The sequence below is a fragment of the Agrobacterium deltaense RV3 genome, from assembly GCF_900013505.1.
Taxonomy (GTDB): domain Bacteria; phylum Pseudomonadota; class Alphaproteobacteria; order Rhizobiales; family Rhizobiaceae; genus Agrobacterium; species Agrobacterium leguminum.
On record NZ_LT009746.1, the window covers coordinates 247,521 to 305,191 of the forward strand.

At 60.4% G+C, this 57,671-nt stretch carries 47 protein-coding genes and 1 riboswitch (1 of these 48 only partly in view); of the genes, 24 read left to right on the plus strand and 23 right to left on the minus strand.

Going from position 1 to position 57,671, the window contains the following annotated elements:
• Positions 1-73: 73 nt before the first annotated feature.
• Positions 74-1,270: an aminotransferase class V-fold PLP-dependent enzyme gene (locus AGR7B_RS15550; protein WP_080858123.1), complete on the minus strand. Its 1,197-nt coding sequence runs from the start codon at positions 1,268-1,270 to the stop codon at positions 74-76.
• Positions 1,271-1,358: 88 nt separating this feature from the next.
• On the opposite strand from AGR7B_RS15550, the gene AGR7B_RS15555 reads away from it, so the two are divergent.
• The gene (locus tag AGR7B_RS15555) at positions 1,359-2,195 is read left to right on the plus strand and encodes an IclR family transcriptional regulator (RefSeq protein WP_080857249.1); all 837 of its coding nucleotides are present in this window, start codon (positions 1,359-1,361) and stop codon (positions 2,193-2,195) included.
• 6 nt (positions 2,196-2,201) lie between these two features.
• Here AGR7B_RS15555 and AGR7B_RS15560 read toward each other — a convergent pair whose 3' ends face one another.
• The 5 genes from AGR7B_RS15560 to AGR7B_RS15580 form a co-directional block, all read right to left on the minus strand.
• Positions 2,202-2,696, minus strand: a complete 495-nt coding sequence (locus tag AGR7B_RS15560; protein ID WP_080857250.1) for a RidA family protein — start codon at positions 2,694-2,696, stop codon at positions 2,202-2,204.
• Between the two features lie 88 nt (positions 2,697-2,784).
• Positions 2,785-4,008, minus strand: a complete 1,224-nt coding sequence (locus tag AGR7B_RS15565; protein WP_080857251.1) for an amidohydrolase/deacetylase family metallohydrolase — start codon at positions 4,006-4,008, stop codon at positions 2,785-2,787.
• 1 nt (position 4,009) lies between these two features.
• Positions 4,010-4,885 carry an ABC transporter permease gene (locus AGR7B_RS15570; protein WP_080857252.1) on the minus strand — a complete coding sequence of 292 codons (876 nt, stop codon included), beginning with the start codon at positions 4,883-4,885 and terminating at the stop codon, positions 4,010-4,012.
• Positions 4,885-5,826, minus strand: coding sequence for an ABC transporter permease (locus tag AGR7B_RS15575; RefSeq protein ID WP_162934171.1), 942 nt, complete (start codon positions 5,824-5,826; stop codon positions 4,885-4,887). The genes AGR7B_RS15570 and AGR7B_RS15575 overlap by 1 nt, the downstream gene beginning before the upstream one ends.
• A gap of 207 nt (positions 5,827-6,033) precedes the next feature.
• A complete protein-coding gene (locus AGR7B_RS15580; RefSeq protein ID WP_080857254.1) occupies positions 6,034-7,560 on the minus strand; it encodes an ABC transporter substrate-binding protein in 1,527 nt (508 codons plus the stop codon).
• Positions 7,561-7,672: 112 nt separating this feature from the next.
• Between AGR7B_RS15580 and AGR7B_RS25945 the strand changes: the two genes are divergently transcribed.
• From AGR7B_RS25945 to AGR7B_RS15600, 5 genes are all read left to right on the plus strand, one after another.
• Positions 7,673-7,885 carry a hypothetical protein gene (locus AGR7B_RS25945; protein WP_125146320.1) on the plus strand — a complete coding sequence of 71 codons (213 nt, stop codon included), beginning with the start codon at positions 7,673-7,675 and terminating at the stop codon, positions 7,883-7,885.
• Positions 7,886-8,064: 179 nt separating this feature from the next.
• On the plus strand, positions 8,065-9,189 hold the full coding sequence (locus tag AGR7B_RS15585) for a glycosyltransferase family 4 protein (RefSeq protein WP_003519874.1): 1,125 nt from the start codon (positions 8,065-8,067) through the stop codon (positions 9,187-9,189).
• A 414-nt stretch (positions 9,190-9,603) separates the two neighbouring features.
• A complete protein-coding gene (locus AGR7B_RS15590) occupies positions 9,604-10,800 on the plus strand; it encodes a polysaccharide biosynthesis/export family protein (protein ID WP_003519875.1) in 1,197 nt (398 codons plus the stop codon).
• 290 nt (positions 10,801-11,090) lie between these two features.
• Positions 11,091-12,368 carry an efflux RND transporter periplasmic adaptor subunit gene (locus AGR7B_RS15595; protein WP_080857255.1) on the plus strand — a complete coding sequence of 426 codons (1,278 nt, stop codon included), beginning with the start codon at positions 11,091-11,093 and terminating at the stop codon, positions 12,366-12,368.
• The gene (locus AGR7B_RS15600; protein WP_078052568.1) at positions 12,365-15,505 is read left to right on the plus strand and encodes an efflux RND transporter permease subunit; all 3,141 of its coding nucleotides are present in this window, start codon (positions 12,365-12,367) and stop codon (positions 15,503-15,505) included. The genes AGR7B_RS15595 and AGR7B_RS15600 overlap by 4 nt, the downstream gene beginning before the upstream one ends.
• A 61-nt stretch (positions 15,506-15,566) precedes the next feature.
• Here the strand turns inward: AGR7B_RS15600 and AGR7B_RS15605 are convergent, their stop codons facing one another.
• From AGR7B_RS15605 to AGR7B_RS15625, 6 genes are all read right to left on the minus strand, one after another.
• Positions 15,567-16,142, minus strand: a complete 576-nt coding sequence (locus tag AGR7B_RS15605; protein WP_078052567.1) for an invasion associated locus B family protein — start codon at positions 16,140-16,142, stop codon at positions 15,567-15,569.
• Positions 16,142-17,698: an autotransporter family protein gene (locus AGR7B_RS26190; RefSeq protein WP_245317719.1), complete on the minus strand. Its 1,557-nt coding sequence runs from the start codon at positions 17,696-17,698 to the stop codon at positions 16,142-16,144. Before AGR7B_RS26190 ends, AGR7B_RS15605 begins: the two co-directional genes overlap by 1 nt.
• 74 nt (positions 17,699-17,772) lie before the next feature.
• The gene (locus AGR7B_RS26195; protein WP_245317720.1) at positions 17,773-20,076 is read right to left on the minus strand and encodes an autotransporter-associated beta strand repeat-containing protein; all 2,304 of its coding nucleotides are present in this window, start codon (positions 20,074-20,076) and stop codon (positions 17,773-17,775) included.
• Between the two features lie 236 nt (positions 20,077-20,312).
• A complete protein-coding gene (gene smoA, locus AGR7B_RS15615; protein WP_003519878.1) occupies positions 20,313-20,837 on the minus strand; it encodes an NADH-dependent FMN reductase SmoA in 525 nt (174 codons plus the stop codon).
• Complete coding sequence (locus AGR7B_RS15620) at positions 20,837-21,730, minus strand: aldo/keto reductase (protein WP_080857256.1); 894 nt, start codon at positions 21,728-21,730, stop codon at positions 20,837-20,839. Before AGR7B_RS15620 ends, smoA begins: the two co-directional genes overlap by 1 nt.
• A complete protein-coding gene (locus tag AGR7B_RS15625; protein ID WP_080857257.1) occupies positions 21,730-22,887 on the minus strand; it encodes an LLM class flavin-dependent oxidoreductase in 1,158 nt (385 codons plus the stop codon). Before AGR7B_RS15625 ends, AGR7B_RS15620 begins: the two co-directional genes overlap by 1 nt.
• 100 nt (positions 22,888-22,987) lie before the next feature.
• On the opposite strand from AGR7B_RS15625, the gene AGR7B_RS15630 reads away from it, so the two are divergent.
• The 6 genes from AGR7B_RS15630 to AGR7B_RS15655 all read left to right on the plus strand — a co-directional run bounded on the left by AGR7B_RS15630 (position 22,988) and on the right by AGR7B_RS15655 (position 30,358).
• Positions 22,988-23,692 (plus strand): GntR family transcriptional regulator, encoded by a 705-nt coding sequence (locus AGR7B_RS15630; protein ID WP_080857258.1) that lies wholly within the window; start codon positions 22,988-22,990, stop codon positions 23,690-23,692.
• A 335-nt stretch (positions 23,693-24,027) separates the two neighbouring features.
• A complete protein-coding gene (locus AGR7B_RS15635) occupies positions 24,028-25,104 on the plus strand; it encodes an ABC transporter ATP-binding protein (RefSeq protein WP_080857259.1) in 1,077 nt (358 codons plus the stop codon).
• Positions 25,105-25,156: 52 nt separating this feature from the next.
• Positions 25,157-26,407, plus strand: coding sequence for an ABC transporter substrate-binding protein (locus AGR7B_RS15640; RefSeq protein ID WP_078052562.1), 1,251 nt, complete (start codon positions 25,157-25,159; stop codon positions 26,405-26,407).
• 173 nt (positions 26,408-26,580) lie between these two features.
• Positions 26,581-27,492 (plus strand): carbohydrate ABC transporter permease, encoded by a 912-nt coding sequence (locus tag AGR7B_RS15645; RefSeq protein WP_065655618.1) that lies wholly within the window; start codon positions 26,581-26,583, stop codon positions 27,490-27,492.
• Between the two features lie 4 nt (positions 27,493-27,496).
• Positions 27,497-28,351: a carbohydrate ABC transporter permease gene (locus AGR7B_RS15650; protein WP_065655617.1), complete on the plus strand. Its 855-nt coding sequence runs from the start codon at positions 27,497-27,499 to the stop codon at positions 28,349-28,351.
• Positions 28,352-28,363: 12 nt separating this feature from the next.
• Positions 28,364-30,358, plus strand: coding sequence for an alpha-glucosidase (locus tag AGR7B_RS15655; protein WP_080857261.1), 1,995 nt, complete (start codon positions 28,364-28,366; stop codon positions 30,356-30,358).
• Positions 30,359-30,383: 25 nt separating this feature from the next.
• Here the strand turns inward: AGR7B_RS15655 and AGR7B_RS15660 are convergent, their stop codons facing one another.
• Positions 30,384-31,673, minus strand: a complete 1,290-nt coding sequence (locus tag AGR7B_RS15660) for a pilus assembly protein TadG-related protein (protein WP_080857262.1) — start codon at positions 31,671-31,673, stop codon at positions 30,384-30,386.
• Between the two features lie 219 nt (positions 31,674-31,892).
• Positions 31,893-31,995, plus strand: a riboswitch (TPP riboswitch).
• 124 nt (positions 31,996-32,119) lie between these two features.
• Between AGR7B_RS15660 and AGR7B_RS15665 the strand changes: the two genes are divergently transcribed.
• Genes AGR7B_RS15665 through thiD form a run of 5 tightly spaced genes read left to right on the plus strand, consistent with a single transcriptional unit; the run spans position 32,120 to position 36,032 of the window.
• Positions 32,120-32,905, plus strand: a complete 786-nt coding sequence (locus AGR7B_RS15665; protein WP_065655614.1) for an ABC transporter permease — start codon at positions 32,120-32,122, stop codon at positions 32,903-32,905.
• On the plus strand, positions 32,902-33,852 hold the full coding sequence (locus tag AGR7B_RS15670; RefSeq protein WP_161987809.1) for an ABC transporter substrate-binding protein: 951 nt from the start codon (positions 32,902-32,904) through the stop codon (positions 33,850-33,852). Before AGR7B_RS15665 ends, AGR7B_RS15670 begins: the two co-directional genes overlap by 4 nt.
• Entirely contained in the window at positions 33,849-34,589 is a 741-nt protein-coding gene (locus tag AGR7B_RS15675; RefSeq protein WP_080857263.1) for a hydroxyethylthiazole kinase, read from the plus strand. Before AGR7B_RS15670 ends, AGR7B_RS15675 begins: the two co-directional genes overlap by 4 nt.
• Positions 34,576-35,238: a thiamine phosphate synthase gene (gene thiE / locus AGR7B_RS15680; protein WP_078052557.1), complete on the plus strand. Its 663-nt coding sequence runs from the start codon at positions 34,576-34,578 to the stop codon at positions 35,236-35,238. The genes AGR7B_RS15675 and thiE overlap by 14 nt, the downstream gene beginning before the upstream one ends.
• Positions 35,235-36,032: a bifunctional hydroxymethylpyrimidine kinase/phosphomethylpyrimidine kinase gene (gene thiD / locus AGR7B_RS15685; protein WP_078052556.1), complete on the plus strand. Its 798-nt coding sequence runs from the start codon at positions 35,235-35,237 to the stop codon at positions 36,030-36,032. Before thiE ends, thiD begins: the two co-directional genes overlap by 4 nt.
• Positions 36,033-36,246: 214 nt before the next feature.
• Here thiD and AGR7B_RS15690 read toward each other — a convergent pair whose 3' ends face one another.
• On the minus strand, positions 36,247-36,705 hold the full coding sequence (locus tag AGR7B_RS15690; protein WP_003500727.1) for an Lrp/AsnC family transcriptional regulator: 459 nt from the start codon (positions 36,703-36,705) through the stop codon (positions 36,247-36,249).
• 127 nt (positions 36,706-36,832) lie between these two features.
• Between AGR7B_RS15690 and alr the strand changes: the two genes are divergently transcribed.
• Together alr and AGR7B_RS15700 are read left to right on the plus strand one after the other, a co-directional pair.
• Positions 36,833-37,999 (plus strand): alanine racemase, encoded by a 1,167-nt coding sequence (gene alr / locus AGR7B_RS15695; protein ID WP_080857264.1) that lies wholly within the window; start codon positions 36,833-36,835, stop codon positions 37,997-37,999.
• 7 nt (positions 38,000-38,006) lie between these two features.
• On the plus strand, positions 38,007-39,263 hold the full coding sequence (locus tag AGR7B_RS15700; protein ID WP_080857265.1) for a D-amino acid dehydrogenase: 1,257 nt from the start codon (positions 38,007-38,009) through the stop codon (positions 39,261-39,263).
• A 48-nt stretch (positions 39,264-39,311) separates the two neighbouring features.
• Here the strand turns inward: AGR7B_RS15700 and AGR7B_RS15705 are convergent, their stop codons facing one another.
• On the minus strand, positions 39,312-40,022 hold the full coding sequence (locus tag AGR7B_RS15705) for a GntR family transcriptional regulator (protein ID WP_003519916.1): 711 nt from the start codon (positions 40,020-40,022) through the stop codon (positions 39,312-39,314).
• 179 nt (positions 40,023-40,201) lie between these two features.
• On the opposite strand from AGR7B_RS15705, the gene AGR7B_RS15710 reads away from it, so the two are divergent.
• Positions 40,202-40,678, plus strand: coding sequence for a BA14K family protein (locus AGR7B_RS15710; RefSeq protein ID WP_078052553.1), 477 nt, complete (start codon positions 40,202-40,204; stop codon positions 40,676-40,678).
• 89 nt (positions 40,679-40,767) lie between these two features.
• On the opposite strand, the gene AGR7B_RS15715 is transcribed toward AGR7B_RS15710, so the two are convergent.
• Together AGR7B_RS15715 and AGR7B_RS15720 are read right to left on the minus strand one after the other, a co-directional pair.
• On the minus strand, positions 40,768-42,132 hold the full coding sequence (locus AGR7B_RS15715; RefSeq protein WP_080857266.1) for a sigma-54-dependent transcriptional regulator: 1,365 nt from the start codon (positions 42,130-42,132) through the stop codon (positions 40,768-40,770).
• 1 nt (position 42,133) lies between these two features.
• Complete coding sequence (locus tag AGR7B_RS15720; protein ID WP_121490428.1) at positions 42,134-43,975, minus strand: sensor histidine kinase; 1,842 nt, start codon at positions 43,973-43,975, stop codon at positions 42,134-42,136.
• Positions 43,976-44,211: 236 nt separating this feature from the next.
• Between AGR7B_RS15720 and AGR7B_RS15725 the strand changes: the two genes are divergently transcribed.
• Both AGR7B_RS15725 and AGR7B_RS15730 read left to right on the plus strand, forming a co-directional pair.
• Positions 44,212-45,558 (plus strand): dicarboxylate/amino acid:cation symporter, encoded by a 1,347-nt coding sequence (locus AGR7B_RS15725; RefSeq protein ID WP_003519920.1) that lies wholly within the window; start codon positions 44,212-44,214, stop codon positions 45,556-45,558.
• Positions 45,559-45,741: 183 nt separating this feature from the next.
• Positions 45,742-46,179, plus strand: a complete 438-nt coding sequence (locus AGR7B_RS15730; protein WP_078052551.1) for an EamA family transporter — start codon at positions 45,742-45,744, stop codon at positions 46,177-46,179.
• 39 nt (positions 46,180-46,218) lie between these two features.
• Here AGR7B_RS15730 and AGR7B_RS15735 read toward each other — a convergent pair whose 3' ends face one another.
• Together AGR7B_RS15735 and AGR7B_RS15740 are read right to left on the minus strand one after the other, a co-directional pair.
• On the minus strand, positions 46,219-47,571 hold the full coding sequence (locus tag AGR7B_RS15735) for an aspartate aminotransferase family protein (RefSeq protein ID WP_080857267.1): 1,353 nt from the start codon (positions 47,569-47,571) through the stop codon (positions 46,219-46,221).
• A 36-nt stretch (positions 47,572-47,607) separates the two neighbouring features.
• Complete coding sequence (locus AGR7B_RS15740) at positions 47,608-48,342, minus strand: SDR family NAD(P)-dependent oxidoreductase (protein WP_065655602.1); 735 nt, start codon at positions 48,340-48,342, stop codon at positions 47,608-47,610.
• 234 nt (positions 48,343-48,576) lie between these two features.
• Between AGR7B_RS15740 and AGR7B_RS15745 the strand changes: the two genes are divergently transcribed.
• Positions 48,577-50,223: a GNAT family N-acetyltransferase gene (locus AGR7B_RS15745; RefSeq protein WP_080857268.1), complete on the plus strand. Its 1,647-nt coding sequence runs from the start codon at positions 48,577-48,579 to the stop codon at positions 50,221-50,223.
• A gap of 60 nt (positions 50,224-50,283) precedes the next feature.
• Positions 50,284-51,438 (plus strand): amidohydrolase, encoded by a 1,155-nt coding sequence (locus AGR7B_RS15750; protein ID WP_065655600.1) that lies wholly within the window; start codon positions 50,284-50,286, stop codon positions 51,436-51,438.
• A gap of 39 nt (positions 51,439-51,477) precedes the next feature.
• On the opposite strand, the gene AGR7B_RS15755 is transcribed toward AGR7B_RS15750, so the two are convergent.
• The 4 genes in view from AGR7B_RS15755 to bcsA are tightly spaced (each overlapping or abutting the next) and all read right to left on the minus strand, a layout consistent with a single transcriptional unit that may run on beyond the window.
• A complete protein-coding gene (locus AGR7B_RS15755; RefSeq protein WP_162934172.1) occupies positions 51,478-53,811 on the minus strand; it encodes a tetratricopeptide repeat protein in 2,334 nt (777 codons plus the stop codon).
• Positions 53,802-54,857, minus strand: coding sequence for a family 8 glycosyl hydrolase (locus AGR7B_RS15760; RefSeq protein WP_080857269.1), 1,056 nt, complete (start codon positions 54,855-54,857; stop codon positions 53,802-53,804). The genes AGR7B_RS15755 and AGR7B_RS15760 overlap by 10 nt, the downstream gene beginning before the upstream one ends.
• Positions 54,854-57,367, minus strand: coding sequence for a cellulose biosynthesis cyclic di-GMP-binding regulatory protein BcsB (locus AGR7B_RS15765; protein WP_080857270.1), 2,514 nt, complete (start codon positions 57,365-57,367; stop codon positions 54,854-54,856). The genes AGR7B_RS15760 and AGR7B_RS15765 overlap by 4 nt, the downstream gene beginning before the upstream one ends.
• Positions 57,364-57,671, minus strand: partial view of a UDP-forming cellulose synthase catalytic subunit gene (gene bcsA, locus AGR7B_RS15770; protein ID WP_080857271.1) — the end only. 1,882 nt of this gene lie beyond the right edge of the window; only the last 308 of its 2,190 coding nucleotides appear in the window; its start codon lies off the right edge, out of view; its stop codon occupies positions 57,364-57,366. The genes AGR7B_RS15765 and bcsA overlap by 4 nt, the downstream gene beginning before the upstream one ends.

Consider the following 57,671-nt stretch of genomic DNA (forward strand, 5'->3'; position numbering starts at 1 on the left):
CCGCTGCCGCGGACTTCTCCCCCTCGGGGAGAAGAAACTCATGGCACCCGCTCGTTCCATATGCAGTCGTTACTTAGTCCGGCCAGCGCAGCATGCTGTCGAAACGGTGGCGGCTGCGGTCCTCGAACGGTGTTGCAATCACCTCGTTGGAGGCGCGCGCCTTGTCCAGCTCCTCGGCTAGCCGGGAAGCCACGATGGTTTCCTGGCCGGGATGCAGGTTGCAGGGGTCGAGATAGAAATAGCGGTGTTCCACCTCGTGATCGCGGGCAATGATCGGCGGGTTACCTTTGGCAAGCGCCGTCGTCAGGTCCCAGGCGGTGATATGCGCTTCCTCGGCATCGATGATGACACGCAGACGGTCGAGCGGGTTGTTGGTCGGGTCGGGCTCGATCAGCGCCGTCACGCCCGGGCGTCCGTCCAACTTCTTTTTCCAGAGGTTGAGGTAGCCGGTTTCACGCTCGCGAATGCCGGCATGGTCGCGCTTTTCCCAGGCTTCCAGCGCAGCCATGACGCCATAGATGCTTTCCTTGCCGACCTTCATGCCGCGGCCAACGCCCATATTCTGCAGGAAGGCGCTGCGCACCAGCTCCTTTTTGCCGGCGACGATGCCGGAAGTCGGGCCACCGAGGAACTTGTGGCCGGAATAAAGCACCACATCCGCGCCCGTTGCCAGAAACAGCTTCAGATCATATTCGGAAGCCGCATCGACGATGACAGGCACGCCCTTGGCGTGGGCAATCTGGACGAATTCGGAAAGGTGCAGCAGACCGTAATTCACCACATGGTGCGAGACGACATAGACCGCCGCAGCCGTCTTTTCGGTAATGGCGTTTTCCATGTGGAAACGATGGGTCGATGTTGCCTGCCCGATCAGCACCACCTTGCCGCCGCCGAGACGGATTGCCTGATCCACCGGCGCGCCATAGCTCACCACATGACCCATCTGCACCAGAACCTCGTTCTTTTCCGGGGTCACATCGGGCAGCTTTTCGATGGCCAGCAGATTATTGCCGGTAATGGCGCCCGCCACCGCGAGGCTTATGCCCGAGGAGCAGGAGGCCGTGACGAAACCGGCCTCGCCGCCCGTCAGCCTCGATATCACCGCGCTTGCTTTGCGTTGCAGATCGTTGATCTCGACGAATTGCGGCAGGATGGCCGCCATGGCCTCGACCGCTTCCGGAACGACGATAGAAGCGCCGAGCGAGGTCATGGTGCCCGAGACGTTGATGACCGGGCGAAGGCCGATCCTGCTTCTGATATCCTCGGTCATGTCTTTCTCCTGTCCTTGCGATGCGATGGGCATCGACATATATGCCATAATAATGTAATAGCTTCTCAAAACCCGTGAGGAGCCAAAATTGGACGCCCATAGACTGGACGAAACGCCTTCAACCGCCCTGTCCGACGCCGCCGAAAACGCGGACGCGAAGGCGGCCAAGCGCTCGCGCGTCAGCGGTATCGACCGCGCCCTTCAGGTTATTGATTACCTTTATGAAACCGGATCGCCAGCGGGCGCTTACGCTATTGCCAAGGCCATCAAGGCGCCGCTTTCCACCGTCTATGTGATCATCGACGATCTCATCGAAAAGAACATGCTGGCGCGCAATGCCGATGGCAATATCTGGCTCGGCGCGCGGCTTTACCATTATGGTCTTGCCTATGCCCGCTCGCTGGATTTCATGGGTGTCGCCACCCACGAAATGCACGATCTGTGCCGCCATGCGGGCGAGACCGTGCAGCTTTGCGGCCGCGACGGCGACCATATGCTGGTGCTGGCCATGGCCGACGGGCCGAGCCATTTTCAGGTCGCCTCGCGCGTCGGCACCCGTGTTCCGCTGAACTGGACGGCATCCGGCCGCCTGCTCGTCGGGCATCTTCCGGAGGCCGAACGCGTCGAGCTTTTCCGCCGTTGCGCCCGCACTTCTCCCACGGGCCGTGCGGAAATCAACCCGGAGACCCTGTCGCAATCGGCAGGCGCCGCCTTCCATGACCGGCTGTCGATACAGGTCGCCGAATCCGACTACGCCGTCGCCTGCATCGCCTCGCCGATCTGCGACAACAGGGGCGAATGCGTGGCGACAATTTCCATCGTGCTGCCGGAGCAGAAGGTACTGGCGGACGAGAACCATTATACCGAACAGGTCAGGGTCTCGGCGGAACGGATCGAAAAGCTGATGGGCTGGCGCAACCATTGAACGGCCTCAATCTTTGAGTGCGACGATGGCTTCAATCTCAACGGTGATGTTGCCCGGCAGTGAGCCGAAACCAACGGCGGAGCGGGCGTGCTGTCCCGCATCGCCGAACACATCGATGAAGAGATCGGAGCAGCCATTGATGACGCTCGGATGATCGCGGAAATCGCTGACGGCATTGACCATGCCGAGCAGCTTGACCACCTTCTTCACCCGCGACAGGTCCCCCAGCGCCTCATGCATGACGGCAAGCAGGTTGATGCCGGCGAGCCGCGCATGGTTATAGGCCTCTTCCAGCCCGATTTCCGCGCCCACCTTGCCGGCGTAAAGATGGCCATTTTCCTCCCGCGGCCCCTGCCCCGAAAGATAAAGCATGTTGCCTTCCACCACATGGGTGACGAAATTGGCGATCGGCGGCGGCGGCGGCGGCAGGGAAATGCCGAGCGCGGCGAGCCGGTCATAGGGCGAATGACGCCCCTCTGCCTCAAGCGAAGACTGTTTCACGCGAATTCCTCATAATACAGGGACGGGTATCCCTTAATCTCTGCGGAAGACGGAGGGGATTGCCCTCCTCCGCCTTGTCCATTTGGGTTCAGCGCCAGGAATAACCATGGCTGTGGCGCACGAGCTTGCGCGCCCTTGGAATGTAACGGCTGGCAGCAATCGCCTCCGCGCCGATGACCGCGTAACGCGGCTCGAACAGGCGCTTCAGGCGCGAGACGTCGCCATTGGAATCGGTCGCTTCCAGATCGGAATCCACGAGATCGAAAACCGTGAAATCGGCGCGCTGGCCGACATCGAGACGGTTTTCCATATCGAGGCGGATCACGGAGGCCGGGTTGCGGGTGACGGCCTCAACGACGTTCTCGAAAGGCATGTCAACAGACAGCAGCTTCGACATGGTCGTCGCCAGATCCCAGACCGGGAAATTCATCGAATGGCCATGCAAATCCGTGGAGATCGAGAACGGCAGCAGCCCGCGCGCAATCGCCGCTTCCGCCACCTTGAAGGAGAAGGAGGCGCCGCCATGGCCGATATCCAGCCGAATGCCTTCGCCCGCACAACGTTCGGCAAGGTTGAACAGGTCCTCGTCTTCCATGATGCTGGAACCCGATTTGCCATTGAAGCAATGGGTCACGACATCGCCGGGGCCGAGAATTTCCAGCACCTCGTCGTAAAGTGCGGGCGGTTCGCCCACATGCACCATCATCGGCACTTTCAAGATCTTGGCGATCTTCTTGCCGAGCTTGACCGGCGTAACACCCCAGGAGCCGGTGATAACATGGCTCGCCCGCACCTTGAGGCCGACAATATGTTCGCTGTTTTCGGCGTAACATTCGAGGATACGATCGAGATCGATATCCTTGATGTCGCGCAGTTCCGGCACGCGGTTACAGGCGACGAGACCGATGGAACCGAGATTTAGGAAGGCCTTGATGCGTTCCCTCGAGGGCTCGATGATATATTCACGGAAACCGTGGAAATTCGCCTCACCCGCCGAACCGGCATCCACCAGCGTGGTCACGCCGCGCTCGGCCCCGCATTCCGAGGGGCGGATGGAGATATCGGTGCCGCCATGCCAGATATGCACGTGCAGATCGACCCAGCCGGGCGAAATGAAGGCACCCTTGGCATCAATGCGCTGCGCATCAGCAGGCGCTTGAAGGCCAAGCCCAACCGCAGCAATCCTGCCATCGCCGCCGATCAGGATATCGGTCGAAGCCTGTGGTGCGCCCTTTTCGAAACCAACGGGTTTGACATTGGTGAGAAGAATGGGAGCTTGAAGAGGCGTTTTCGCCTGTTCACCGGACGTCATATTACAAATCCCTTCGCAGTCTTGGGTCGAGCATGTCCCGCAGCCCGTCACCGACCATTTGCAGCGACAGCACGGAAAGAATGATGGCAAAGCCGGGGAAATAGGTCATCCAGTCGGCCTGGCCGATATATTGGCGACCGGCGGAGATCATGGTTCCCCAGGTCGGAATTTCGGGGCTGACACCGAGCCCCAGAAACGACAGGCCGGCCTCCGCCAGCATGGCGCTGGCGAAGAGGAAGGTGCATTGCACGAGGATCGGCGAAACCAGATTGCGCAGCACATGCCGCGTCATGATGTGGAAGGTGGAAATGCCGAGCGCCTTCGCCGCCTCCACATAGGGCAATTCGCGGATCACCAGCGTCGAGGCGCGCACGATGCGGGCAAGGCGCGGCGAATAGACCACGGCAAGTGCGATGATGACAGTCGTCAGCGACGGGCCGAGTGCCGCCACCAGCGCAATCGCCAGCAGGATATCCGGAAATGCCATCATCGCATCGATCAGTCGCGCGATCGGCGTATCCAGCTTCTGGAAGAAACCGGCAAGCAGGCCGAGCGTGATGCCGATCAGCGCCGAAAGCGCCACCACGGCTGCACCAACCAGAAGCGACAGTCTTCCGGCATAGATGGTGCGGGAAAACACGTCGCGGCCGAACTCGTCGGTGCCGAACCAGTAAAGCTCGCTTGGCGGCTTCAGGCGGTTCACGATCGACAGTTTCGACGGCGAATAGGGCGCAATCATCGGCGCGAAAACCGCGAGCAGCACGAAGACGAGCAGCACAATGAGACCGGCAGCGACCGTCTTGCGCTTCAGGAGACGCCGAATGAACAGGACGGTCGGGTTGCGTGCCGGCGGGGCGGTGGAAAAAATATCGGCCATCAGTAACGAACCCTCGGATCGACCAGCAGATAGAGCATGTCGATTGCAAAATTGATGAGCACGTAAAGCCCGGCGATGACGAGAAGCGCGCCCTGAATGACCGGATAATCGCGCCGGAGAACGGCCGAGACGACGAGATTGCCGACGCCCGGCAGACCGAAGACGGTTTCCGTGACGACCGCGCCGGAAATCAGCACGGCGGCGGTAAGTCCGAGCACGGTCAGGATAGGAATAAGAGCGTTTTTCAGCGCATGTTTCATCACCACGCGGCGCTCCTTGACGCCCTTGGCACGGGCGGTGCGGACATAGTCGTCACCTAAAACATCCAGCATCGAGGCGCGGGTGAAGCGCAAAATGAGGGCGGAGGAAACGAGGCCGAGCGCGATTGCCGGCAGGGTCAGGTGATACATGCGCTCAAGGAAGCTCGCGCCCGGCCCGCCATAACCCGATACCGGGAACAGATCGAGCCGCACGGCGAAGACCTGCATGAGGATGAGGCCGAGCCAGAAGCTCGGAATGCTCGCCGCCAGCATCGCCACCGTCGTCGCTGCCTGATCGACAAAAGAGCCACGCCGGTACGCGGCATAGATACCGATGGGAAGCGCGATGACGCTGGCGATCAGCAGCGAAAAAATCGTCAGGAAAAAGGTCGGTTCGGCCCGGTCCAGCAGGGCTGATCCCACCGGCATATTGAGGAAGATAGACTGGCCGAGATCGCCCTTCAGCAATTGCCCGATATAATAGACATATTGCACGCCGAGCGACTGATCGAGGCCGAGCCGGCCGCGCAGCTCCGCAATATCCTGCGCCGAGGCATCCGGCCCCAGCATCACGGCCGCCGGATCTCCGGGCGTGACGCGCAGGATGACGAAAACGATGGTGACGACGAGGAACATCACCACGATCATTCCCGCAAGTCTCTGGAAAATATACCGTATCACGTATGAAGGCTCCGAAGCGCGTGATTGCCGCTATCAGGCGACGGTTGAACCGGGTTGCTTAAAGATCGACTGCTCACTTCCGTCATGCCGGACTTGATCCGGCATCCAGCCACACGCGTCCGCGTGGTGAAAAGGTCTCTTGCGATCAAGGACTTGATCGCGCTGGACCCCGGCTCAAGGCCGGGGTGACGGCGTGTGGTGCCGGCCTTATTTCGTAACCGACGCATTCCAGAAGTAAGGCCAGGGAGCCGGATCGACGCCTTCCAGCTTGTTGGACTTGGCCGCCACGGCATTGAAGTCGCCGATCTTGATGAGCGGCAGCTCGGCATAGATCGTCTTCTGCACATTGGCCCAGAGCGAAACGCGCTTCTCCGGATCGGCTTCCGAGGTGAAGGCGTCAACCGCCGCCTTGCGCGCCGGCGTATCCCACCAACCCGGTGAGCCGGTGGAGAGCGCACCGATCAGCGCCGGCTCCGGCAGGAAGGGGCTATGGGTGATGTAGATATCCCAGAGCTTCGGGTCGGCGCGGCGCTGCGTCAGCGTCGCCCAGTCCACAACCTGCATATCCACCTTGAAACCGGCAAGCTTCAGATATTCTGCAGCGACCTGCGCCATCCTATAGTGGAACTCATACTGGCGGCTGGTGAGGATGCGCAGCGGTTCGCCGTTGTAACCGGCCGCCTTCAGCTTTTCGGCGGCGGCTTCCGGATTGCCGAGATTGTAATTGCCCTCGACGCCCTCTTCCGAATGCCAGGAGAAATTATCGGGATAATAGGCGCCATCGAGCGCATAGAAATCCGTGCTGCCGAAAGCGGCCGCCAGCATATCCTCCATATTCAGCGCTTCGGTCACCGCCTTGCGGACCTCCAGCTTGGAAGAAAGCCCCTCCTTCGTGTTGAACACGAAGACCGGATAACCGAAAGGCTTCAGCATCAAAGGCTGCGAGGCAGACGACGACTTCACCTTGTCGAAGGATTCCACCGGAATGGAATCGACGTAATCATATTGCCCGGAAACGGCAGCTTCGACGCGAGTATTCGGATCGGGCACCGGAACGAAGCGGATTTCATCGAGATACTGATGGCGTGCACCGCCATAACCGTCGCTTTCGCCATCGCGGGACTTGTAGCCATCGAAACGGACGAGCTGGATATACTGGTCGGCCTTGCGTTCCTTCAGCATATAGGGACCGGTGCCGATGAATTCGGCCATCGGCTCCGCCTGCTTTTCAGCGGGCAGGATGATCGCTGCGGAATTGTTGAAAGCGAGCAACGAAGCGAGCGGCGCATAGGGCTGCTTGAGGGCGATCGTCACCGTTCCGGCATCCGGCGCGGAGATATTCTCGATAAAGCCGGCTGCCTGCTTGCCGCGCGAGGCGATCTTCATCCAGCGGCCGAGCGAAGCGACGACATCTTCGGACGTCATGTCGCTGCCGTCATGGAACTTGATGCCCTGCCTGAGCTTGATCGTGTAGGTTTTGCCGTCCGCACTGATCTCGGGCAGGCTTTCCGCCAGAAGCGGCGTCACCTTCCAGCCCTTGTCGAAGGTATAGAGCGTTTCGAAAATGTGCTGCGTGACGATGCCGACGAGATCGGCAGTAGACGCCATGGGATCGAGGGTCGGCGGCTCGCCGATCGTGGCGACATTGATAACACCGCCCTTCTCCGCAGCCATCATTACACCCGGCGCCAACATCAAAGCGGCGGTGGCGAGAAATGCAAGTTTACGTCTCATGGTCAAGCTCCCAGCTCTTATGTGTTCCATTATTATGTTATATGCATCTTTATAACAGAATATCTCGATAAGACGCCTTGTCAATGACAATGCGGCGCGATGATGGGTTTCCATGATCGGCAAAACGCAAGACAAGTCTTCAGGAGAGGTGGCAGCACCGTTTAAGGCAGTGAAAAAACGGGAGTTTCGCCAAAAAACCGGTGTGCCGTGGTATCCATCTCTTTCCGGCTGGAAGAGAGGGAATGACGACTGGCGTTTGACTGCAAAGGAAGAAAGGGAATTAAGAAGGTTGGATATTTCGCATTTGCGAACAAAGTGCTATTAAAGAGCGGACTAACGCTAGGCCACCACAGACATACCCGCATATTCTTATTAATCGTTACGCCATTTGACGCCGTCAGCCGTATTTTCAAGGGCTGCAGACAGACCTAATATTCTAAACCGCCCAACTTCATTCCAGGGCGGAACATAAATTTTTATTACGTTGAAATTGTTGAGGAAATTATGAAGACGGCAATCGTGCATGACTGGCTCACCGACAGAGGCGGGGCCGAAAAAGTACTTCACAACCTTCTTGAAATTTATCCTCACGCGGATCTGTACTGCCTTGTCGATTTCATGAGCGAGCGCGACCGGGGGTTTCTCGGCGGCCGTCCCGTCAACACCTCCTTCATCCAGAAGCTGCCTTTCGCCCGAAAAAAATACCGCTCCTATCTGCCGCTGATGCCGCTCGCCATCGAGCAGTTCGATCTGAGCGGCTACGATCTGGTGATTTCCTCGAGCTATGCGGTCGCAAAGGGCGTCATCACCGGCCCGGGCCAGTTTCACGTCTCTTATATCCATAGCCCCATCCGCTACGCGTGGGACCTCCAGCACCAGTATCTCAAGGAAACCAGACTGACGCGCGGCTTCACCTCATGGATCGCGCGCGCCATTCTTCACTATATCCGCATGTGGGACATCCGCACCGCCAACGGCGTTGACCTGATGACGGTCAACTCCAAATTCATCCGTAACCGGGTGCGCAAGTGTTATGGCCGCGATTCCACCGTGATCTATCCGCCGGTGGACACGTCCCATCTTTCTCCGTCCGAGCTTAAGGGTGACTATTTCGTCACGGCATCGCGGCTGGTGCCCTACAAGAAGGTTCACCTGATCGTGGAAGCCTTTGCAAAGATGCCCGACAAACGGCTGGTCGTCATCGGCGACGGGCCGGACATGAAACGCATCCGCGAAATCGCCACGCCGAATGTCGAAATTCTCGGTTTCGTCGGCAATGACGAGCTTCACAAATACATGGCCGAGGCGAAAGCCTTCGTTTTTGCAGCGGAAGACGATTTCGGCATCGTACCCGTCGAATCCCAGGCGCTCGGCACACCGGTCATCGCCTATGGCAAGGGCGGCGTGCTGGAAACCGTTGTTCCGCTTGGCGCCTCCAACCATCCGACCGGCCTTTATTTCGGTGAGCAGACACCGGAGGCAATCTGCGCCGCCGTGCAGGAATTCGTCGACAATTCCGACCGCTTCGACAAGAACGCCTGCATCAACAATGCCGCCCGCTTCTCACGCGAGCGTTTCCTGCGTGAATTCGCGGACACGGTGAATTTCGCACTGGCTGAGCGGGCATGACAGGCACATAAAAACATTTATAAAACAATTGATTATTCTTCGCGTCAGTCAACGACAAAAGAAACCGTGCAAGCGTGACAAAACTGCACTAGCGCAATGCAGCAATCAAAGAGATTATGGCATCCAACTGAATATTGAAGCGCAACAATACTGACACCATCAGGGGATTCAAACATCGTGCCTCGCCCGGAATTTTTCGGCGCAGTTGAGCGATGATGAACTTGAAGCATCGTCTGAAATTGGGCATATGCCTGACAGGGGACGTAAACATCCAGGGATGCGATTCCGCTGAACGGATGTAATGCCGGTTTGGATTTCCTTTACCGGTGTCATTTATGAAGTGCTTATTTTTAAAAACTTATACGATGTCCGAATTATTTCTGCTTTTCGGACGGCATTCATTTCGAGGACCAAATGCGTTTATTGAATGTTTCGATTCTGCTTGCCTCTGCAGCACTGGCGGGTTGCACGGTTACTGCGGCCTCCGGCCCCGATGCAGCCTCGATCGAATCTAACGCTTCCGTGAAATTCGCCTCCAAAGACAAGCAGAAAACCGCCGGTGTCGACTACGCGCTGCTCGACATCAACAGCTCCGTCCTCAATTACGTCGGCGACACCACAACCACCACCCTGCTCGGCAGTTTCGGCGGCGGCAAGGGCGGTGTTCCGGCGCTGCCGATGGGTGTCGGTGACGTGGTGCAGGTCGCGATCTTTGAAAGCCAGGCCGGCGGCCTGTTCATTCCGAACGACGCGGGCAGCCGTCCCGGAAACTTCATCAGCCTGCCGAACCAGACCGTGGACCGGGAAGGCAATATCAGCGTTCCTTATGCGGGCAAGATTCGCGCTACCGGCCGCAATGTCGAGGATGTGCAGAGCGAAATCGAGGAACGGCTCGCCAACCGCGCCATCGAGCCGCAGGTTCTTATCACCAAGATTTCCAGCCGCTCCGCACAGGCTTCCGTGCTGGGCGATGTCAAGGAACCGACGAAGGTTCAGCTTTCGGAAGCGGGCGATCGGGTTCTCGACGTCATCTCCTATGCAAAGGGCCTCAGCGCCCCGAATATCGAATCCTATGTCACGTTGATCCGTCGCGGCAAGACCGCCCGCGTCAACTACAACCACCTCGTCAGCACGCCGTCCGAAAACATCTATGTGGTTCCGGGCGACACGATCATGGTGGAGCGTGAGCGCCGCACTTATCTTGCTTTCGGCGCTTCGGGCCTCAACGGACGTTTCGAGTTCGAGGATGCCGATCTCAAGCTTTCGGATGCACTCGGCAAAGCGGGCGGACTGCTCGATTCCCGTGCCGACCCGGCTCAGGTCTATGTTTATCGTATCGTCAAGCGCGATCTTCTCGTGAAGCTCGGCATCAATACGTCGAAGTTCCCCGGACAGGACGTTCCGGTCATTTTCCGCGCCAATCTGCGCGATCCGTCGACCTTCTTCGCCGCTACGAAGTTCCCGATGCAGGATCGCGACATCATCTATGTCACCAACTCGCAGGCCACCGAACTTTACAAGTTCCTGGATCTCGTCGGCTCCGTACCGGCAACGACCGGCAATGTCGCCGAGGACGTGCTGGCGACCCGCAACGCCATCCGGGCCTTCTAATCGGCGGCTTCTCGCCGTTCATACCAAAGCCGCCCCGTAAACGAGGCGGCTTTTTCCTTGGCCGGAACCAGCGGCGAAACGGGGACATGATCAAGCATTGCCTGGGGCATGAACCGAAACCGCCTGCCTCCTGAAAGGCAAGCGATATAGCGACGGTCATTGTCGCCGCCATTACAAAAGTTTAAGGTGATTTCGCAGCGCATTGGGTGTCTTGTGGGGAAAAGCTGCTCCCAAGGCTTACCGCACATGTTCGGGAAACATGTATCGCTCTCATTACGCGGAATCGTCAGATGAAACGTTTCTGGACCGCTCTCAGCGTTCTTGCCATCGCAGCCGCCGGTGCCTGGTATTTCAAGGATCGCCTGCCGCTCGATCAAGTCCCCTATATCAAGCAATTTGCCAGCGTGTCTCCCAGGGCCGACGCCGAAACGGCGACGCAGTCCTCCCAAAGCGGCCAACCAGCCCGGCAGCAGGGACAAAAACAGGGTGGAGGGCGGCGCAACGGCGGGCCACCCACCGTCAGCACCATCGCCGTCGGCAAGGCGACGTTGCCAATGGATGCAACGGCGACGGGCTGGGCGGTTGCGGCCGACATCACCAATATCGCGCCGCTTCAGGCCGGCCTCGTCATGGAAATCGAGGCGAAGGACGGTCAGCATATCAAGGCGGGCGACCTTATCCTCAAGATGGATGACCGCATCGCCCGCGCCGCTGTCGACAAGGACAAGGCCAATATCGCCGCCGATCAGGCAACGCTGGAGCAGACGGAGGCCGCCTTCCAGCGCGCCGCCAATCTCGTCAAGCAGAGCGCGGAATCCCAGCAGGTGCTGGATCAGGCAAGGGCGGCGCGGGATAGCGCCAGCGCCAAAATCGATGCCGACAAGGCAACGCTTGCCTCTGACCAGGTGACGCTCGAGCACATGGAAATCCGTGCCCCCTTCGATGGGCGGCTCGGCGATATCAGCGTCAGCCCCGGTGCCTATCTCAGCGCCGGCGTCAATATCGTGACGATCACCAAATACGATCCGATTTCGGTCAGTTTCCGGCTCTCCCAGCGCTATCTGCCGCAATTGCGAGGAGGCGTGGCGAAGGATACCGCAGTCGATGTCGACCCCGCGGCGACGGGGGGCGAACCGATGAGCGGCGTACTGCGGTTCTACGACAATACGGTGGATCAGACCTCCGGTACGGTGCTGGCCAAGGCGGAATTCAAGAACGATCGCGGTCTTTTATGGCCCGGCCAGTCCGTCAATGTCACCGCGCACTTCGTTTCGGACGATGAAATGATCGTCGTACCGACGGTTGCCGTGCGGCCGGGGCCGAAGGGCAATTTCGTCTATACCGTCGATAGCGAGCATCATGCCCATATGACGCCGGTGGAAGTCGCCCGCTCGAATGGCGATCTTACCGCCATCGCAAGCGGTCTCAATGGCGGCGAGCATGTGATTATCGAGGGTCAATCCGAACTTGCCGACGGCCAGTTCGTGGTCGAGCAATTTTCCGACAAGGGCGGTGCGGCCGGCAATCTGGCCGCCAATATTCCGCAGGAAAAGGTTGGCGGCCAATGATCCCGAATTTCTGCATCAACCGGCCCGTCGCCACCACGCTTCTCGCCATCGGCCTGGTGCTGGCCGGACTTGCCGGCTTCCGCCTGCTGCCCGTCGCCGCCCTGCCGAAGGTGGATTTCCCGACGATCAACGTTTCCTCGTCGCTTTCCGGCGCTTCGCCGCAAACCATGGCCACATCGGTCACCACACCGCTGGTCAAGCAGTTCGAGACCATTCCCGGCGTCAGCGAAATCAGCGCCACCAACACGCTCGGCAACAGCTCGATCGTGCTGCAGTTCGATCTTAACCGCGATATCGATGCAGCGGCGGCCGATGTGCAGGCCGCGATTTCACGCGCGCAGCGGCAATTGCCGAGCAACATGACGACAACACCAAGCTATCGCAAGACCAACCCGGCCGATGCGCCGGTGCTGCTGCTTGCCGTCAATAGCAAGGAGATGCCGACTAGCAAGGTGGACGAAATCGCCGAGAACATCATTTCTCCGCTTCTTTCCACCATATCGGGCGTCGCGCAGGTGAGCATCTATGGCGCGCAGACCTATGCCGTGCGTATCGGCCTCGATCCGGCCCAGCTTCAGGCAAGAGGGCTTGGCGTCGACACCGTCACCACGGCCATAGCCCAGGCGAATAATCAGGTGCCCGTCGGGGCTTTGCAGAACGACAATCAGCGCCTGACGATCGAGGCCGATACCCAGCGCACCAATGCGGCCGCCTTCCGCTCGCTGGTCGTCTCGACGAATAATGGCGCGCCGATCCATCTCGGCGATATCGCCAATGTCACCGACAGCATCGACAACACCAATGCCGGCAGCTGGTTCGACGGCGAACAGGCCATCGTTCTCGCCGTGCAGCGCCAACCGGACGCCAATACGGTCGACGTGGTGGACGCCATCAAGGCCAAGCTGCCGGCGCTTCACCAGCAATTGCCGCCTTCGGTCAATATCAACGTCATGAATGACGCCTCGACCGCCATCAAGGACGCGATTTCGGACGTGCAGTTCACGCTGTTTCTCACCATCGGGCTGGTGGTTGCGGTCATCTATCTCTTCACCGGGCACCTGACGGCGACCATCATTCCGGGTCTTGCAGTCCCCCTGTCTCTCATCACCGCCTTCGGCATGATGTATGTTCTGGGCTACAGCATCGACAATATCTCGCTGCTCGGTCTGACACTTTCGGTGGGGCTGGTGGTGGACGATGCCATCGTCATGCTGGAAAACATCCTGCGCCTGCATGAAAAAGGCCTGCCCATGCGCGAAGCGGCCCTTCAGGGCGCGGCAGAGGTCAGCAGCACCATTCTCTCCATGTCCATCTCGCTGGTGGCCGTCTTCATCCCCATCCTGTTGATGGGCGGCGTCATCGGCAGGCTCTTCAACGAGTTCGGCATGGTCGTCACGCTCGCGATCATGGCCTCGGCGCTGGTCTCGCTGACGGTGACGCCTATGCTCGCTTCGCGCCTCTCCGGCCACTCCTCCAGACCACCGGCGATCATCCGCTGGTTCGATGCGGGTTTCGAACGCACGCTGCGCGCCTATGGCCGCGCCGTCGGCTGGTGCCTTTCCCATCGCCGCATCGTTTTGGCATCGTTTCTCGCCTCGGTCGCGGCATCGCTCTATCTCTTCGAAACCCTGCCCTCCAGCTTCTTTCCCCAGGAAGATATTGGCCGTCTTTCGGTTTCGACGCAGGCGCGTGAGGATATTTCCTATACGGCGATGCGCGATCTCCAGGCCCAGGTCGCCGATCAGATTCGCAAGAATCCGGCCGTGGTGCACGTCACCTCCATAGTCGGCGGCAATTCCCGCAATCCGCTGAACAACGGCTCGATGTTCGTGGAGCTGAAGCCTAAGGAAGAGCGCGCGCCGCTCAGCCAGGTGCTGGCGGAACTGGGGCAGGCCACATCGAAAGTGGCGGGCATCCGCACCTATATCAATCCGCAGCAGAGCCTGCGTTTCGGCGGACGCAGCTCCGCCAGCCAGTACCAGCTCGTCGTTCAGGGCCTGAATGCCGACACGACCAATGAATGGTCGAACAAGCTGATGGAAGCGATGCGCCGCGACCACACCTTCACGTCAGTCACCTCCGACGCCCAGAACGGCGCGATCGCCGCGACGATTTCCGTCGACCCGGAAAAGGCGGCTGCCTTCGGCATCACCAACGACCAGTTGCGCAAGACGCTGGAAATGTCCTTTGGCGGTTATACGGCGGCACAGATCCAGTCGACCGGCGACAGCTACGACGTGATTGTGGAATTCGACAGCTCGAAACCGTGGAATGATGATTTCCTCAGCGATATCAACATTCTTTCGGCAAAATCGGGCGTTCTGGTTCCGCTTTCAAACTTCGCCAGCCTCACCCGCACGCAGGCGCCCGTTACCATCAACCAGACGGGCCAGCTCGTCTCCACCACCATCTCCTTCAACCTGCCGGACGGCGTGGCGCTTTCCGATGCCACGAGCCGGATCGATCAGATCAAGAGCACGATAGGCCTGCCGCAGGATGTCTTCACCAGCTATGGCGGCACGGCGGCGATCTTCCAGCAGAGCCAGGGCAATACCGGCATTCTCATTCTGGCGGCGGTTCTGACCATCTATGTGGTTCTCGGCGTGCTTTACGAGAGTTTCATCCATCCGCTGACCATCCTCTCCGGCCTGCCGGCTGCTGCCTTCGGCGCGCTGGTGGCGCTGAAGGTGATGGGCATGGATTTCTCGATCATCGCGCTGATCGGCCTGCTGATGCTGATCGGCATCGTCAAGAAAAACGCGATCATGATGATCGATGTCGCGGTGGAACTGATGCGCGAAAAGGCCGAGCCGCCCGCAACCGCCATTCACGAGGCCTGCGTGCGCCGTTTCCGGCCGATCATGATGACGACCTTCTGCGCGCTGCTTGGGGCGCTTCCCATCGCGCTCGGTTCGGGCGCGAGTTCGGAACTGCGCCAGCCGCTCGGCGTCGCCGTGGTTGGCGGCCTTATCGTCTCGCAATTGCTGACGTTGTTCATCACGCCTGTCATTTTCGTGGAAATGGACCGGTTCGGCCACTTCCTCACCGGGTTGTTTTCCCGCAAGAAATCAGCCGGGAAGCACGCCGAGCCGCAAAAGCCAGAGGGCAAAGGCGAACCTGATTCCGTCGCTGCCTAGATCATTTTGATTTTACGACTTGTCCGGACGTAAAAGCGTTTCCACTTTCACTGGAAACGCTCTAACGCAGATTTCCGAGGCGCTTCAGCGCCTCGGAAAAACCCGCCGCCTGCAACTGGAACGACACCGTGCGGCCCTGCAGATCGGGGGCTTCGATCGTTAATGTCTTTCCCGCCTCAAGCGCCGAGACAAGCTCGACAAAGGGCGTGAAGGACACGATGCAGCCGACGGGCAGGCAGGTGCTAACCTGCACTTCCTGCAGCCGCACAGTTCCGGATTTCACCGAAAACAACTTTGTGACGGCAAGGCCGAAAGGCATGACGATGGTGCCGGACAATTTGTCAGGCATTTTCGGATCATCAATCCGGAATTCGACCGAGACGACAAGCTTGCGGGTTTTCTCCTCAAGCTGGACCTGGGCTATGGCGCAGGCCGGCTTTTCCACCGCCACTGAAGCGTTCGGGTCGGCCTCGTCCTTTTTCGCTGGCGCCGCGCAGGCGAGCTGCCAGCTTCCATAAACCTCGTGCATGAGCCCAGCAACCTTCGCTGCCTCCTGCGCAAGCGCACTCGCTGCAACATTGGCGGAAAGGAAGGCAGCGAGGGCTGTCTTCCCAACCAAGTTTTGACAACGCCTCATCAAAAACGGACTCCCAGTTCGGCAGAGGCGGATTGATCCAGCATGCCTGCTCCGAAAACAGCGCCATAACGGAATGTCAAAGTGGCGGCGGGATTGAGGTCGTAGCGCAGTCCCAGATTGATCAACGCCGCATCCTGCGCCATCGCCGCACTTGTAACAGAAAAGCCTTGGCCACCCGTGTAGAACAAGGTGTTCTCAACCGCCGGATCGCCATAGGCATGACGCCAGCCGATATCGAACATCGCCTGCCCAGCCATACCCTCAAATGCGATATCACGGCTGAAACGCGCACCAAGCGTTGAATAAAGCTGGTCATGGCTGGCAGAGCCGGAAGAAACGGCGGCCATGCCGCCCTTCTCGCCGAAGGCATCCGTCTTCGTATTCACATAACTGATATTGGCGTAGGGTTCGAACTGGACGAGATCAAAATCGAAACGCCAGGCTGCCTCGGCAAAGACTTGCGTGGTGGAGGCGTCATAGCCAGCGGCCAGATTTTCCTGCAATGTCGAAAACGACACCGCCCGGCGGGTTTCGACGTCCTGAAATGCGTGAATAGCTCCAAAGCGCAGCGAGGCCGGGCCAATTGCCGCGCCCGCATAGGCAGCCGCATAAAAGCTGTCCACATCTGCTGACGCCAAAAAAGACTTCTGGCTGATGACATCACGGCCATAACCGGCAGCAACACCGGTGCGCCAACCGTCGCCCCAATCACCATCGAGACCAAAAAAGACGCCGCCACCCTTCATACTGACCGACGAGCCGTTGCCATCGCCATCGATATGTCCGCGCGACCCGAAACCATTTGACCAGAAAGTGAGGGAGCCTTCATCGATATTCATCGGATCCGATGCCCCCGCCCTTTCGACAGCAGGCAGGATCGGACGCGCATCAATACCCTTGAACGCGCTGCGCAACCGGTTGAGAATGACATCACGGGTCAACTGACTGCGATTTATCAATGCCATGGCAAGTGAAGGATGCAGTTCACCGGCAAGCTGTGAGAAGGCTGATTGGGTTTCGTCTGACTGGAGAAACACCGCCGTCTGATAAAGCGGTGAGGCATCCCCGCTCGCCTCAACAGCCCTCGCGGCGCTGCGTGCGTTTTCCGTCAAAGTCGCCGCGGCAAGAAGCCCGGGTTCGGGCGATACACGGTTGAAAGAGAGATAGGCTTTGCTGTTATCGGCGCTTTTTGTGACGCCGACGATCAGGTAGGCGAAATTTTCGTCCACGCTGGAAAATGCGCCGCTAATGCCGCCGGTTGCCGTCAGGATCGCATATGGGGTGCCGAGACTATAGGCCGAAGGGCTCGACAGCGGTGTGACGACGAGACTGACATTGTTACCGATGGTAATAGCGCCATTGATATCAAGCCTGTCGGAACTGCCTGATGCGTCGATTTCGACGGCATAGGCCGAACCGCTGGCGAATGTCACATCGCCCGTGGAGGTGAGCGTGCCGATGGAATTGCCAGGCGAAAGCGTGCCGCCGGAAGCAACGGTCAGGCCGCCGATGGTGCCGGAACCGCCAAGCACCGCACCGCTGCCGACGGTCACCATGCTTGCGAGTGAGCCGTTGACGCTTAGCTTGCCCGAGGAAACCTCGGTTACGCCCGAATAGGTGCTGTTTCCGGTCAGGACGAGATTGCCATCTCCCGTTTTTTTAAGGGTGCCGGTGCCGCTGATGCTATTGAATAGCGTGCCCGCGCCATCGATAACGAGCTGCGCATCATTGGCAATGCCGCCGGAGCCGAACTTCCCGCCGTGCCCCTCAGCGTACCACTCGAAATTGTGGTGCCGCCGGAATAGCTGTTATTGCCCGAAAGTGTTGTGACGCCGGCCTCTGCCACCACCCTGCCCGTCCCCGAAATATCGGCGGTTAGAAGATAGCCGGTCTCGGAATGATTAAAGACGATGCTGCCATTGCCGGCGCCAAAGCTTATGGTCCGCGCATCGACAGCACCGGCCGAACGCGCCGTCTGACCCGCCGCCGCCCCGATGTTCAAAACCCCCGTCGAACCCGCCGACATGGCGATGATGATGGTGGGCGTGGCGATGGATGCGCCGCCTGTCACCTCCAGCGCCCCGGTTCCGGAACCGCCGATGACCATACCCCCGGCCACCGTGGCCCGTGATCCGACGCCGGTTACCAGAACAGTGCCGTCCGCTCCGGTTTTACTGGCAACATAAAGGTTATGTGCATCGAGTGACGCGCCATTCGTCACCGTCAGGCTGCCGGAACCGCCAAAGCCGACATAAATCGCGCCGGAACCGGGCGCAGCGGAAGCGGCTGTAACGGTCGAGCCCGCGCCGGTGACGGTCAGCGTGCCGGAGGAGCCGTCGATATTGCCAAGCACGATATTCGCCGCCCGGATACCGCCGCCAGCACTGACCGTGGCGTTTCCGGTTGCTCCTTTGTCATAGCCGACGAAAAACTCTCCGGTCATCGTCCAGCGGGATCCGTCGCCGGCCACGGCGACGGTCGAATTGGAACCATTTCGCTCCCCAACATATCCATCGTCGCTAAACACCGCACCTCCAGCCTCGATCGCCGCCGAGCCGTTGCCCGAATGACCGACGGCTAAATCGCTTTTGCTCCGCAAGATGCTTCCATCACCAGCGATGCGGATTGAGCCGGTCGCGCCGGCATTTTCGCCGAGAACGACATATCCGGCATCGACACGGCCACCGCCGGTGACAACCAGGGAGCCCGCGCCGTTCTCGCCTACCACCATGTCATCCTTCACGGACCACAGGGAACGCTCACCATCGACGACGGCCTCACCGGTTGCCCCGGCAGCGGAAGCGAGACGCGCTCTGGCGCTGTCTACGGAACCGCCCGCCGTAATGTTAAGCGTTCCGTTGCCAATCTCCAGATCGTCGGTCGACCAGCTGGAACTATCCCCGGTCACCGTTGCCGAACTGGCCGATTGGAAGCCGATAACGGCGTCGCCGCTTTTGACCTTTCCGGCGGCCTCAACCAGAAGCGTCCCCGCTCCGCCATCGCCGATCTTCAGCCCCCCATCGCTTTGCAATAACGAACCACGACCGCTGACCTTCACTCCACTTCCGCCCGCCGAATCCAGACTGGCGATGACAGTCGTCCGATTGATAACAGTACCGCCGCCCGAAATCGTCAGAGTGCCGACACCGGCTTCGCCGATCACCATCTCGTCCGATGTCACCCAGCGGCTGTCGGCGCCGGAGACAATAGCGACGCCATGGGAGCCCACATCGTCGCCGATGACGCTGTTCACGCTTTTCAGCGTGCTGCCTGCCAAAACCTTGAGGCTGCCTGTGAGGCCGGTCGCAAGCGAAGTCCCGTTGCCGTAACCGACAATAATAGTATTGGAACTGGAGAGGCTGGATGAATTATCAAGCGTGAGGGAGCCGTTTCCTGTCCCGAATCCGCCTATGTGGATGTCGCCCGACGCCGCCCTTGTACCATTCGACAGAACAAGAGTTCCCGTGCCGTTACCACCGATGGAAAGAAGATTGCTGTTACTCCAGGTCGCGCTGGAAAAAGTTGCCGTACCGGAGACCCCATCCGTTAGACCAAGGTAGAACGATTTCGTATCCAGTGAACCACGGACCACAAGCGTACCGTTGCCACCGGCGCCGAGGCCGACCGACAATCCGCCAATGCTTCCGCTGTTGCCGATCGTTATCGCCGGCCCCAAACTATCGACGATGGCGTCATCGTCCGCATTCGGCACGCGCTGCGTTGGCCCCCAATTCGTGGCGGTGAACCAGTCACCTCCATCAGGCCCCGTCCAGCGCAGCGTTTCCGCCACGGCGACATGTGCCGGGACCATTGAAAGCAACAGGACAAGAAGACCCTTTGCGTCGAGAATGACGACTTTGCGTCGTGGCTCCTGACCTGTCCCCGCTATCGGACGGCTTTCGCCTTCCAGGACATGGCAGAAACAAGCGGACATTCACTCTCCCTTACCCGCACAGACGGCGGCCTTCGATCCGACGAATCACCGTTCGCGCGTAAAGGTAAACTAGGCCGGTTTGGAAGATATTTTCCAGTATGAAGAGCGTAAAATGTCGTTTTTACTGACTGAATAAATATAAACGGAGCGCGATGGCGCGCTCCGTGAAATATTTCAGAAGGCGGCTGGAGTAACATTGTCTCGCCGGAAGCCGGAAGGCAAACCGGCAGCGTCTGTTACTGCCGCGAAAACCTTCCAAAGGCTCCGCCCGAAAAGCACAGCGGGTCCCCGTCGCGATGGGCGGCGCGCAGCACCTCGCCGACGATGATGGTGTGGTCGCCCGCATCGTGGGACGCTGCCTGACGGCATTCGAACCGGGCAAGCGTGCCGGGAATGACGGGAACGCCCTCGTCATTCATTTCCCAGTCGAGATCGTCGAAAGCGCGGCCATTGCGGGTGAAGCGGGCGCTTAGCACATCCTGATCGGCGCTCAGCACGTGGATGGCGAAATGGGTTGCACCGCTGAAGGCCTGATAACGCGACGAGCTTTTGGCCGGCGACCACAGCACCAGCGGCGGATCGAGCGACACAGACGCAAAGCTGTTGACCGTCATGCCGATCGGCCCTTCCGGCGTCGTGGCGGTCACCACCGTCACACCTGTCGTGAAAGCGCCGAGCGCATTGCGGAAGCTGCGGCTGTTTTCGCCGCCGGGAACGAATACATGCTCATTGGGCATTTTGATCGCCTCTGCCACTGTCATCACGGCACCTCTTTTCCAATCGCAAGGGTGTAGAGTTCGAACCAGGTCTGGCGGTCCATCGTCACGTTGAGCGCATCGGCCGCCGTTCTGATACGCTCGATATTGTTGGTGCCGAGCACAGGCACGATTTTGGCCGGATGCCGCAGAAGCCAGGCGATCGCCACTGCCGTGGCATCCACGCCCTGTTCCTTGCCGATGCGCTGCAAGGCGGCCATGGTGCCGCCATGAGCACCGGAGAACAACGAGCCGCCGCCAAGCGGCGACCATGCCATCGGAGAAACGCGCTTTTCCTGCAGGAAGGCCAGATCGCCATTGGTGAAGCAATCCGTGGCAAGAAGGCTCATTTCGATCTGGTTGGTCACGAGCCGGTTGCTCATCGCCGATTGCAGCAGGGAGAAATCCCACGGACGGAAGTTGGAGACGCCGACGGCCTTGACCTTGCCGGATGCCACCAGCGCATCGAGCGCCTTGCCGGTTTCTTCCGCATCGATCAAAGGATCGGGACGGTGAATGAGCAGCAGATCAACGTGATCCGTCCCCATGTCGCGAAGCGACGCCTCGACCGAGGCGTTGATGTGGCGGGCCGTTGTATCGTAGTGCTTGACGCGGGCGGCGGCGTGACGTCCGGCGGGTGCAACAATGCCGCATTTGGTGACGATTTCTATTCTGTCACGCAGCCCCGGAGCGGCTTTCAGGCCGGCACCCAGAATGGCTTCCGCCGTGTATCCGCCGTAAATATCGGCCTGATCCATGGTGGTGATGCCCTGCGCGAGGCAAGCCTCGATCTTGGCCTGCACGTGGGCGGGTGAGGTATCGGCATCGTCACCGATGCGCCACATGCCGTAGACGATGCGGCTGAGTTCGAGTTTGTCGGAAAGAGCGATGCGTTCCATCAGTGGCGTTCCCCGTTGCCGAGCGGCGTGGCCGGCGTTTCAGAAGGCACCCGGCCATAGGCATGCGGCAGGGAGCAGGTTTTCATCTGCGGCAGAACCTTGGTGCCGAAGTGCTCCGCCTCATCGAGATGCGGATAACCGGAAAGGATGAAGGCGCGAATGCCCATCTTCTGGTATTCTTCCAGCGCCGAAAGCACCTTGTCGGTGGAACCGACCAGCGCCGCACCGCAGCCCGAACGCGCCCGGCCGATGCCGGTCCACAGATTGGGTTCGACATAACCGAACTTGTCGGCGAGTTCGCGGGCACGCGCCTGATGCGATACGCCGAGCGAGCCGCTGTCATGCGCGCGGTTGCGGATCAGTTGCCCATATTCGTCATCGAGCTTCGAGACAAGATGCTCGGCATATTCGCGGGCTTCCTGTTCGGTATCGCGCACCACCATATGGACACGCAGGCCGTAATCCAGCGTGCGGCCATGGGCGGCGGCGCGCTCATTTGCGGCACGCATGCGGTCTGCAAGCTGGTCCTTCGTTTCCGGCCACATCAGATAGACGTCGCATTGCGCGCCGCAGAGTTCGAGCGCATCCGGCGAATAGCCACCGAAATAAAGGAGCGGTCCGCCATTCTGCTGGTAGGGTCTTGCCGGCTCGGTGGAGACGCCGTTGAACTGGTAGATTTCCCCGTCATGGTCGATGGTGTCGCGCGTCCAGGCCTGGCGCAGAATCTCAACGACCTCATGGCTGCGCTTGTAGCGAAACGCGCTATCGGCCACTTCGCCAGGGAAATCCGAGCTGATGACGTTGAGCGTCAGGCGGCCCTTCAGCATGTGGTCGAGCGTCGCCACCGTGCGCGCCAGCATGATCGGCTGCATCTCGCCGCAGCGGATAGCAGCAAGAAAATTGATGCGGTCGCTGATCGGCGCACAGCCGGCGACGAAGCTCAGCGTATCCTGCCCGACCTGATAGGATGAAGGGCAGAGAATGTTGCGAAAACCGAGTTCTTCGGCCTTTTTGACGATATCGGAACAATGCTCAAAACTGGAGCGCAGGCTGCCATCCGGCACGCCAAGATAGGCGTAGTCATCGGAACACAAAGCGGAAAACCAGGAGACCTCGGCAGCATCGAGATCAGCGGATGTAACGGGTACGACGGTCATGCAATTCCTCCTCAGGGCCGCTCTCGTTTTTCTTGCATAACATCAAGAAATATGTAAATCAATGATGTATCAATTTTTGTTTCGGGGGAGGAAACGGCATATGAAACACACTGGCGGCAGCCTGCCAATGTATATGCAGATCGCGGAAATGCTGGTGCGCGAAGTGGCGGCGGGCCGGTTAATCGATGGCGAGAAGCTCGCGCCGGAGCGCGATATGGCGGCGGGCCTCGGCATCGCCGTTGGCACGCTTCGCAAGTCGCTCGCCGAATTGCAGGAGCGCGGCCTGCTGGAGCGCGTGCAGGGCTCAGGCAATTACATTCGCGCCGTCAGCGATCCGCAAAGCGTCTACGCCTTCTTCCGGCTTGAACTGATCGAGGGCGGCGGCCTGCCGACGGCGGAGGTTCTGGATGTGGCCCGCCTTGCCAAGCCCGCCGACCTGCCCGCCTTCGGCACATCGACCGAAGGACACAGGATTCGCCGCCTGCGGCGCATTGCCGGCAAACCGGCGGCCATCGAAGAAATCTGGCTGGACGGTTCTTACGTCGACACCATCGCCATCGAGAACATGTCCGAATCCCTCTATCTCTATTACCGCACCCGCCTCAACCTCTGGATATCGAAGGCGGAAGATCGCATCGATCTCGGCGAAGTACCCGAATGGACACCCGAGGTCTTCGGTCAGAAATCAGGCGCGCTGGTGCCGCGGGTGTTGCGTCTGAGCCAAGCGCAGGACGGGGCGGTGGCCGAAGTTTCATGGACCTGGTTCGATCATACCGTTGCCCGATACGTTTCTCGCATACGTTGAGACTGCACAAAATTCGCGTGATCCAGGTGAATGGAGAAATTTGACGGGAGGCAAGCAAGCAGCGGCCTGTCCTGCGGGCAGTTTTGCGACTATATTTCTTTAAATCAATGACTTAATAGTTTTTGATTTCTGTCAGAAATAAAATTGATACACTATTGATTTCCTTTTTTTGAAAGGTAATATCACGTCCTTAGGGAGACAGGCGTTTCGCCATCCCACGATATCGCCAGACAATCGGGATCGATTTTCGACGATGCGATGCGTGGAACTTGAAGGTTGATACCGGCAATGGCGTCCATCCGAATTCTGGACGCGCCGGTCGTGAGGAGGAAAATATGGCTTCGGTCAGCCTGCGCAAGCTGGACAAAAGTTACGGTGCGCTTCGCATCGTCAAGGGCATAGACCTTGAAATCAACGATGGCGAATTCGTCGTGTTCGTCGGCCCTTCCGGCTGCGGCAAATCGACGACGCTGCGCATGGTCGCCGGGCTTGAAAGCATTACCGGCGGCGAAGTGAAGATCGGCGACCGTGTCGTCAACCGGCTGCCGCCGCGCGAGCGTGACATCGCCATGGTCTTTCAGGACTATGCGCTTTATCCGCACAAGACGGTGCGCGAAAACATGGGTTTCAGCCTGAAGGTGCGTGGTGTCAGCGCCTCCCAGGCCAATGCCAGCATCGATGAAGCGGCGAAGATGCTCGGCATCGAGCACCTCCTCGACCGTCGGCCCGGCCAGCTTTCCGGCGGCCAGCGCCAGCGCGTGGCCATGGGCCGCGCCATCGTGCGCCGCCCGCAGGTGTTTCTGTTCGACGAGCCGCTTTCCAACCTCGACGCCAAGCTGCGCGGACAGGTGCGCACGGAAATCAAACGGCTGCACCAGCAGCTCGGCACAACGATCATCTACGTTACCCATGACCAGGTGGAGGCCATGACGCTGGCCGACCGTATCGTCATCCTGCGCGGCGGCGATATCGAGCAGGTCGGCACGCCGGACGAGGTCTATAACCGTCCGGAAAGCGTCTTCGTCGGCGGCTTCGTCGGCGCGCCGGCGATGAACTTCGCCCGCGCAAAGGTGAGCGGCGACCGGCTGGCATTTTCCGACGGCAATTCCCTGCCGATGGCAGCCATCCGGCCATCCCGCGAAACGGGTCTCGAAGGGCGCGAAGTCATCGTCGGCATTCGCCCGGAACATTTCGGCCCCGTCGAGGGCTTCGACACGCAGCTTGCGGTCAAGGTGCAGGTAGTAGAACCGCTGGGCTCGGACACGCTCGTCCATTTCAGCCTTGGCGATGCGGCGCTGACCGCACGCATGCCGCCGCATCTGCGGCCTGCGCCGAATGAGGAACTGAAGATCGGCGTCGATCCGTCCAAGGTCCATCTTTTCGACGCCGCGACGGAACGCTCGATTCACTGATCGCCGGGCGAGGAAACGCTGCGGCCAACAGGTTTAATAACGGGAGGAACACATGACATTTAAAACCATCAAGGGCAAAGCCCTCATGGGTGCCGCGCTCTGCGCAACCATGCTCGCCTTTTCGGGACAGGCCTTTGCCGATGCCGAACTGAAGATCTTCGTTTCCAGCCAGCATCAGCCCGATGTGTGGCGGAAGGCGCTCGATCAATATGAGGCCAAGACGCCCGGCGTGAAGGTGGTCATCGAGACCGGCGGCAACACCTCGGAAATGCAGGCGCAATATCTCAACACCGTGATGTCGGCCAAGGATTCGAGCCTTGACGTGCTGATGCTCGACGTCATCCGCCCCGCACAATTCGCCACGGCTGGCTGGACAAGCGATTTCTCCGGCAAGGACATGTCGGCCTATCTGCCGACCTATGCCGAAGCCAACACGGTGGACGGCAAGATCGTGGCGCTGCCCGCCTTTGCCGATTCCATGTTCCTTTATTACCGCAAGGACCTGCTCGACAAATACGGCATCAAGCCGCCAACCACCTGGGACGAGCTGAAGGAAGCCTCCAAGAAGGTGATGGAAGGCGAGAAGAACCCCGAACTTCAGGGCCTGTCCTTCCAGGGCAAGGCGATCGAAGGCGCTGTCTGCACCTTCCTCCTGCCCTATTGGAGCGAGGGCAAGTCGCTGGTTGAAAACGGCAAACTGAATTTCGACAACAAGGCGGCAGTGGATTCGCTGAAGCTGTGGAAGAGCTTCGTGGACGAAGGCATTTCCAAAAAGAACATTTCGGAAGTGGCGACCGACGACACCCGCAAGGAATTCCAGGCAGGTAAAGTGCTCTTCGCGGTCAACTGGTCCTATGCCTGGACCCATTTCCAGGGCAAGGAATCGCAGGTGAACGACAAGGTTGGCGTCGCCCGCCTGCCGGCCGTCAAGGGCGGCGAGCAGACGACCTGCCTCGGCGGCTGGGAATTCGGCGTTTCCGCCTATTCCAAGCAGCAGGAGGAAGCCAAGAAGCTGGTGGAATATCTCTCCGGTCAGGATGTGTCGAAGTTCATGGCCATCAACGCCGCGCTTCTGCCCACCTATGCCGCACTATACAAGGATGCTGAGGTAACCAAGACGATCCCGTGGTTCGCGGATGCCCTGCCCGTCGTCGAGACTGCCAAGGCCCGCCCCGTGACGCCGCGTTACAACGAGGTCAGCGAAACCATCCGCACCACCGTCAACGGCGTGCTTGCCGGCGTCATGACGCCGGAGGATGGCGCAAAGCAGATGGAAAGCCGTCTGCGGCGCGTTCTGCGCTAAGCTATGGGCCGGAAAGCGGCATGCCTGCCATGCCCTTTCCGGCCGCTTCGACTGACAGGAATAAAGCCGCCTGAAGGGCGCGATAAACGGGCCGGATAGAACCGGTCCGCTCGGGAGACGACGACGTGAATCCAGTTGCGGGAGTGGCAGACGTGACAATGCCGGAAAGAACCATGGTTCGGGTGGACGAGAAACCGCAGCCGCGCTGGACGCGGTGGCTCGATCTCGGCGACCGGCCGCTGGCCGTGCTTCTCTTGGCGCCGGCGGCGATCCTGCTGTCGCTCATCATCGTCTATCCGGTGGCACGGCTTGTCTACACCTCGTTTTTCAGCCTTTCGCTGACGTCGGGCCTGCCGGCGGAATTCATCGGCTTTGAAAACTATACGGCGATGTTCGACGACCCGATCTTCTGGGAAACGACCTGGAACACAGTGCTGATCACGCTGATCACCGTTCCCGGCGCGCTCATCATGGGCCTTGGCCTCGCACTGCTCGCCAACCTGCCTTTTTCCATGCAATGGCCGATGCGGCTTTCGCTGCTGATCCCGTGGGCGCTGCCGCTGTCCTTTGCCGGCCTCATCTTCGCATGGTTTTTCCATTACGAATATGGCGTGGTCAATGATGTTCTCAACCGTTTCGGCTTCGAAGGGATCATCTGGTTCAATTCGCCGAAGTGGGCCTTTGCGGCGATCTGCCTGACGATCATCTGGAAGACATCCTCCTTCATGGCGCTGATGATCCTTGCCGGCCTGCAGACCATTCCGCGTTCGCTCTACGAGGCGGCGGATGTGGATGGCGCCGGCAAAATCCGGCAATTCTTCGAAATCACCCTGCCGCTTCTAAAGCCCTCGATTGTCGTCGCGCTCATCTTCCGCACCATCACAGCGCTGCAGACCTTTGATATTCCTTACATGATGACCGGCGGCGGCCCCGGCACATCCACCACAACGCTTGCCATGTATATCCACCAGAACACCGTCTCCTTCCTCGATCTCGGTTACGGTTCAGCGCTGGCGGTCATGATGTTTGCGCTTTCCATGTGCGTCACCGCCGTTTATCTCCGCATTATCAGGACGAAGGACTGATCCCATGAGCATCGTTGCGAATTCCGGTCTGTCCTCCTTCTTTTCCGGCAAGCCGCTGCGCTTCATCGCGGCCTCCATTCTTCTGGTCAACGGCCTGTTTCCGGCGATCTGGATCCTCTTCACCTCGCTGAAGACCGAAGCAGAACTGACGGTCAAGCCGATCACCTGGTTTCCGCACGCGCCGACCCTGGCCAATTACATGCAGGCCTTTTCCGACCAGCCGCTGCATCTCTTCCTGTTCAACAGCTTCATGGTGGCGCTGCTTTCCACCGCCCTCACAATCCTGATATCGGTGCTGGCCGCTTACGCGCTGGCGCGGCTGAACCTCAAATATCGCGCGCTGATCCTCTCGCTCATCATCGCCGTCTCCACCTTCCCGCTGGTGACGCTGCTGGTGCCGCTGTTCGAAATCATGCGCGCCTTGAACCTGCTCAACAGTTGGACGGCGCTGATCCTGCCCTACACGGTGCTGTCGCTGCCGGTCTGCACGCTGATGCTGGTCTCCTTCTTCGAAAGCATCCCGCGCGATCTCGAAAACGCCGCCATGATCGATGGTTGCACCCGCATCGGCGCGCTGTTCAAGGTCGTCGTGCCGCTCTGCGCGCCGGGCGTTTTCACCGCCGGCATCCTTGCCTTCGTGAATGCCTGGGATGAGTTCCTGCTGGCGCTTTCCTTCAATTCCAATCCGGCGCTCCGCACGCTTCCCGTTGGCATCCAGCTTTATCAGGGTGAATTCGCATTCCCCTGGCCGGTCATCTCGGCGGCGCTGGTGGTAGGTATTGTGCCGGTCGCCATCCTGATCGTCATCTTTCAGGAACGGGTTGTCTCCGGCCTCACCGCCGGCGGTCTCAAGGGCTAAACAGGTACAGTCATGCATTTCGAAAAGACCAAAGACGGCTTTGCGCTCACCATCGGCAACCGCACCATACTTTCCCATTCATCCGAAAACCCGGCCTTCTTCGCCGGTTTCGGCAAGGAGAGGATGGATATGTATCGCGGCAATTTCGATATCGAGGACTACCTGATCGAACGAACCGCACTGCGCCATGCCGAGGTCAGCGGCGACAGCATCACGCTCTCATCCGCGCCGGGACAGGCACCGCGCCTTCGCCTGACGCTCGATTGCAGCGCGATGCGGCTAACGGCGCTGGATGACACCGTCAACCGCCTATGGCTGCGCGTCGTTGCGGAAACGGATGAGCACGTCTGGGGCGGCGGCGAGCAGATGTCCTATTTCGACATGCGCGGTCGCCGCTTTCCGCTGTGGACCTCCGAGCCGGGGGTCGGCCGCGACAAGACCACCGAGATCACCTTCAAGTCCGATGTCAGCGGCAAGGCGGGCGGTGATTATTACAATACCAACTACCCGCAGCCGACTTACCTGTCGTCGCGCAGATACGCCCTCCATGTGGAAACAAGCGCCTATTCGGTGTTCGATTTCCGCAACGGCGATTTCCACGAGATCGAAATCTGGGCCATCCCCGAAAAGATCGAATTCGTCGCCGGCGATCATTTCACCGATATCGTTTCCGCCCTGTCGCTGCGGTTCGGACGCCAGCCGGAACTGCCGGAGTGGGTCTATAACGGTGCGATCATCGGGTTAAAGGATGGCGTCAACTCCTTTGCGCGACTGGAGAAAATCCGCGCTGCCGGAACGAAGGTGTCCGGCCTCTGGTGCGAAGACTGGGTGGGTCTTCGCCAGACATCCTTCGGCGCGCGCCTCTTCTGGGACTGGCAGGCGAATGACACGCGTTATCCGCATCTGCGCCAGAATATCGCCGAGCTTGCCGATCAGGGCATCCGCTTTCTGGGTTATGTGAACCCCTATCTCTGCGTCGACGGCCCGCTGTTCCCGGTGGCTGAAAAAGCCGGCTATTTCGCCACCGACGCCGAGGGCAAGACGGCGCTGGTGGATTTCGGCGAGTTCGATTGCGGCGTGGTCGATTTCACCAATCCGGCCGCCGCCGACTGGTTCGCCGAGGAAATCATCGGCAAGAACATGCTCGATTTCGGCCTCTCCGGCTGGATGGCCGATTTCGGCGAATATCTGCCGATCGACATTACCCTTTCCAACGGCGTCGACGCCAAGCTGATGCACAATGCCTGGCCAACGCTCTGGGCCGAGGTCAACGCCAAGGCCGTCGAAAGTCGCGGCAAGACCGGGGAAGCGCTGTTCTTCATGCGCGCCGGCTTCACCGGTGTGCAGGCCCATTGCCCGCTGATCTGGGGCGGCGACCAGTCTGTCGACTTCTCCCGTCACGACGGTCTGGTCACCGTCATCTGCGGGGCGCTCTCCTCCGGCCTCATGGGCAATGCCTATCACCATTCCGATATTGGCGGTTACACCAGCCTGTTCGGCAATGTCAGAACGGCAGAACTCATCATGCGCTGGACGGAAATGGCCGCCTTCACGCCGGTCATGCGTACCCATGAGGGCAACCGGCCGCGCGACAATCTCCAGATCGATCAGGATGAGGTGGTTCTTGCCCATTTCGCCCGCATGACATCCATCTATGTCGCGCTGGCCCCCTATCTGAAATCGCTCTCGGCGGAAGCGGCCAGGACGGGACTGCCGGTGCAGCGTCCGCTCTTTCTTCACTACGAGAATGACCGGCGGACCTATACCATTCAGGACTGCTATCTCTACGGGGCGGACATGCTCGTCGCACCGGTCTGGAAAGCGGGCGAAACGCAACGCTCGCTCTATCTTCCGGGCGACGGTGAATGGGTGCACCTGTGGAGCGGCGCGCAGTATCCCGGCGGACAGGACGTCACCGTCGAAGCGCCGCTGGGCGAGCCGGCGGTGTTTTATCGTGCAGATAGCAGCCATCGGCCGCTGTTTGAACAGCTTCGCACCATCAACTGAACGATAGCCGAGTTCGCCCCTGCCATCACCCCGTCAGGCGGGGTGATGTGATGGCCTTTTTGAAAAGGGCGGTCATCGCCTCGCTTATGCCCTGTGACGGGCTGACCTCGAAGAACAGGCCCGGCGAAGCGCATTGCTGCATGCGTGCACCGATTTCCGGCTGAAATGGCGCGATCCAGCTATTGTACCAGCCATTGGTCGGCAGCGGCAGATAGGTGGTATAAAGCACGGCGATGCGGAAGCCTTTTTCCTTCAGCTTCGTGCAATATTTGATATCGATCGGCTCCTGACAGCGGCCGCTGGTCGTTTTTTTGGTACAGGAGGATGGCTTGTAGCTGTCGCCGACGCCGTCTGACACGAAGAAGACGATCTTTTCCGGGCTCGCCGAACTCGCACCGGTGCCCGAAGAGCCGATCCTGTCTCCAATCTGGGTCAGTGCCCGGTCAAAATCGGTCTGCTGGTCGTTGTTGAAACCCTGCTTGGGGATCGACATCAGGTCGACTTCCGCGGCTTTCTTCTTCGCGGTCGCCAGATCAGATGTCAACGACACGACTTCGAGCAGCTTCGTATCTTCCGCTTTCTCTCCGAAGGAGTAAACCGCCATACGATATTGATTGCTGCTTTTGCGCATGGACTTCGCCGTATCCATCAGGCTTGCCGTGGCCTGCGCCACCACATTGATGCGCGTTGTGACCCCGAGGCTTTTGGCTTTGTAGTAATAGCTGTTCTTATCCACCACCCCGTCTTTCACGATGTGACAGGCGAAAGCACATTTGTCGCTCGTATTCGCAACCATCTTAGCAACGTCGGTTGGCGTCGCGCCAACCCCCATCGAGGGGGTGTTATCCAGAAGGACATAGAAGTCGCTGAATGTTTCCGTCTCGTATTTGGCCGTCGCCTTGCCCGAAATGGTGATGAGATCCTCTCCGAGTATCCGTGAAAGCGTGGTGCCGACGGATGCCTTGAAGCTGACCGAGGATTCGATGGCGTTACCGTGTTTGATCACCGACACATCAAGAGACAGGAGTTTATAATCGGGATTGGCCCGCTCATTGCTTTCAAAGAATGCGGAGGCTTCGCTGCTGCCAAGCGAAATGACACCGTCGCCCGACATTTCCTTTGCCTTCTGAACGCTCGCCGACGTATCGGCAACCACAGCAAGCGCCGCGGCATCCGCCGCCATCTGCAGGTCCGATTTGACGGCCATGCCATGCGTCACATCGAGTGCCACGCCGGCCGCCCCAATCAGCGGCACCATCAACAGGGCGCTGAGAATGCCGAAATTTCCCGATTTATCCTGCCAGATGTTCTTCAAATTCGCCCCCGGAACTTTTCCCCGGAGCGAAAATTAGCCGAACAATATTGAAAGGCAGTTTCAAGAGATAACTAATTTTCGATAAATCTAATTTCCTTAATAACTAATACGCCAATGGGAGATGCGCACCAGCGCAGGCCCGTTCAGGCATTCACGATCACGCCTGACGACGGATCGCCGGCGGGACGTTGACATTTATGAAACTTGACCTAAAAAACAAACTCTTCCGAGGGGAGCACCGAACGGTGCTGAGATGGCGATGAGCCGGACCCTTGAACCTGATCCGGGTCATGCCGGCGTAGGAACGGAACTGCCGCGCCAGGAGGCGCTGCCCTTTCTCTTCTCCGCTTTGCCTGATCTCCGAGATTGTCATATCTGGAGACGAATGATGATGCTGAACCCTTCCGCCCTTCGCACACGGTGCGTCTGCGTCTGAGGTCCGGCTCATGCGTGCCACCCATGCGCTGAACGGTGTCGGTCTTCTGCTGGTTTTCTGGCAGGCGGGAACGTGGCTGTTTTCACCGCCCCGCTACATCCTGCCATCGCCCGCCGATGTTGCCGGCGCTTTCTGGCGCCAGCCGGGCTTCCTGTTCGGGCAGGCGCTGATAACGCTCGGTGAAATGGCGCTCGGGCTTGCGGCGGGCATCACCGCCGGTATTCTCGTCGCTTTCACCATTGCCGCCATCCCGCGCCTCGGCCGCCTCGTCTGGCCCATGGTTCTGGTGTTGCAGGCCTTTCCGGTCTTCGTGCTCGCCCCCATCCTCGTCCTCTGGTTCGGTTTCGGCATGGCTTCGAAAGTAGTGATGACGGCGATCATCATCTTCTTCCCCGTTGCCTCCGCTTTCACGGATGGCCTCAACCGCACCGATCGCGCCATCCTCGACGCCGCCTCGCTGACTGAGGCGAGCCACTGGCAGATCCTCACCCGGTTGCGCGTGCCGCTGGCATTGCCATCGTTGATTTCGGGCTTGAGGGTCGCGGCGCCGCTTGCCCCGCTCGGCGCCGTCATCGGCGAATGGGTGGGCGCTTCGGCGGGGCTTGGGTTCGTGATGATCCAGTCCAATGCCCGCATGCAGACCGACACCATGTTCGCCGCCATGGCCATTCTCGCCATCATGGCGGTGCTGCTGCGGCTCATTGTCGACCGGGCGACCGCCAATCTGGCCCCCTGGGCCAAGGAAACAGAACACACCATTCCTTTCAGATCTTTACGGAGACTTTCGGCACCATGAAACGAACTCTTCTTTCCCTCGTCGTCGCGGCAGCAAGCGTGCTTTCACCCATGCAATCGCATGCGGCAGACAAGCTGACCGTGTTGCTCGAATGGTTCGTGAACCCCGATCATGCGCCGATGGTGATCGCCAGGGAACGCGGCCTGTTTGCCGATGCGGGGCTAGAGGTGGAACTGGTTCCGCCCGCAGACCCCTCCGCCGTGCCGCGTCTCGTCTCGGCCAAACAGGCCGATATAGGCGTGCACTACCAGCCGAACCTCTATCTCGATCACGATGCCGGCCTGCCGCTCGTGCGTTTCGGCACGCTGGTCGAAACCCCGCTCAACACCGTCACCGTTCTGGCCGATGGGCCGATCAAGAGCCTGAAGGACCTGAAGGGCAAGAAGGTCGGCTTTTCCGTTTCCGGCTTCGAGGATGCCATGCTGAAGCGCATGCTGGAAAAGGACGGCCTGACGAAGGATGATGTCGAACTCATCAACGTCAACTTCTCGCTCTCGCCGTCGCTGATCGCCGGCAAGGTGGACGCCACGCTTGGCGGCTTCCGCAATTTCGAGCTGACGCAGATGAAGCTCGAGGGACATGAAGGCCGCTCTTTCTTCCCGGAGGAACACGGCGTGCCGGCCTATGACGAGCTGATCTTCGTCACGCACCGCGATCTCGCAAAAGACAACCGCCTGCCGCGTTTCCTCTCCGCCGTTGAACAGGCCGCGATCTTCATTACCAACCATCCGCAGGAATCCTGGCAGCTTTTCATCAAGGCCTATCCGAACCTTGACGATGCGCTGAACAAGCAGGCCTTCTTCGACACGCTGCCGCGTTTCGCCAAACGCCCAGCCGCGCTCGACCGCGCGCGCTACGCCCGTTTCGGCGCTTTCATGCAGGAAATGCAACTGATCAAGCAGGCGCCGGCGGCGGACGACATCGCCGTGGAGCTGCAGCAGCCATGACGACGACTTTTCCGACAGCGGCAAAGGCCGCCGAGATTCTGGAGCGCGTGCGGCAGACGCGCCCGCGCGTGCATTGCCTGATGAACACGGTGGTGCAGAAATTCACCGCAGACGGCATCACCGTGGTCGGCGGCATCCCCTCCATGACCACCTCGCTCGAGGAAATCGAGAGTTTTGTCACCAAGGCGGATGCGCTGACCGTCAATCTCGGCACGCTGGACGCCGAGCGGCGAAAGGTCATCCGGCTGGCGATCAAAATCGCCAATGCATCCGGCAAGCCATGGATCGTCGACCCCGTGCATTGCGATTATTCCCCGTCGCGGCTGGAATTCGCGCGCGAACTGATTGCACTTTCCCCCACCGTCGTACGCGGCAACCGCGCCGAAATGAGCCTGATCGGCGATGTGCCGGATGCTGTGCGGATTGAGACCGGGCCGGTCGATCATCTGCGCGATGCCACCCGCAGCGTCAGGATCGTCAACGGTCATCCGTGGATGGCGAAGGTGACGGGAACGGGGTGCCTTTCGGGCGGCGTCATCGCCGCCTTCATGGCTGTCGAAAAAGACGCGCTGACGGCGGCGGCCTCCGCCCTTGCCGTCACCGGCGTTTCCGCCGAACTTGCGGCCAAGCACGCCAGAGGCCCCGGCAGCTTCGAACCGGCATTTTTGGATGCGCTTTCCGAAATTTCCGGTGAAGACATCACAAATCACGCAAGGATAGAGCATGAACAAGGTTGATTACCGCCTCAACGCGCTGGTCGATGCGAGCCTTGGCGATGTCGCGCCGCTGCCGGAGCTTGCTCTCGCCGCTGCGCTGAATGGCGCGACCATTCTGCAATATCGCGACAAGCACGGCTCGACGCGCGAGATGATCGAAAACGCCCGCGCCATTCACGAGGCTATCGCCGGCACAGGCGTGCCGCTGGTCATCAACGACCGGGTGGATGTGGCCCTCGCCTCGGGCGCGGATGGCGTGCATCTCGGCGTCGATGACATGGACGCCAAAACCGCAAGGCGCATTCTCGGCGAAAAGGCGATCATCGGCCTTACCGTCAAGAACCGGTCCGATGCCGAACGGGCAGCTTCCATGCCCGCCGACTATGCCTGTATTGGTGGCGTGTTCGAAACCGTTTCCAAGATCAATCCGGACAAGCCGGTCGGTATCGACGGTTTTACCACGCTGCGCGCCCTTCTGAAGGAGTGGAAACCGGATATGCCGGTCGGCGCTATCGCCGGCATCGATCTTGTCCGCGTGCCACCCGTCATTGCCGCCGGTGCGGATGGTGTCGCGGTCATTTCCGCCATTTTCCGCGCGGGCGATATTGCCAGTGCGACTAAGGACTTCCGCTCCAAGATTGACGCCGCGCTGAAAGCGAGACAGCCATGACAGCCATTGCATTGACCATTGCCGGCTCCGACAGCGGCGGCGGCGCGGGTATTCAGGCGGATATCAAGACCTTCTCCGCGCTCGGCGCCTATGCCGCCAGCGTCATCACCGCCATCACCGCCCAGAACACCAAGGGTGTGACGGCGGTTGAGGATATTTCGGTCGCCACCATTATCGCGCAAATGGATGCGGTATTCTCCGATCTCGCTGTCAATGCGGTGAAGATCGGCATGGTCTCGCGGATCGAAACCATCGCCGCCATCGCGGAACGGCTTCGGCGGCAATCGCAGCCGGTGGTGCTGGACCCGGTCATGGTAGCGACCTCCGGTGACAGGCTGCTGCATGAAGACGCCATCGAGACATTGCGGCGCGACTTGCTGCCGCTCGCGACCATCGTTACGCCGAACCTGCCGGAAGCGGCGCTGCTGACCGGGTCTTCGATGGCGAAAACGGAGACGGAGATCGCTCGCCAGGCCGAGGCGATCCTGAAGGCGGGCGCAAAAGCCGTGCTCGTCAAGGGCGGCCATGGCGATGGGCCGGAGAGCACGGATTATCTGTTTGCGGATGGCGCCATGCAGGCGCTTTCCGCGGCACGGGTGGAGACGAAGAACGACCACGGCACCGGCTGCACGCTGGCGGCGGCGATTACGGCTCATCTTGCACAGGGTCGTGAGTTGCGGGAGGCGGTGGGGCTTGCGAAGGATTATCTGAATGGGGCGCTCGATGCCGGGCGAGGTCTTGCTGTTGGGCATGGGCGGGGGCCGGTGCATCATTTTTATCGGTGGTGGGGGTGACTTGAAGGGGCGGAGCGTGGGGCTTACCCCCTCTGTCCTGCCGGACATCCCCCCCTCAAGGGGGGATATTGGATGGAGCGCCCGCTCGTCCCCTCGCAGCCATCTTATCAATAAAGTGACGTTGCTGAATGTGGTGGGCAAGCCACTTGTCGATCTCCCCCCTTGAGGGGGAGATGTCCGGCAGGACAGAGGGGGGTGGCCGCGAGCTCCGACGCTACCGCGCCTTCGGCGTCGCTAACACATTCCGGATCGCAAAACTCGAATGAATGCGCGAAACCCCGGGCAGCTTCGACAGGATCTCCTTATGAATTCGCTCGAAATCCCCAGCACTTTCCGCCTCGCAGCGCAGGAAATAATCCGAACCGCCCGTCATCAGATAACATTCGCGGATTTCCGGATAGCGCCGCACCGCATTTTCGAAACGGTTGAGAAAATCCTCCGTCTGGCGGTCGAGCGTGATCTGGACGATAACCGAAATCACCTCGCCGCCGGCAAGGCCGCTGGTCAGCGCCGTATATCCGCGGATAATCCCTTCCCGCTCGAGAATATCGACCCGGCGCAGACAAGCGGATGCGGAAAGCCCGACTTCGGCCGCCAGTTTCGCATTGCTGATGCGGGCATTGAGCCGAAGCAGGCGAATGATGTGGCGGTCGGTCGCATCGAGTGACGACATAGAAGATTCCAATCAGCAAAAGAAAATTGCGCCATTGTGAATTCTATCGCATTTTCTTCGAACAATCGCCAAGAAATTCGACAATCGTTGCAATACCCTCATGGGATAAAAATGAGGGTGAACGACCATGGACATGCAGATCAGCCGCCAGCAGGCCGCCGGTGGTGCAAGCGGTCATCTGACCATCGATCTCGGCGCATTGCGCGACAATTATCTGACCCTTGCGGCCATGGCGCCCGCATCGCAGACGGCAGCGGTCGTCAAGGCCGATGCATATGGTCTCGGCGCGGATATCGTCTCGCAGGTTCTGTTGGAGGCGGGCTGCCGCAATTTCTTCGTCGCCCATATCGATGAAGCGCTGGCGTTGCGACTGCGGCTTTCGGCAGAAGCGCGGATTTTCGTCCTTAACGGTCTTCAGCCCGGCAATGAGACCTCTTGCGCCGCTATGGCCATCACCCCGGTCCTGAATTCGCTGGAGCAGATCGCCCAATGGTCGGCCCACGCCAAAAAGCTTGGCAAGACGCTCACCGCCGCGGTACAGATCGATACCGGCATGTGCCGTCTCGGCCTCTCTCCCGAAGAGCTTGAAATCCTAGCCTCCCGGCCGCAATTGCTGGATGGTACCGACATCGCCTTCGTCATGAGCCACCTCGCCTGCGCCGACGAACCGGAGCATGCCTCCAATGCCGCGCAGCTTGCGGTGATGCGCAGAGCCGCCATTGCCTTTCCTGCAGCGCCCGTCTGCTTTTCGAATTCCGGCGGCATCTTTCTGGGCAATGATTACCACAACCACCTGCTGCGGCCCGGCATCGCGCTTTATGGCGGCGCGCCGTCCGTTACACGCCCCAACCCGATGAAGCCGGTCGTTCGCCTCGATCTCGCCGTCATCCAGACCCGCACCGTTCCCGCCGGTTCGCTGGTCGGTTACGGTGGCTCCTTCGAAGCGGCCGGGCCGACACGTCTGGCAACCATCGCCGCCGGTTACGCTGACGGCCTGCCACGTTCGCTCAGCAATAGTGGCGCGGCGTGGTATAACGGCGTGCGACTGCCGATTGCGGGACGCGTTTCCATGGACAGCATCATTCTCGACATATCCGCCCTGCCCGAGGGAACATTGACCCAGGGCGGCCTTGTGCAGATGATCGGTCCGGACCAGACGCTGGAAGACATCGCCGAGGATGCGGGCACGATCGCCTATGAAATCCTGACCGGCCTCGGACGCCGCTATCGACGCCTTTATATTCAGCCGGGAGAAACCCCGGCAGCCGCTTCAACATCAGTCAATCACAAGTGAGACGATCATGAACGTCACTATCCTTGGAGCCGGCGTCGTCGGCGTGACATCCGCCTGGTATCTGGCCAAAGCCGGACACAAGGTGACGGTGATCGACCGCCAGCCGGCCGCAGCGCTCGAAACCAGCTTCGCCAATGCCGGCGAAGTATCCCCCGGCTATTCTTCGCCATGGGCTGCCCCCGGCATTCCGGTGAAGGCGATGAAGTGGCTGTTCATGAAACACGCGCCTCTCATCATCCGCCCGACCGCCGATCCGGCCGCATGGCGCTGGATGAGCCAGATGCTGCGCAACTGCACCTCGGCGCGTTACGCCATCAACAAGAGCCGCATGGTGCGCGTTGCCGAATATAGCCGCGATTGTCTGATGGCGCTGCGCGAAGAGACCGGCATCGAATATGACCAGCGCATGCAGGGCACGCTGGAGGTGTTCCGCACCCAGAAGCAGTTCGACGCCATCGGCAAGGATGTCGACGTTCTGACGGCGGGCGGCGTGCCTTTCGAGATTCTCGACCGCGACGGCTGCGCCGCCATCGAACCCGGTCTTTCCCCTTCGAAGGAGAAGATCGTCGGCGGCCTGCGCCTGCCCGGCGACGAGACCGGCGATTGCTTCATGTTCACGACAGAACTTGCCCGCATGGCCGAAGCGGCGGGCGTTACCTTCCTTTACGATACCGGCATCATGCGCCCCATCGTCGAGGCAGGGCGCGTCAAGGCTGTGGAGACCACCCGTGCGCTGGTGGAGGCCGATATTTTCGTGGCGGCACTGGGCAGCTATTCGCCGCAGTTCGTGCGCCAGCTTGGCCTTACCCTGCCGGTTTACCCGGTCAAGGGTTACTCCATCACAGTTCCGATCGTAAATGAGGAGCGCGCGCCCGTTTCCACGGTCATGGACGAGACGTTCAAGGTGGCGATTACCCGCCTCGGCTCACGCATCCGCGCCGGCGGCATGGCGGAAATCGCCGGTTTCAGCAAGGATTTGCCAGCGGCCCGGCAGGAAACGCTGGCCCACTCGGTGGAAGACCTGTTCGGCGGCGCGGGCGACCAGACCCAGGCGAAATTCTGGTGCGGCCTGCGTCCGATGACGCCGGACGGCACGCCTGTCATCGGCGCCACCCGCTACAGTAATCTTTATCTCAATACCGGCCACGGCACGCTTGGCTGGACCATGTCCTGCGGCTCCGCCCGGGTGCTTGCCGATCTCATCAGCGGCAACAAGCCGGAGATCGACACGCACGATCTGGCGATCAGCCGTTATGCCGCCTGACGCGCAATCAACCCGCCATTCCCGTCCCGCGACTGGGATGGCGGTCAATCAGAGCGCCAGCGCATCCTTCAGCGCCAGACCTTCCATCATGCGCAGGTCGAGATCGGCCTCGATGTGGTCGAGATGCTGCAACATCAGCGCACGCGCCTTTGCCGTATCTTTCGCCTCAAGTGCGTCCAGGAGATCGGCGTGATCGTTGTGGCCGCAGCTTGAAACACCCGAGCGGCCGTAAAGCGCAATGACCAGCGACGAGCGGGCGACCAGCTCGTCCATGAATTTTTCCAGAATGGCATTGCCGGCAAGCGAGGCCAGCATCAGGTGGAAATCGCCCGATGCCTTGATTTCCGCGCGTCTGGCGCTCGGGCCGCGCTCATGCTGGTGGCGGCTTTCCTGCACCAGATGCTCACGCAGCCGCTTCACCGCCGCAGGCGTGATTTTTTCGATTGCGGCATCCACGACGCCGGGTTCGATCAACCGGCGCGACGCGAAAACCTGCCGCGCTTCATCCGGCGTGGGATTGGAGACGAAGGCGCCCCGATTGCGCTCGGCCTTCACCAGCCCCTCATAGGCCAGCATCTGAAGTGCGGCGCGCACCACCGTGCGGCTGACATCGAACAGCGTTCCCACTTCCGATTCCGACAGTTTGGTTCCCGGCGCCAGCCGCCGGTCGACAATGGCGTCACGCAGCGTATCGCGAATGGCCTGGGCACGGTCTTCATGCGAGGTGTCGGAATTGACGGTTATCTGGGAAAGGCTCATCGGTGCGTCCTGTTTGTTCTTGAGTTCTAGCGCGAAGTGCGTCGCGCGCAAACAGGAATTGCGGGCCGCCGCCGGTCTGCCACAATTCATTCAGCGCCCGTTCAGCAGCCGGGCTGTATTTCGTTAACCATCGAATTTGCAACTGGCAGCGCCCTGCCACCTGTATGGAAGAACACACCATGTCGTCCTTTGCAGCTAAAACCGTTCTGGCCGTCGCCGTCGCCGCCGCCACCATCGTTCCCTTGAGCAGTGCATCCGCTGGCGACTGGGACCGCCGCGACCGTCGCGATGCCGCCATTCTGGGTGGCGTGCTCGGCCTTGCCGCCGGTGTCGCCGTCGGCTCCGCAATGTCGCGTCCGGCGCCAGCTTACGAAGAGCGCGTCTATGTCGACGAGCCGAGCTATATCGATGAAGAGCCGGATTACCGTTATTATCGCGCAGCACCCCAGCCGGTTTACCGCCCGGCACCCGTCTATCGCGCCCAGCCGGTTTACGACAGCCGCCCGGTCTACAACCAGCGCCGCACCTATCGCACCATCGAGCCCTGGACCAACGCCTGGTACGATTATTGCTCGCAGCGTTACCGGAGCTTCAACACTCGCACCGGCACCTATACGGATTATGACGGCCAGCGCCATTTCTGCGTAGCAGGTTGATCGGGAAGACCTTCAACACGGTTACTACCGTTATTGTCAGGCCGCAGACGGAAACGTCCGCGGCTTCTTCATGCGCGCTTCGCGCCATCTTACGCCGTGCCGCTCCTCACATAATCCGCCCGGTTGATGCCGTGGCGCTGCAGCTTGTCGTAAAAGGTCTTGCGGGCGATGCCGAGTGTGGCGATGGTCTCCGCCACGTCGCCATTCGATTGTTCCAGCGTTTCGCGGATGATGCGCGCCTCGATCTCATCCATGCGCTCCGGCAGCGTTCCGGAAGCGGGGATTGTGGATTGCAACGCAGGCGCGGTCGCCGGTTCCGTCTCCAGCCCCAGCACCACCCTTTCAGCGAAATGTCCGAGTTCGCGCACATTGCCCGGCCAGTCATGCTCATTGAGGCGGCGGGAAATACCGGCGCTGATCTGCGGCACCGACATATTGAAACGGTTGGCGGCCTTGGTGACGAAGTGGGAAAACAACAGCGGAATATCCGCCTTGCGTTCGCGCAGCGGCGGAATGGACAGCGTCACCACATTCAGCCGGTAATAGAGATCCTCACGAAACGTGCCGCGCTCGGACGGATCGCCGAGATCGACCTTGGCCGCCGCGACCACGCGAATATCGACCGGCCGCTCCTCATTCGACCCCAGCGGCGAGACCTCACGCATTTCCAGAACGCGTAGCATCTTTACCTGTACGGCAAGCGGCATGCTTTCGATTTCGTCCAGAAACAGGGTGCCGCCACTCGAATGTTCGATGCGGCCGACGCGCTTTTTCTGCGCGCCGGTGAAAGCCCCTGGCTCATGGCCGAAGAGCTCGCTTTCGATCACCGTTTCCGGCAGCGCCCCGCAATTCAGGGCCACGAAATTGCCCTTTGAGCGTTTCTTGCTCCAGCGGTGAAGGGCCGTCGCCACCACTTCCTTGCCGCTGCCGGTCTCGCCCGCCACCAGCACATCCACATCCGTATCGGCAATGTGCCTGAGCGTGGTGCGCAGGCGCTCCATGGCGGGCGTCTGGCCGATCAGCGGTAAATCATCCTCAGCCTGTCCCGCCGCCCGGCGAAGCGCCCGGTTTTCCAGCACGAGGCGGCGCTTTTCCAGCGCCCGGCGGGCGCTTTCCACCATGCGTTCAGCGGGAAACGGCTTGGCGATGAAATCATAAGCTCCATTGTGAAGCGCATCGACCGCCATCGGCACATCGCCATGGCCGGTGATGAGAATGACCGGCAGATCGGCATCGATCTTGCGAACATGGTCGAAAAATTCGAGCCCGGTCATGCCGGGCATACGTACATCGGTGATGACGACGCCGTCGAAATCCTCGTTCAGGGCCGCCAGCGCCTGCTCGGCACGGGAAAAGGAGGTGACCGGCAATCCATCGAGTTCCAGCGTCTGCACCATCGCCTTGCGCAGCTGGGAGTCGTCGTCCACCAGGAATATGGTTCCGTCCACCGTCATGTCATGCTCGCTTCAGAAATACGGAAAAACATGTGCCCGCCTTGCTGCTCGCCACCTCGATGCGCCCGCCATAATCCGAGGCAATATCGTTGGAGATAACGAGACCGAGGCCGAGGCCGCTTTCCTTTGAGGTGTTGAAGGGCGAAAAAAGCTGGGCGCGGATGGCTTCAGGAATGCCCGTGCCATTGTCGCTGACGGAAAGCACGACCATGTCGCCTTCCTCGCGCACACGAACTTCGACACGCGCCGCCCCAGTCTCTTCAGTGGCTTCCAGCGCGTTTTGCAGAAGGTTGATGAGAATTTGCTCGAGCCGGATACGGCTGCCGAGCACTTTCAGGTCCTGATCCGGCAGCACGATATCAAGCGCATCCATCTGCCCGGAGAAGCGGCTGCGCAACAGCATGACCGCACCTTCGATGACCAGTCGAACACTGACAGGCTCGGCGGCGGTGCGGCCCTTGCGCGCCAATATTTTCAGGTCGCCGGTAATGGTGCCGATACGCTCGGTCAGCGCCGCGATGTTTTCGAGATTTTCGTTGGCCTCGGACATGCGGTCGCGCTTCAGCAACGTGCGGGCATTGTCGGCAAAGGCGCGGATGGTCGCGACCGGCTGATTGATCTCATGCGCCACACCCGCCGCCACCTGCCCCAGAATGGAAAGGCGGTTGGCCTGCACCAGTTCGTGCTGCACATTGCGCAACTCGCCCGAGGTCTTTTCATGCAGGGCGATTTCGGCCTGCAGATGATCGCGGGTCTTCGTCAGGTCGCGGGTCCGCTCCTGCACCTTCATCTCCAGCTCGGCGCGGGCACGCTGCTCCTCTTCCTTTTCCTTGAGCGCCTTGTGCCTGCGCCACAGCCACAGGGCCGAAAGCGCCATCAGCGGCATCAGCGTCACCAGCGCCACCACCCTGCCCTCGCGGATGGCGGCATTCAGCGCCGGCGCGACCGGTTGGAGATAGTGCAGCGTCCATGACGTGGTCGGCACCGGCACTTCCAGCCGCAGATAATCGCCGCGTTCCCTCCCCGGCTCATCGACATGAATGAGCGGAACACCCTCGCTCGCGCGCCGCGCCGCGCGAAACGGCAGCGTTGAAAGCGCCTCATTGCCGAATTGCAGGCTCTCGGAGATGATTTTCCGCCGCGCCTCATCGATCGGCGCAACGGTCTTGAAACGCCACTCCGGCACGCTGGTCATCAGCACGACGCCGTTTCTGTCGACCACATAGACCGGCTTGCCGCCGATGTTCCAGTCTGTCTCCAGCCGGTTGAATTCGACCTTGGCAATGACGACGCCAAGCGGCCGCCCATCGGCGGCATCGATGCGGCGGGAGATATAAAGACCCGGCCGGCGGCTGACATTGCCGAGAGCATAATGTTCGGACATGCCGGTCTTCATCGCGGCCTGGAAATATTCGCGGAAAGCATAATTGGAGCCGACAAAGCTGTCATCCTGCCGCCAGTTGCTCGACGCAATGGTCAATCCGGTCGGCCCGGTCACATAAATCACCGAGGATTGTGTGCCTTCAATCAGCCCCTCCAGCTTGCGGTTCAACCGGTCGAGGGCAGGAGCACCGCCGCCATCCAGCGCAGCAGCAAGATCGGGATCCCCGGAGAGGACAAGCGGAATGGCGCGCGGCCGCTCCAGCGCGACATTCAGGAGCGCGATCTTCAGTTCGGCATCCGTGGCGGCCTCGGAACCGGCCATGCGCATCGCCTGATTGCGGGCGAACTCATCGGCCACCAGCAGAACGCCAAGACTGACGAGGAGCCACAGGCCCGCCAGCGCCAGCCATTGCGCCCGTCGCTTCGCATGGGAGTGAGATGCCAGATCCTGATAGGTCATGCGACAATTGTGCGGATTTACGCACAGACCGCAAGAGATTTTGTCCGGAATTCCGCACAAATGCATATGGGCTGATCAAGCGCCAATAAAAACTACTTTTGAAATCAGCCAGTTACACCAAATAAGCAAGTCTGGCATGCGTATTGCACATGACTCCGCAATCGGCGCGAAGCCGTCAACGTCACGGCGATCCCGGGAGGCCAATAAAGGCAGGGTGAGGCCGAGGAGGAAAAAACATGATCGATACGACAGCCGTGGCCGCAGGCCACGCCAAGCAGCCATTCTACAAGCACCTGTATTTTCAGGTTCTGGTGGCCATCATCGCCGGTATCGCGCTCGGCCATTTCTATCCGGCCTTCGGCGAACAGCTGAAGCCGCTCGGCGACGGCTTCATCCGCCTCGTCAAGATGATCATCGCGCCCGTCATCTTCCTCACCGTCGCAACCGGCATCGCCGGCATGAACGACATGAAAAAGGTGGGTCGCGTGGCCGGTAAGGCCATGATCTACTTCCTCGTATTCTCCACGCTCGCGCTCATCGTTGGCCTCATCGTCGCCAACACCGTGCAGCCGGGCGCGGGCATGAATATCGATCCCGCCACGCTGGATGCCAAGGCAGTCGCGACCTACGCCGACAAGGCCCATGAGCAGACCATCACCGGCTTCCTGATGAACATCATCCCGACCACCATCGTCGGCGCTTTCGCCAGCGGTGACATTCTGCAGGTGCTGTTCTTCTCGGTTCTGTTCGGTATCGCGCTCGGCATCGTCGGCGAAAAGGGCAAGCCCGTCACCGATTTCATGCACGCCCTGATGTATCCGATCTTCAAACTGGTCGCGATCCTGATGAAGGCCGCCCCCATCGGCGCTTTCGGCGCGATGGCCTTCACCATCGGCAAATACGGCATCTCGTCCGTCACCAACCTTGCGATGCTGATCGGTACCTTCTACGTCACGTCCTTCCTGTTCGTGTTCGTGGTTCTCGGTGCGGTATGCCGTTACAACGGCTTCTCCATCGTCGCGCTCATCCGCTACATCAAGGAAGAACTGCTTCTGGTTCTCGGCACCTCTTCTTCCGAAGCTGCCCTGCCGGGCCTGATGAGCAAGATGGAAAAGGCCGGCTGCAAGCGCTCCGTCGTCGGTCTCGTCATCCCCACCGGTTATTCCTTCAACCTTGATGGCACCAACATCTACATGACGCTGGCGGCCCTCTTCATCGCGCAGGCGACCGGTATCCACCTCTCCTTCGGCGAACAGATCCTGCTGTTGCTGGTGGCCATGCTCTCCTCCAAGGGTGCCGCCGGCATCACCGGCGCGGGCTTCATCACGCTCGCGGCAACCCTCTCCGTTGTGCCTTCGGTTCCCGTCGCCGGCATGGCGCTGATCCTCGGCATCGACCGTTTTATGTCGGAATGCCGTGCACTCACCAACTTCGTCGGCAATGCGGTCGCCACCATCGTCGTCGCCCGCTGGGAAGGCGAACTGGATCAGGATCAGCTTGCCCGCGTTCTGAGCGGCCAGGAAGAATTCACCGGCATCGCCGATGTGGATCAGCTTCCGGCTTCGGTGCAGCCCGCCGAATAATAAGACCTCCCAAGGTCCGGCCTGTCCCGGTTTCTCCGGGCAGGCACATATGGAGAGCCCGGCGCATCGACAGGATGCGCCGGGCTTTCTTTGTTCAGGCTCGCGCCCACTAAACGGGGTTTTTATCGGCCGGAAGATGCGGTAGAGCCGAAGCGGAACAAATGCGATAAGCGGAGTGGCGGCATGAAGAACCTGTTTCTGGCCTGGCAATTCTGGGCGCTGCTATCGGCAGCCTTTGCGGCGCTCACCGCCATCTTTGCGAAGGTCGGCATCGAGAACGTCAATTCCGATTTCGCCACTCTCATCCGCACCGTCGTCATTCTCGCCGCCGCCGGCCTGATGGTTTACATCACCGGCAACTGGCAGCAGCCTTCCACCATCTCGGGTAAAACCTGGCTGTTCCTCGTGCTTTCGGGACTGGCCACCGGCGCATCGTGGATATGTTATTTCCGGGCGCTTAAACTCGGAGACGCCGCCCGCGTCGCGCCCATCGACAAGCTGAGCGTCGTGTTTGTCGCCGTCTTTGCGGTGCTGTTTCTGGGCGAAAGGCTGTCTTTGCCCAACTGGCTCGGCGTGGTGCTGATCGCCTGCGGCGCGGTGCTTGTGGCCTATCGGGGATAGGCCAGCCGGATAAACCGGCCGGCACAATCGCTGAAGTTATCAGCCTCGGGCAGCCGCAACCTTGTCGAGACCACGCTTCACACCGGCAAACAGCTCGTCCAGCTGTTCGGCCGTAATGATGAGCGGCGGGCAGAAGCAGATGGACTCGCCGATAGGCCGCGTGATGACACCCTCCTCCTCGATGGCCGCGGCAAGGGCCAGCGTCGTATCGCCGGGCTTCATGCCCTCCCATGGCTTCACCTCCAGCGCGCCGATCAGGCCGATACCGCGCGAGGAATGAATAAGCGGGTGATCGGCGAGCGCCTTAAGATGATCGAGAAACTTGCCTTCCAGCCGGGCGACGTTACCGACCAGATCGCGCTCCTGAATGATCTTCAGGTTTTCCAGTCCCACAGCTGTTGCGACGGGATGGCCGGAGGCGGTGTAACCATGGCCGAAGGTGCCGATACGGTCGGATTCATCGGCAATCGGCTGGTAGAAATTGTCATTCATGATGATAGCCGAAAGCGGCATATAGGACGACGAAATCTGCTTGGAGACGACAAGCACATCCGGCTTGATGCCATAGGTCTCGCAGGCGAACATCTTGCCGGTTCGGCCGAAACCGCAGATCACCTCATCCACCACAAGCAGAATATCGTATTTCTTCAGGATCGCCTGTACGCCAGCCCAATAACCTTCCGGCGGCAAAAGAACGCCGCCGGCGCCCATTACCGGCTCGCCCCAGAAAGCGGCAATGGTTTCCGGGCCTTCGCGAAGAATCAAATCCTCCAGCTCTTTCAGGATACGCGCGGTGAAATCCGCCTCGCTTTCCCCTTCCTTTCCGAAATGCACATAGGAGGGGCAGGCCGTATGCAACATGCGGTCCAGCGGCAGGTCGAAGCTTTCATGGTTACGCGGCAGGCCGGTGATTGAGGCCGAGGCAATCGTCACGCCATGATACCCCTTGATGCGGCCGATGACCTTCTTCTTTTCTCGTCTGCCCAGAGCGTTCGAGCGATACCAGACCATCTTGGCGACCAGATCGTTGGCCTCGGAGCCGGAGGAGGTGAAATGCACCTTGGACATCGGCACCGGTGAAAGCTCGATCAGCAGCTCGGCGAGATCAACCGACGGACCGTGCGTCTTGTAGGAAAAGGTGTGGTAATAGGGCAGCTTCTGCATCTGCTTCGTCGCCGCGTCCACCAGCCGCTGTTCACCGAAGCCGAGCGCCACCGACCACAGCCCCGCCATCGCCTCGATATAGCGCTTGCCGCTGCTGTCGGTTACATAGATGCCTTCGCCGCTCTCGATCACCAGACCGCCGGTCTTTTCGAATTTGCGCAGATTGACGTTCGGATGCATCTGATAGGCGATATCGCGTGCCTCGACGGAATTCGGCAGGATGGTCATCGATGAAGGCTCCATTTTCGGTTGATGCTCGGCGTGTCAGACGTGCTGTCCGCCATTGATGTGAATTTCCGCGCCGTTGATGTAGCTCGACTGTTCCGAGCACAGGAAATAGATGGTCTGCGCCACCTCGGCCGTGGTGCCGAGCCGCCCGAGCGGCACCTGGGCTTCCACCAGCTCGGCCGTTCCGGGGGAGAGGATGGCGGTGTTGATCTCGCCCGGCGCAATCGCATTGGCGCGCACGCCGCGCGGACCGAACTCATGCGCCAGCTCGCGCGTCAGCGCCGCAAGCGCCGCCTTCGATGTGGCATAGGCCACGCCGGCAAAAGGATGCACCCGTGAGCCGACAATCGACGTGACGTTGACGATTGAGCCTTTTGCCGCTTCTAGTTCCGGCAAAAGCGCGCGGGCGAGCAGCGCCGTCGAAACAAGATTGACGTTCAGCACCCGCGTCCAGATTTCCGCCGTCGTATCCATGACACCGAGACGGCTGCCACCCTCGCCCTTCGGCGAAATTCCGGCATTGTTGACAAGCGCCGCAAGCTTTCCCTCCGGCAGGCGTGAACGCACCTCGTCCGCCAGATCGTCAATGCGGGACAGGTCCTCCAGATCGGCCTGAATGTGGCTCTCCCGCGCTGACGGCCAACGGCATTCCTCGGAGAAGGGTTGCCGCGATACGGTGAGAATTCTCCAGCCCTTTTCCTGAAACAGCTTGACGGTGGCGTGCCCTATTCCACGGCTTGCGCCGGTAAGAAGCATATAAGGAACAGCCATATGAGAACTCCTGTGCCATGCGGACCGTTGAGCCGGCCGCGCATTCAGCCCCGCATGTTAGAGCGCTGCCACCGGCTGACAAGGTCTTTTTTGTCGCGGCGCAGCGATGGCGGATCGGCGACGGGCTAATCCCATTTGATGCACGGCTTTCACCCGAAGGGAATATTTGAAGCCGACCGTTTACCCATAAAATGAAGCCTCCCGAATGTGTGATCAGTATTGGGAGGGGGACGAATGCGTATCGATATCATCGACACGGACGCCGGCTTCGAGGCGATCCGCGAAAACTGGGATGCGGTGTTCATGGCCGATCCCCATGCCCGGCATTTCCTCTCCTGGGGGTGGCTGAGGGACTACATGCCGCGCCGCAGGCGCTGGTTCATTCTTGCGCTGCGCGAACGGGCGGAAGGCTCGCCCTATGTTGCGTTTTTCCCGCTGCGCATCGTCACCGAACCGGACAAAAAAACCGGACGTTTCCACGACAGCATCGTCATGGCCGGCAATGCGGCGGCCGATTACACCGGTTTCATCACCCTGCCGGACTATGAAAATCACGCAGTCGCCGGTTTCTGTTCCTATATCCGCCAGCAAAACTGGACCGAGCTGAAGCTCGATTATCTTTCCGGCCCGCCGGAACGCCGCGACGCGATGATCCGCGCACTTCAGGGCCCGCTCGTCATGTTTCGCGACAACATGCCGACCAACCCCTACAACATCAACAATTGCATCTGCCCGGTGGTGACGCTGCCGGACACGTTCGACGGCTATCTCGACAGTCATATGAGCAGCCAGACCCGGCAGAAGCTCAGGCGTTTCCTGAGAAAAGTGGAGGGCGGCGACGAATATCGCATCACCTTTGCAACGAGGGAAACAATCAAGCGGGACATGGACATCCTGTTCGATTTCTGGCGTATCCGCTGGGCGCCGCACAAGGGCAAGGAACGCACGGAACTCCTGATCGGTGCGACACGGCAGATGCTGATGGATGTCTATATCCGTGGCGATCTGGAAGTGCCGGTACTGTGGTTCGGCGACCAGCCGCTCGGCGCGCTCGCCAATATCATCGACCGCCAGAAGAAATCGGTCCTGTTCTACATTACCGGCCGCGACGAGAACTGGAAGACCCCTTCCCCCGGGCTCGTGCTGCATGGCCATTGCATTCGCAGGGCAATCGAGCAGGGTTTCAAAACCTATGATTTCCTGCGCGGCAACGAGCCTTACAAATATTTCTTCGGGCCGGAGGAGCAGAAGCTGAGCTGCACGCTGTTCCGCACCCGCTCGGGCGACAATCTCGGCGGCACGCTTCACCCGCGCAGCATCCGTTTTGTCTACGAACAAGCCCTCAAACTCTATAAGACCGGCCAGAAGGCGGCCGCCAATATTGCCTTCGCCCAGGTGCTGACTGCGGCACCGGACCATCTCGGCGCGCAATTCGGGCTCGCCAATCTGTTGTTCGACCGGGGTGAATTCCGGGAGGCCGAAATCGCCTTTCTCAGCCTTCTGGCCGCCGGGCAGGAACCCGTTGTCCTTTGGCTGCGCATCGGCGAGGCCCGGCTGGCGCAGCAGCACTACCACGAGGCGTCCGAGGCCTTTCGCCAGGTGACCAATCGCGCGCCCTTCCACCGGGAGGCGCTTTACAAATGCGCCGTAGCGCTGATTGCCGCCGAAAGAACGATGGAAGGTGCGGAAATCCTCGACAGGCTGCAGCACTATCATTCGGACGATACGGCACATCTGGAATATGCGGAAAAGGCCCGTGCAGCCCTTGCCCGGCTGGAACTGGCAAAAGCCAAGGTTCCACTGCCAGCCGATGTCGTCACGCTCGCCATCAAGCCGAAAGCGGCGGGCAAACGCTGGCACCCGCCAAAGGTTTTGCATTAAAGGCAACGCCCTGTAAGTTGCGGCAGGAAAAACCGGCCGGACGACTTACAAGGATTTTTGATGTTTCTGACCAACAAGGACATGCTCGATCTTATTGAGCTTCGCCATGATCTTCACCGTCATCCGGAAATCTCCGGCGAGGAGAAGGAAACGGCGCGGCGCATCCGCGCTTTCCTCGAGCAGGCGCAGCCCGACCGGCTTTTCGCCGATCTCGGCGGCCATGGCGTGGCTGCGGTCTATGACAGCGGTAAAAGCGGCCCGGCGATCCTCATCCGTTCGGAACTCGATGCCCTGCCCATTCACGAAAAGAGTGACGCCGAATACCGCTCCGGCACTGATGGCAAAGGCCATCTTTGCGGCCATGACGGCCACTCCACCATTCTGACGGCGCTGGCGCTCGGCCTTTCCCGGCAGCGGCCCGCGACAGGTCGCGTCATCCTTCTGTACCAGCCGGCGGAAGAAACCGGCGCGGGCGCCGCCGCCGTCCTCGCCGACCCGCGTTTTGGGCAGATAAAGCCGGATTATTCCTTTTCGCTCCATAACCTGCCCGGCCTGCCTTTCGGCCATGTCAGCGTGGTGGAAGGACCGGTCAACTGCGCGTCGCGCGGGGTCAAAATCCACCTTTCCGGCAAGACGGCGCATGCGTCTTCACCTGAACATGGCATTTCCCCGATGCGGGCAATATCCCGGCTGATGCCGGCCTTGGCCGAACTCGGCTCCGGTTTTCCGCCAGAGCCCGATTTTTCGATGGTGACGATCACCCATGCCGTAATGGGCGAAGCCGCCTTCGGAATTTCCCCGGCCGATGCTGAAATCTGGGCGACACTGCGGACACTGACCGACGACCGGATGGAAAAACTCTGCGAGGCTGCGGAAACTCTGGCTAAAAAGGTGGCGGACGAACAGCAGCTGACCCTCGACATCACCTATGACGATATTTTCCTGCATTGCGAAAATGCGCCTGACGCGGTCGGGCATATCCGGCGCGCGCTGGACGAGGAAAAAATCTCCCACGGTTCGGAGGGGCTGCCCATGCGGGCTTCGGAGGATTTCGGCCGCTTTCGCGCCGTTTCGTCATCGGCGATGTTCTTTCTCGGCGCAGGCCGGGACTATCCCAACCTGCATAATCCGGATTACGACTTTCCGGATGCGTTGATCGGCACCGGCGCGCGCATCTTCATGCGCATCATCCGCAACCTCACCGACGCGAGATAGCAGCGACTGTTGCTATATCCAGCCGCGATCAGCCGCCCGTCAGCCGCCCTGGGGACCGTTGCTGGGCCGGGCGGCGCGCACCGCAGCCAGCCCCCGGATGCCATCCTTGTTTCCTATAGCCGTCAGGCTTTCGAAAATCTGGGCGGCCTCGCCGTAACGGCGCATGGCGAGGTAGGAATAACCACGCAGCACCATCAGGTCCGTGCGCTCATCCGCCAGCCGCGCCCGCTGGTCGAGCAGGAGAAGCGTTTCGGCATATCGCTTCGACCCGAATGCGGAGACCGCTCGATCGGCAAGGATCGAAACCTGCAGCTCCGTCGCGCGTGGGCGATCCATACGCGATTTCGTCGCCGAGACGGCTGCATGGTCCGTCAAGCCCATGCGCAGATAAGCAAGGCTCTGGCCGTAGGCTGCATCGCTTTTGACATTGGACTGACCGCTTTCAATTGCGGATTCGAAAGCTTTCAGAGCCTCCGCCGGCCGGTTCGTCTCCATCAGGCACCAGCCGAGATCGAGCGCCTGCTGTGGCGGCAGACGTTGCGGATCGGGATAGGCCGCGCAGGAACGCGGGCGCGATGCAGCACCGGCTTCCCTTTGCACCTGCGCGGGGCGGCGCGCCTGCTTGCGCGAAGGCTCAGGCTGCTGGACGACAGGCGGGTTATAAACCACCGCCGTCTCACCCTGCGGTGCACTGGTCTGCACGGGCGGCGCCGTTACCTGTGCGACAACCGGCGGCGCGGTTATGGGAGCAACCGCCTGCCCGGGCTGGTCCACCATGCGCGCCGTTCCGACATCGGCGATACGTTGCGAACGGCCTCCCCATTGCTGCTGGATGCCACGCAGGCCGGCGAGATTGCGAAGATCGTGATAGCTGACGGCCATGCCGTAGGCCGACGGCTCATCATCCGGTTTCCAGCCAAGGGCCGTGCTGAACCATTGCAAAGCAAGCGGCGTCTGCCGGAAGGCAAGCGAATACCAGCCGAATTGCTGCGCCGTCGCCGCATCCTTCTGCGCCACCGTTTCGGCGGCGATACGTTGCAGCACCTCCGGCGGCAGAACGACCGGCGGCTCCAGCGCGAGAAGATTGGCCGTTGCGGCGAGATAGGTCGCAAGCCCATCGTCGGATGCCTTGCGCCATTTATACATGACGTCCTCGGCCTCACGCGGCTCGTTACGGTCGATCAGCGCCAGCGCCAGCCCCTGCGAAGCCGATGCGCTGTCTTCCTCTTCCCGCGCCTTGCGGAACCATTTTTCCGCCTCCGCCATGTTCTTCTGCCGGATATTGTACCAGCCGAGCAGCAGGGCGTCGCTTGCAAGCTTATCGGTCTCGGCAAGCCGCTGAAGCCGCATCACATAGGCCGAAGGAACGGCAATGCCCTCCTTCTCCCCTGCCTTGGCCACGAACTGGCGGGCGAGATCGTTCTTGACCGGTTCAAATTCCAGCTGACCGTCGGCGCCCGGTTTTTCCTTGGCCAGCAGTTCGTCCATCATTTCCGCCGGCAAAAGCGCGGATGCCTTCTGCACGGTGGCGAGCCTGTCGCTGGCGACCGTGCAATTGTTGAGGATGTAGAGATAGGCGTCGCGCGCCCGTCCCATCCGGTCAGTATTGGCGAAAGCATCGGCAACCCGCCACAGCACATCGACCTCGCCGCATGTCAGCAGGCTGGGATTATTGGCGGCTGTATCCACCACTGTCGTATATTGCTTGAGATCGGAAGCATTGACGAGCCGCTGGCGCGCTTCGGCAAGGGAAAGCATGCCCGTCAGATTGTCGGGTGGCTGCCAGCCGGGCTCCGCCTGCTGGCGGTCGGCAATCGCCTTCCTCACTTCGGCATAACGGCCGTCGGTATAAAGCTGCCACATGGCGTCGAGCCGTGGATCGCCATTTTCGGGAATGGCGAGAGGATCGGCAGGCGGCGTCCAGTTGGGATATAGCGCGCGCAGGCGCGCGATTTCGGCCTGAAGACGCTGCGTATCGCCCCTCGCCGCGAAATAGCGCAACGCACTCAGATCGACCTCGGGCATATCAGCCGATGCAGGCTGGGTGGCGCGAGGGTCCGGCGCCTGCGCCGTCTGTGTTTGCGGCGCCTGCCCGCCAGCCTGTGTCACCGGCAAGGGGTCTGTCGCGGGCACCGTGACCGGCGGTGTCGCGGGCTGCGTTACCTGCGCCATTTCACGGTTCTTGACGAAAGCGTTGATCTGCGCCGGATTGGCCGCCGCCGGCAAAACACGCTGTACCGCCCGGTTGTCGCCGACCGCCGAGGTATGCACGTCCGACACCCGCCCAAGAATGCTGTCGCGCCAGTGGAAGGCGGCAAGCGCTATCAGAAGCAGAATGAGAGCCGAGGTCGACAGTGGCTTGTTCATCGGCATTCCCCGTTATTCCTTGCCAGAAAGGACAATGCCAGAAGATGCAATGTGGAAGGATAATAAAGTGTTGGCTGGAAGTTTTTAAGTTCGGCGGAAACGGCCGGCCCGCCGCCGACACAGGCCGCGAGCGCCGGAATGATGCGATAGCCGGGATCGGACAGCACATCCTTGACCGCTCCGCTCTTCAGGTCGAAGGTTCCGGCAGCGCCGCTTTCCAGCGTCATGCCGCCTTTCAGCCGGGCGAGCAGCTCCGGCGACCCCATATTCGCCCTTGCGAGATAAAGTGGTATGCGCACCGCATTATAGCCGAATTCCGGCGGGAAGCCCGATGCCGGCTGCGGCTTCGTCTTCACCGATACCCAGTCGGCCGGCAGTTTTCTATCGCTGAAAGCGAATGTCCCGATTTGCGCCAAACCGTCATCGGCAAGCGCTTTCCAAAGCGGCGATGGCGCAACAAGATTGAGCACCGGAAAGGCCTCGAAAATCAGATAGGAAGGATTGACCACTGGCCCATCCTCCCGGTCATCCTCGTCGAAACCGCTGGCCGCCGGCAGAAGCAGCGTTCGCCCGCCGCGTTGCACCACCGTCTTCCTGAGAATGGCGGATGCGATGGCCGCGGATGCTTCGGCATAATCCTGCCGGTTCCATTGCCCTGCCGCCAGCGCCAGCGCATAGGCGATCAGGATATCGCCATCCGTAGCGTTGTTGATATCGGTTACATGCGGTCTGGTGCGCGGATCCCATTTCCAGGCGGAAAGCCCGTCGTCACGCACCAAAAGCTCGGTGCGCGTGAAACTCCAGATCAGCTCGAAGTCGGACAGGTTGTCGGCAAGCACGGCAAGCCACATGCCGTAGCCCTGGCCTTCGCTATGGCTGATATTGCCGTTGCCGGTATCGATGACGCGGCCGCCGGGATCGAGAAACGCGCCTTTATAGGCAGACCACGCCTCCGGCGAAACCGAAGCGGCGCGGCTGACGGAAATACCTGCAATCACCGTCATCATGGACAGGAAGAAAATGCCGGCCAGTTTCGAGATCCCGTTCTTCATCGATGCCGTCCCATCATGCGCAGCATCGTGAAAGTGGCGAGGCCGAGGAGAGATACGAAGCCGATGAACGCCAGCGAATAGGAAAGAACGTTGGACGACAGCCAGTTGGCGGCGACCAGCCTCCAGTTGGAAAAGGAAAACGCCCGCGTGACGTAAAAATACGGCCGTTCCACCTCCACCGTTTCAAGTTTTTCGGCAGCGGCATCGTAAGCGGCAACACGTCCAGTGACACCGCGCCAGCGGTTTTCCCGCGTCATCGCCGCCATCCCGTCAAGAAGTTCCGCGGACGTTGGCGCAGTGGCAAGCGTCCACACCCCTTCGCCGGAGGGGCTCAGTCCCTGGGCCAGCATGAAAGAAACATTGCTTGGCGGCGCATAGAGCTGTTCGGCTGCCGGCAGGAAGCGTAGCGTATCCGAACTCAGGTCGAAATTCCGCTTCATCCATTCCTCGAGAGAAGACACCTGCCCCTCCCATACACCGCCGTCCACCCGCTCTCGCCAGTCGCTGAAAAGGGTTTCGCTGCTCTGGGCGGGCGGCTGGACGCCGGTTCCCATTTTCCAGGATATCTGGCTGGAGGGAACAAGATTGAACTGGCCGATCAATGCCTGCGGGAATTGCGAAATCGTACCGACGAACAGCGCGTCGCGATCGCCGATCACCAGCGGCGAGGCGACAGTCTCGATGTCGATGGGATGCCCCGCCACGCTTGCCAGCCGGCTGATCAGCGTGGCTGCCGCAGACATGGTATCGGTATCGAAACGGTCGAGCGACAGGGCAACAGGCGCTCCGCCGGTCCGATAGGGCTGTCCGGCCCCCGCCATCGCGGCAAGATCCGGCTTGCGGCCGATCTGCGCATAGTCCGGAATATGAAGTTCCGACGTGTCGAACAATGCAAAACGCGGCGTTGTGCTGGCAGGGGCTCCCGGCGCGCAGGCCTGATCCTGCGCCGTCATCAAAACTGCCTCGATGGTCACCTTGTTCGGCCCTGGCTTGAAATGACGCATCGTCACATTGATCGGCAGATGCCGGAAAATACCGCCGCCATTGTTGGAAATCGGTACGGTCGAGGCGATCTGGTCATTGACGTAGATATCGACATGGCTGCCCGGCAATACCTGCGACGAATAGGCGGCATCGAGAAGAAGCGACGCCTCACCATAAGCCGACGCATAAAAATCGGCTGGCATGCCGACGTAAAATTCGTTGCGGAAACGCCGGCCGCCAAATTCGGTGCTTTCGAAACCAAGTTCGGAAAGCGCGATACGGCGATCCGACATGACGAGCGGCACATCCGGCGCATGCCAGCTTCGGGTCGAAAAAGTCGTTCTCTGCGCACCGGGTGTGCGCGATATCGACGAAAATAGCGTCTCAATTGCCGCCTGAACCGCCTGCGGGGTGGGGCCGCTGACGAAAAGCGGCGAAAGACCGCCCGGCGCGGCGGCGCCAAAGCCGGCAAAAGCCCCCGCCGAAGCCTCGGGTGGCAGCGTTCCGGCAATTCCGGCAATCTCGCGGGCCGTTCCGACGAAGACCGTCAGCGTGCCCGCCTTGCGTTCAGCGGAAGGAGCGGCCACGAAACGGATCGTCTGGTTCGGCATCTGGGTTCTGAGCGCCAGCGCCTGTGAAAGACGCAGGAGAGAATCCGCAAATGCCGGATTGCCGAGCGCCGGTGCGACAATCTCGATAGACGTCATCGCCTTGCCATCCGGCCCCGTTGCCTGAATATCGTCGATATTGGCAAAGCTTCCGGCGACATCCGCATTAAAGCCGATATAGGTATTGGCAGGGTCTACATCGGTCCACAGATCGTAGGTGGACTGGATCGTGCAATCGGTTCTGTGGCGCTGCTGCACGCCCAGTCTCACGACATTTGAGCCGACCTGCAAGACGCCTGGCGGTATCTTCAAGGAGACATTGCCCTCGCTGTCGGGCGCTTCGATACGCGCCGGATCCAGCGCGACATTGTTCAGGCTGACCTGAAAATTCGAGCTTTCCGGCGCAACCACGATGGCGTTTTGATAGCCGATATTGAGCGAAACGGCGGCGTTCACCTGCTCCGGCGTCAGATAGATGCTCCATTGCCGCCGGTCCATCTCCCCGGAAAGGCTGAGCTTTTCATAGGGCAGGATGTATCGGCGGCGGCTGTCGGCGTCGAGCGACGGGGCCGTTACGGGAACGGGTCTCGCACCTTCCTGACGCGGAGGAGCCGCAACCGGCGGCGGCAACGGAACGGCTGGGCGCTGTTGCGACTGCGGCGCGGGCTGAACCGCAAATGGCGGCGAGGCGGATGGCTGAGACGGCGTCTGGGCCGGAATTTGGGCCGGAATCTGTGCAGGTGGCTGCTGACGCGGCGCGGCAGGCGCGACGGCGGACGGCGGCACGGGTGTCGGAGCCGTCTGGGCGGGCCGTTCCGGCGACATGTCGAAGGGCGAGGACTGCGCCATCGCGCCCGTGGCGACGGCCCCCCATACCAACATTGCCAGAGTATCCCGGATGGGTTTACGGCCGGTCATTTTACCGCTCCGACAGGTTTGGCGTCTCTGGGAGCAGGCCGAAGCGTTCGGACCAGATAATAAAGGCCGCGCTGCGTCTGGAAGAGCGATATGGCCAGGAAGATGGCCGTACCACGGATCAGGCCGGGGTTCTTGCGGCGCACCCGCTGGAATTCGCTCCACTGTTCCGAATTGGCGAAGATCAGGTCCGCAATCAGGCGGTGATCGACGGCGCGTTGCGGCGAGAAGGTACAGCCGATCGAGACGAGACCCTCGCCCTTCACCGTTCGCACCACGTTGACAGGCATGGTTTGCGGCACGCCCT

Excerpts from the sequence above, each read along its gene's own strand:
- AGR7B_RS15740 (WP_065655602.1), bottom strand. The coding sequence starts at position 48,342 with ATGGCTGTTCCTTATATGCTTCTTACCGGCGCAAGCCGTGGAATAGGG.
- thiD (WP_078052556.1), top strand. The coding sequence starts at position 35,235 with ATGACAGCCATTGCATTGACCATTGCCGGCTCCGACAGCGGCGGCGGC.
- AGR7B_RS15655 (WP_080857261.1), top strand. The coding sequence starts at position 28,364 with ATGCATTTCGAAAAGACCAAAGACGGCTTTGCGCTCACCATCGGCAAC.
- AGR7B_RS15755 (WP_162934172.1), bottom strand. The coding sequence starts at position 53,811 with ATGCCGATGAACAAGCCACTGTCGACCTCGGCTCTCATTCTGCTTCTG.
- AGR7B_RS15570 (WP_080857252.1), bottom strand. The coding sequence starts at position 4,885 with ATGGCCGATATTTTTTCCACCGCCCCGCCGGCACGCAACCCGACCGTC.
- AGR7B_RS15715 (WP_080857266.1), bottom strand. The coding sequence starts at position 42,132 with ATGACGGTGGACGGAACCATATTCCTGGTGGACGACGACTCCCAGCTG.
- AGR7B_RS15580 (WP_080857254.1), bottom strand. The coding sequence starts at position 7,560 with ATGAGACGTAAACTTGCATTTCTCGCCACCGCCGCTTTGATGTTGGCG.
- AGR7B_RS15690 (WP_003500727.1), bottom strand. The coding sequence starts at position 36,705 with ATGTCGTCACTCGATGCGACCGACCGCCACATCATTCGCCTGCTTCGG.
- AGR7B_RS26190 (WP_245317719.1), bottom strand. The coding sequence starts at position 17,698 with ATGGTGACCGTCGGCAGCGGTGCGGTGCTTGGCGGTTCCGGCACCATC.
- AGR7B_RS15590 (WP_003519875.1), top strand. The coding sequence starts at position 9,604 with ATGCGTTTATTGAATGTTTCGATTCTGCTTGCCTCTGCAGCACTGGCG.
- alr (WP_080857264.1), top strand. The coding sequence starts at position 36,833 with ATGGACATGCAGATCAGCCGCCAGCAGGCCGCCGGTGGTGCAAGCGGT.
- AGR7B_RS15630 (WP_080857258.1), top strand. The coding sequence starts at position 22,988 with ATGAAACACACTGGCGGCAGCCTGCCAATGTATATGCAGATCGCGGAA.
- AGR7B_RS15605 (WP_078052567.1), bottom strand. The coding sequence starts at position 16,142 with ATGAGGCGTTGTCAAAACTTGGTTGGGAAGACAGCCCTCGCTGCCTTC.
- AGR7B_RS15665 (WP_065655614.1), top strand. The coding sequence starts at position 32,120 with ATGCGTGCCACCCATGCGCTGAACGGTGTCGGTCTTCTGCTGGTTTTC.
- AGR7B_RS15745 (WP_080857268.1), top strand. The coding sequence starts at position 48,577 with ATGCGTATCGATATCATCGACACGGACGCCGGCTTCGAGGCGATCCGC.
- AGR7B_RS15705 (WP_003519916.1), bottom strand. The coding sequence starts at position 40,022 with ATGAGCCTTTCCCAGATAACCGTCAATTCCGACACCTCGCATGAAGAC.
- AGR7B_RS15760 (WP_080857269.1), bottom strand. The coding sequence starts at position 54,857 with ATGAAGAACGGGATCTCGAAACTGGCCGGCATTTTCTTCCTGTCCATG.
- AGR7B_RS15585 (WP_003519874.1), top strand. The coding sequence starts at position 8,065 with ATGAAGACGGCAATCGTGCATGACTGGCTCACCGACAGAGGCGGGGCC.
- AGR7B_RS15700 (WP_080857265.1), top strand. The coding sequence starts at position 38,007 with ATGAACGTCACTATCCTTGGAGCCGGCGTCGTCGGCGTGACATCCGCC.
- AGR7B_RS15595 (WP_080857255.1), top strand. The coding sequence starts at position 11,091 with ATGAAACGTTTCTGGACCGCTCTCAGCGTTCTTGCCATCGCAGCCGCC.
- AGR7B_RS15725 (WP_003519920.1), top strand. The coding sequence starts at position 44,212 with ATGATCGATACGACAGCCGTGGCCGCAGGCCACGCCAAGCAGCCATTC.
- AGR7B_RS15650 (WP_065655617.1), top strand. The coding sequence starts at position 27,497 with ATGAGCATCGTTGCGAATTCCGGTCTGTCCTCCTTCTTTTCCGGCAAG.
- AGR7B_RS25945 (WP_125146320.1), top strand. The coding sequence starts at position 7,673 with ATGATCGGCAAAACGCAAGACAAGTCTTCAGGAGAGGTGGCAGCACCG.
- AGR7B_RS15720 (WP_121490428.1), bottom strand. The coding sequence starts at position 43,975 with ATGACCTATCAGGATCTGGCATCTCACTCCCATGCGAAGCGACGGGCG.
- AGR7B_RS15730 (WP_078052551.1), top strand. The coding sequence starts at position 45,742 with ATGAAGAACCTGTTTCTGGCCTGGCAATTCTGGGCGCTGCTATCGGCA.
- thiE (WP_078052557.1), top strand. The coding sequence starts at position 34,576 with ATGAACAAGGTTGATTACCGCCTCAACGCGCTGGTCGATGCGAGCCTT.
- AGR7B_RS15600 (WP_078052568.1), top strand. The coding sequence starts at position 12,365 with ATGATCCCGAATTTCTGCATCAACCGGCCCGTCGCCACCACGCTTCTC.
- AGR7B_RS15735 (WP_080857267.1), bottom strand. The coding sequence starts at position 47,571 with ATGACCATCCTGCCGAATTCCGTCGAGGCACGCGATATCGCCTATCAG.
- AGR7B_RS15635 (WP_080857259.1), top strand. The coding sequence starts at position 24,028 with ATGGCTTCGGTCAGCCTGCGCAAGCTGGACAAAAGTTACGGTGCGCTT.
- AGR7B_RS15645 (WP_065655618.1), top strand. The coding sequence starts at position 26,581 with ATGGTTCGGGTGGACGAGAAACCGCAGCCGCGCTGGACGCGGTGGCTC.
- AGR7B_RS15625 (WP_080857257.1), bottom strand. The coding sequence starts at position 22,887 with ATGACCGTCGTACCCGTTACATCCGCTGATCTCGATGCTGCCGAGGTC.
- AGR7B_RS15675 (WP_080857263.1), top strand. The coding sequence starts at position 33,849 with ATGACGACGACTTTTCCGACAGCGGCAAAGGCCGCCGAGATTCTGGAG.
- AGR7B_RS15765 (WP_080857270.1), bottom strand. The coding sequence starts at position 57,367 with ATGACCGGCCGTAAACCCATCCGGGATACTCTGGCAATGTTGGTATGG.
- AGR7B_RS15620 (WP_080857256.1), bottom strand. The coding sequence starts at position 21,730 with ATGGAACGCATCGCTCTTTCCGACAAACTCGAACTCAGCCGCATCGTC.
- AGR7B_RS26195 (WP_245317720.1), bottom strand. The coding sequence starts at position 20,076 with ATGTCCGCTTGTTTCTGCCATGTCCTGGAAGGCGAAAGCCGTCCGATA.
- AGR7B_RS15750 (WP_065655600.1), top strand. The coding sequence starts at position 50,284 with ATGTTTCTGACCAACAAGGACATGCTCGATCTTATTGAGCTTCGCCAT.
- AGR7B_RS15550 (WP_080858123.1), bottom strand. The coding sequence starts at position 1,270 with ATGACCGAGGATATCAGAAGCAGGATCGGCCTTCGCCCGGTCATCAAC.
- AGR7B_RS15670 (WP_161987809.1), top strand. The coding sequence starts at position 32,902 with ATGAAACGAACTCTTCTTTCCCTCGTCGTCGCGGCAGCAAGCGTGCTT.
- smoA (WP_003519878.1), bottom strand. The coding sequence starts at position 20,837 with ATGACAGTGGCAGAGGCGATCAAAATGCCCAATGAGCATGTATTCGTT.
- AGR7B_RS15640 (WP_078052562.1), top strand. The coding sequence starts at position 25,157 with ATGACATTTAAAACCATCAAGGGCAAAGCCCTCATGGGTGCCGCGCTC.
- AGR7B_RS15565 (WP_080857251.1), bottom strand. The coding sequence starts at position 4,008 with ATGACGTCCGGTGAACAGGCGAAAACGCCTCTTCAAGCTCCCATTCTT.
- AGR7B_RS15710 (WP_078052553.1), top strand. The coding sequence starts at position 40,202 with ATGTCGTCCTTTGCAGCTAAAACCGTTCTGGCCGTCGCCGTCGCCGCC.